This window comes from Variovorax sp. OV329 (assembly GCF_900114785.1).
GTDB lineage: Bacteria > Pseudomonadota > Gammaproteobacteria > Burkholderiales > Burkholderiaceae_C > Variovorax.
This window is the reverse complement of sequence record NZ_FOUG01000028.1, coordinates 1-43,710: the sequence shown is the minus strand read 5'-3', so window position 1 is coordinate 43,710 and position 43,710 is coordinate 1. Positions and strand designations below refer to the sequence as shown.

General features: G+C 66.5%; 44 protein-coding genes. 20 read left to right on the top strand and 24 right to left on the bottom strand.

The window, feature by feature from the left end; genetic code table 11:
- Positions 1–62 precede the first annotated feature (62 nt).
- Positions 63–410: an aldehyde dehydrogenase family protein gene (locus BM345_RS28155; protein WP_093386772.1), complete on the bottom strand. Its 348-nt coding sequence runs from the start codon at positions 408–410 to the stop codon at positions 63–65.
- A 167-nt stretch (positions 411–577) separates the two neighbouring features.
- Between BM345_RS28155 and BM345_RS28150 the strand changes: the two genes are divergently transcribed.
- Complete coding sequence (locus tag BM345_RS28150; RefSeq protein ID WP_139237651.1) at positions 578–1,540, top strand: LysR family transcriptional regulator; 963 nt, start codon at positions 578–580, stop codon at positions 1,538–1,540.
- Between the two features lie 172 nt (positions 1,541–1,712).
- Here BM345_RS28150 and BM345_RS28145 read toward each other — a convergent pair whose 3' ends face one another.
- Positions 1,713–2,630 carry a cation diffusion facilitator family transporter gene (locus BM345_RS28145; protein ID WP_093386767.1) on the bottom strand — a complete coding sequence of 306 codons (918 nt, stop codon included), beginning with the start codon at positions 2,628–2,630 and terminating at the stop codon, positions 1,713–1,715.
- Positions 2,631–2,791: 161 nt separating this feature from the next.
- Complete coding sequence (locus BM345_RS29940) at positions 2,792–3,022, bottom strand: hypothetical protein (RefSeq protein ID WP_139237650.1); 231 nt, start codon at positions 3,020–3,022, stop codon at positions 2,792–2,794.
- Positions 3,023–3,331: 309 nt separating this feature from the next.
- On the opposite strand from BM345_RS29940, the gene BM345_RS28140 reads away from it, so the two are divergent.
- On the top strand, positions 3,332–3,793 hold the full coding sequence (locus tag BM345_RS28140) for a hypothetical protein (protein ID WP_175545187.1): 462 nt from the start codon (positions 3,332–3,334) through the stop codon (positions 3,791–3,793).
- Positions 3,794–3,836: 43 nt separating this feature from the next.
- On the opposite strand, the gene BM345_RS28135 is transcribed toward BM345_RS28140, so the two are convergent.
- Entirely contained in the window at positions 3,837–4,625 is a 789-nt protein-coding gene (locus tag BM345_RS28135; protein ID WP_175545186.1) for a TetR/AcrR family transcriptional regulator, read from the bottom strand.
- Between the two features lie 77 nt (positions 4,626–4,702).
- Here BM345_RS28135 and BM345_RS28130 point away from each other — a divergent pair, with 77 nt between their 5' ends.
- The gene (locus BM345_RS28130) at positions 4,703–5,623 is read left to right on the top strand and encodes an aminotransferase class IV (protein WP_093386758.1); all 921 of its coding nucleotides are present in this window, start codon (positions 4,703–4,705) and stop codon (positions 5,621–5,623) included.
- Between the two features lie 1,002 nt (positions 5,624–6,625).
- The gene (locus BM345_RS28125; protein WP_093386755.1) at positions 6,626–7,543 is read left to right on the top strand and encodes an MBL fold metallo-hydrolase; all 918 of its coding nucleotides are present in this window, start codon (positions 6,626–6,628) and stop codon (positions 7,541–7,543) included.
- Positions 7,544–7,976: 433 nt separating this feature from the next.
- On the opposite strand, the gene BM345_RS28120 is transcribed toward BM345_RS28125, so the two are convergent.
- The 7 genes from BM345_RS28120 to BM345_RS28095 form a co-directional block, all read right to left on the bottom strand.
- Positions 7,977–8,261: a hypothetical protein gene (locus tag BM345_RS28120; protein ID WP_175545185.1), complete on the bottom strand. Its 285-nt coding sequence runs from the start codon at positions 8,259–8,261 to the stop codon at positions 7,977–7,979.
- Positions 8,261–8,551, bottom strand: a complete 291-nt coding sequence (locus tag BM345_RS29935; RefSeq protein WP_139237646.1) for a hypothetical protein — start codon at positions 8,549–8,551, stop codon at positions 8,261–8,263. The genes BM345_RS28120 and BM345_RS29935 overlap by 1 nt, the downstream gene beginning before the upstream one ends.
- A gap of 63 nt (positions 8,552–8,614) precedes the next feature.
- Positions 8,615–9,412 carry a universal stress protein gene (locus BM345_RS28115; protein ID WP_093386750.1) on the bottom strand — a complete coding sequence of 266 codons (798 nt, stop codon included), beginning with the start codon at positions 9,410–9,412 and terminating at the stop codon, positions 8,615–8,617.
- Positions 9,413–9,419: 7 nt separating this feature from the next.
- Complete coding sequence (locus tag BM345_RS28110) at positions 9,420–10,487, bottom strand: universal stress protein (protein ID WP_254790037.1); 1,068 nt, start codon at positions 10,485–10,487, stop codon at positions 9,420–9,422.
- 98 nt (positions 10,488–10,585) lie between these two features.
- Positions 10,586–10,987 (bottom strand): GreA/GreB family elongation factor, encoded by a 402-nt coding sequence (locus BM345_RS28105; RefSeq protein WP_093386746.1) that lies wholly within the window; start codon positions 10,985–10,987, stop codon positions 10,586–10,588.
- 346 nt (positions 10,988–11,333) lie between these two features.
- Positions 11,334–12,266 carry a 3,5-dioxohexanoate:acetyl-CoA acetone transferase gene (locus tag BM345_RS28100; RefSeq protein WP_093386743.1) on the bottom strand — a complete coding sequence of 311 codons (933 nt, stop codon included), beginning with the start codon at positions 12,264–12,266 and terminating at the stop codon, positions 11,334–11,336.
- An 11-nt stretch (positions 12,267–12,277) separates the two neighbouring features.
- Entirely contained in the window at positions 12,278–13,531 is a 1,254-nt protein-coding gene (locus BM345_RS28095) for an acyl-CoA dehydrogenase family protein (protein ID WP_093386741.1), read from the bottom strand.
- A 234-nt stretch (positions 13,532–13,765) separates the two neighbouring features.
- Here BM345_RS28095 and BM345_RS28090 point away from each other — a divergent pair, with 234 nt between their 5' ends.
- The 5 genes from BM345_RS28090 (at position 13,766) to BM345_RS28070 (ending at position 18,956) form a co-directional block, all read left to right on the top strand.
- Positions 13,766–14,713, top strand: a complete 948-nt coding sequence (locus BM345_RS28090; protein WP_175545184.1) for an MlaD family protein — start codon at positions 13,766–13,768, stop codon at positions 14,711–14,713.
- Positions 14,710–15,555: a tetratricopeptide repeat protein gene (locus BM345_RS28085; RefSeq protein WP_139237644.1), complete on the top strand. Its 846-nt coding sequence runs from the start codon at positions 14,710–14,712 to the stop codon at positions 15,553–15,555. Before BM345_RS28090 ends, BM345_RS28085 begins: the two co-directional genes overlap by 4 nt.
- A 232-nt stretch (positions 15,556–15,787) precedes the next feature.
- Complete coding sequence (locus tag BM345_RS28080) at positions 15,788–16,843, top strand: beta-keto acid cleavage family enzyme (RefSeq protein WP_093386734.1); 1,056 nt, start codon at positions 15,788–15,790, stop codon at positions 16,841–16,843.
- 31 nt (positions 16,844–16,874) lie between these two features.
- Entirely contained in the window at positions 16,875–17,870 is a 996-nt protein-coding gene (locus tag BM345_RS28075) for a Bug family tripartite tricarboxylate transporter substrate binding protein (RefSeq protein ID WP_093386732.1), read from the top strand.
- A 57-nt stretch (positions 17,871–17,927) separates the two neighbouring features.
- A complete protein-coding gene (locus BM345_RS28070; RefSeq protein WP_093386727.1) occupies positions 17,928–18,956 on the top strand; it encodes a YeiH family protein in 1,029 nt (342 codons plus the stop codon).
- Positions 18,957–18,972: 16 nt separating this feature from the next.
- On the opposite strand, the gene BM345_RS28065 is transcribed toward BM345_RS28070, so the two are convergent.
- Positions 18,973–19,977: an AraC family transcriptional regulator gene (locus tag BM345_RS28065; RefSeq protein WP_093386724.1), complete on the bottom strand. Its 1,005-nt coding sequence runs from the start codon at positions 19,975–19,977 to the stop codon at positions 18,973–18,975.
- 110 nt (positions 19,978–20,087) lie between these two features.
- Between BM345_RS28065 and BM345_RS28060 the strand changes: the two genes are divergently transcribed.
- Together BM345_RS28060 and BM345_RS28055 are read left to right on the top strand one after the other, a co-directional pair.
- Positions 20,088–20,528: a carboxymuconolactone decarboxylase family protein gene (locus BM345_RS28060; protein ID WP_093386721.1), complete on the top strand. Its 441-nt coding sequence runs from the start codon at positions 20,088–20,090 to the stop codon at positions 20,526–20,528.
- Positions 20,525–20,695: a DUF1289 domain-containing protein gene (locus tag BM345_RS28055; protein WP_093386718.1), complete on the top strand. Its 171-nt coding sequence runs from the start codon at positions 20,525–20,527 to the stop codon at positions 20,693–20,695. Before BM345_RS28060 ends, BM345_RS28055 begins: the two co-directional genes overlap by 4 nt.
- Before the next feature lie 223 nt (positions 20,696–20,918).
- Here the strand turns inward: BM345_RS28055 and BM345_RS28050 are convergent, their stop codons facing one another.
- The 3 genes from BM345_RS28050 to trkA all read right to left on the bottom strand — a co-directional run bounded on the left by BM345_RS28050 (position 20,919) and on the right by trkA (position 24,779).
- Positions 20,919–21,731: a response regulator transcription factor gene (locus BM345_RS28050; RefSeq protein ID WP_254790036.1), complete on the bottom strand. Its 813-nt coding sequence runs from the start codon at positions 21,729–21,731 to the stop codon at positions 20,919–20,921.
- Between the two features lie 119 nt (positions 21,732–21,850).
- Positions 21,851–23,317: a TrkH family potassium uptake protein gene (locus BM345_RS28045; protein WP_093386712.1), complete on the bottom strand. Its 1,467-nt coding sequence runs from the start codon at positions 23,315–23,317 to the stop codon at positions 21,851–21,853.
- Between the two features lie 16 nt (positions 23,318–23,333).
- Positions 23,334–24,779 (bottom strand): Trk system potassium transporter TrkA, encoded by a 1,446-nt coding sequence (gene trkA / locus BM345_RS28040; protein WP_093386709.1) that lies wholly within the window; start codon positions 24,777–24,779, stop codon positions 23,334–23,336.
- A gap of 100 nt (positions 24,780–24,879) precedes the next feature.
- On the opposite strand from trkA, the gene yghU reads away from it, so the two are divergent.
- Together yghU and BM345_RS28030 are read left to right on the top strand one after the other, a co-directional pair.
- On the top strand, positions 24,880–25,746 hold the full coding sequence (yghU, locus tag BM345_RS28035; protein ID WP_093386706.1) for a glutathione-dependent disulfide-bond oxidoreductase: 867 nt from the start codon (positions 24,880–24,882) through the stop codon (positions 25,744–25,746).
- Positions 25,747–25,759: 13 nt separating this feature from the next.
- Positions 25,760–26,434, top strand: a complete 675-nt coding sequence (locus tag BM345_RS28030; protein WP_093386704.1) for a MarC family protein — start codon at positions 25,760–25,762, stop codon at positions 26,432–26,434.
- A gap of 6 nt (positions 26,435–26,440) precedes the next feature.
- On the opposite strand, the gene BM345_RS28025 is transcribed toward BM345_RS28030, so the two are convergent.
- Positions 26,441–29,230: a hybrid sensor histidine kinase/response regulator gene (locus BM345_RS28025; protein WP_175545183.1), complete on the bottom strand. Its 2,790-nt coding sequence runs from the start codon at positions 29,228–29,230 to the stop codon at positions 26,441–26,443.
- A gap of 171 nt (positions 29,231–29,401) precedes the next feature.
- Between BM345_RS28025 and BM345_RS28020 the strand changes: the two genes are divergently transcribed.
- A complete protein-coding gene (locus tag BM345_RS28020) occupies positions 29,402–29,902 on the top strand; it encodes a pyridoxamine 5'-phosphate oxidase family protein (RefSeq protein WP_093386698.1) in 501 nt (166 codons plus the stop codon).
- Positions 29,903–29,920: 18 nt separating this feature from the next.
- On the opposite strand, the gene gltS is transcribed toward BM345_RS28020, so the two are convergent.
- On the bottom strand, positions 29,921–31,135 hold the full coding sequence (gene gltS / locus BM345_RS28015) for a sodium/glutamate symporter (protein ID WP_254790035.1): 1,215 nt from the start codon (positions 31,133–31,135) through the stop codon (positions 29,921–29,923).
- Between the two features lie 144 nt (positions 31,136–31,279).
- Between gltS and BM345_RS28010 the strand changes: the two genes are divergently transcribed.
- The 3 genes from BM345_RS28010 to BM345_RS28000 are packed head-to-tail and all read left to right on the top strand — an operon-like array spanning position 31,280 to position 33,854.
- The gene (locus BM345_RS28010; RefSeq protein WP_093386696.1) at positions 31,280–32,236 is read left to right on the top strand and encodes a DUF5996 family protein; all 957 of its coding nucleotides are present in this window, start codon (positions 31,280–31,282) and stop codon (positions 32,234–32,236) included.
- A 49-nt stretch (positions 32,237–32,285) separates the two neighbouring features.
- Positions 32,286–33,290 carry a DMT family transporter gene (locus BM345_RS28005; protein WP_254790034.1) on the top strand — a complete coding sequence of 335 codons (1,005 nt, stop codon included), beginning with the start codon at positions 32,286–32,288 and terminating at the stop codon, positions 33,288–33,290.
- A gap of 27 nt (positions 33,291–33,317) precedes the next feature.
- Positions 33,318–33,854 carry a hypothetical protein gene (locus BM345_RS28000; RefSeq protein ID WP_093386693.1) on the top strand — a complete coding sequence of 179 codons (537 nt, stop codon included), beginning with the start codon at positions 33,318–33,320 and terminating at the stop codon, positions 33,852–33,854.
- A 3-nt stretch (positions 33,855–33,857) separates the two neighbouring features.
- On the opposite strand, the gene BM345_RS27995 is transcribed toward BM345_RS28000, so the two are convergent.
- Positions 33,858–34,796: a LysR substrate-binding domain-containing protein gene (locus BM345_RS27995; RefSeq protein ID WP_093386690.1), complete on the bottom strand. Its 939-nt coding sequence runs from the start codon at positions 34,794–34,796 to the stop codon at positions 33,858–33,860.
- 116 nt (positions 34,797–34,912) lie between these two features.
- On the opposite strand from BM345_RS27995, the gene BM345_RS27990 reads away from it, so the two are divergent.
- Together BM345_RS27990 and BM345_RS27985 are read left to right on the top strand one after the other, a co-directional pair.
- A complete protein-coding gene (locus tag BM345_RS27990; RefSeq protein ID WP_093386687.1) occupies positions 34,913–36,001 on the top strand; it encodes a tartrate dehydrogenase in 1,089 nt (362 codons plus the stop codon).
- A 106-nt stretch (positions 36,002–36,107) separates the two neighbouring features.
- On the top strand, positions 36,108–37,085 hold the full coding sequence (locus tag BM345_RS27985; protein WP_093386684.1) for a Bug family tripartite tricarboxylate transporter substrate binding protein: 978 nt from the start codon (positions 36,108–36,110) through the stop codon (positions 37,083–37,085).
- Between the two features lie 54 nt (positions 37,086–37,139).
- Here the strand turns inward: BM345_RS27985 and BM345_RS27980 are convergent, their stop codons facing one another.
- Genes BM345_RS27980 through coxB form a run of 3 tightly spaced genes read right to left on the bottom strand, consistent with a single transcriptional unit; the run spans position 37,140 to position 40,728 of the window.
- Entirely contained in the window at positions 37,140–37,478 is a 339-nt protein-coding gene (locus BM345_RS27980) for a hypothetical protein (RefSeq protein WP_093386681.1), read from the bottom strand.
- Positions 37,475–40,012, bottom strand: a complete 2,538-nt coding sequence (gene ctaD / locus BM345_RS27975; RefSeq protein WP_093386678.1) for a cytochrome c oxidase subunit I — start codon at positions 40,010–40,012, stop codon at positions 37,475–37,477. The genes BM345_RS27980 and ctaD overlap by 4 nt, the downstream gene beginning before the upstream one ends.
- Entirely contained in the window at positions 40,009–40,728 is a 720-nt protein-coding gene (gene coxB, locus BM345_RS27970) for a cytochrome c oxidase subunit II (protein WP_217654040.1), read from the bottom strand. Before coxB ends, ctaD begins: the two co-directional genes overlap by 4 nt.
- A gap of 33 nt (positions 40,729–40,761) precedes the next feature.
- On the opposite strand from coxB, the gene BM345_RS27965 reads away from it, so the two are divergent.
- Positions 40,762–41,268, top strand: coding sequence for a DUF2231 domain-containing protein (locus BM345_RS27965; protein WP_093386777.1), 507 nt, complete (start codon positions 40,762–40,764; stop codon positions 41,266–41,268).
- On the opposite strand, the gene BM345_RS27960 is transcribed toward BM345_RS27965, so the two are convergent.
- The 3 genes from BM345_RS27960 to BM345_RS27950 all read right to left on the bottom strand — a co-directional run bounded on the left by BM345_RS27960 (position 41,232) and on the right by BM345_RS27950 (position 43,530).
- On the bottom strand, positions 41,232–41,744 hold the full coding sequence (locus BM345_RS27960) for a CopD family protein (protein WP_093386779.1): 513 nt from the start codon (positions 41,742–41,744) through the stop codon (positions 41,232–41,234). The two genes, BM345_RS27965 and BM345_RS27960, sit on opposite strands and share 37 nt — an antisense overlap.
- Positions 41,741–42,469 (bottom strand): cytochrome c oxidase assembly protein, encoded by a 729-nt coding sequence (locus BM345_RS27955; protein ID WP_175545182.1) that lies wholly within the window; start codon positions 42,467–42,469, stop codon positions 41,741–41,743. Before BM345_RS27955 ends, BM345_RS27960 begins: the two co-directional genes overlap by 4 nt.
- 161 nt (positions 42,470–42,630) lie before the next feature.
- Positions 42,631–43,530, bottom strand: a complete 900-nt coding sequence (locus BM345_RS27950; RefSeq protein WP_093386674.1) for a LysR family transcriptional regulator — start codon at positions 43,528–43,530, stop codon at positions 42,631–42,633.
- Positions 43,531–43,710 lie beyond the last annotated feature (180 nt).

Sequence of the window (43,710 nt, the reverse complement as noted above, 5' to 3'; positions counted from 1 at the left end):
GCCGCAAAAGGCAGCAGGTTAGGGTTCTTACGTGGGTCAGATTTAGATGGAAATCGCCGGGGTTAGTGGGTCACTTCTAGATGGAAATCAACACCCCGGATCACTTCCAGGCGTGCCTGCGGCAGCGGCTTGCCATGCTCGAGTGTGATGGCGTGCGCAATGGTGTCGATACGCTCGCGCATCAGGCGTGCTGCGTTTCGCAGCACCTCCGCGCGTTCGACGGGCGCGGTGCGGCGCCACACCCGAAAACCCTTTTCGGCCGCGTCGAGCGCGTCGTCCAGGTCCGAGGTTCGGGCGCTCGGCAGGCGACCGATTTCCTGTTCGGTCGCGGGGTTGACCACAGGCAGGTCGCCATGCGTTTTTCGCCAGGCGCCGCCAATGTAGAGCTGGAGGTCGGGGTAGTCGATCATTTGAGTGCAATCCTTGCGGGACGGGCATTCATCCCGAGGGCACTATGGCACTCCACAGGAATTCCAAAAAGTGAATTCCATTATCATTGACTTGAAGATAATTCATGGCTTGGCGCTCGCCTCGTCTGCGGGTCTTGGCGCGCGCGAATTAGAAAAGGTTGGTGTTCATGCCGAATTGGGAACAGCGCATCTCCTTGCGCCATTTGCGCCTGGCCGATGCCATCGAGCGGGAGGGAAGCCTCGTGCGCGCAGCCGAGCGCCTCAACATGACGCAGTCGGCGGTGACCAAGGCGCTTCAGGAGATGGAGGCGCTGACCGAAGCGGCGCTTTTCACGCGCACCAGTCGAGGCTCGGTACCAACGCCCTTCGGCCAGGTCCTCGTGCGGCATGCGCGGGCCATCATCACGCAGCTTCGCAATGCGGATCGCGAGGTGACCGAACTACGTGAAGGGCATGGCAGCGTCACAGTCGGTACCCTGCCGTCCACTGCCGGCGGCATTCTTCCGGCCGCATTGACCATTGTCCTGGAGCGCCAGCCAGGTTTGAAGGTGACGGTGATCGAAGGTCAGCACGACTGGTTGACCACGCTCTTGCGCCGTGGCGATCTGGACCTGATGACAAGCCGGCTTCCAAGCCGGCGGCGACCGGCAGACATCAGTCAGGAAGTGCTGGGGATGGATCGTGCGCGCCTGATCGTGAACGCGCATCATCCCTTGAGCAGAAGGGCACGTCTTCGTTTGGACATGCTCGAAGGTTACGGATGGGTTCTTCCTCCGCACGAAACGTCCATGCGGCGACAACTCGATGCGACCTTTCGCGAAGCCGGAATGGATGCGCCCGTGGCCACTGTCGAATCCATGTCGTTCCTGACGAACCGTGCGCTGATCCTCACGACGGAACTCATCACTGTATGGCCACAACACCTGGCCGACGTGGAGGCACGTACGGGGCTGATCAAGGTCCTACCGCTGGAGCTGGCGAGAACCGATCGCCCACTGGGCGTCTGGTGGCGCACAGCGCCCGGCCTGTCGCCCTCCGCGCAAATGCTCGTCGACGCACTCAGAACGGTCACCGGCGTTTCCGACAGTCGTCATTCAGGGCTGTCAAGTCGTGTGACGGTCTCCCCTTAGGGCTTCGTTCGTCTTGAGAAATCCCCGCACCCAAGGGGGCAGGAACTCTGACTCTCCACAAGACCTGAGAGACTGAGTGATCTGATGATCTCCTGCTTTGCCTGCAGGGCTTTCCCGCCTCGGCGGGTTTTGGTTGCAGCAGGGTTATCGACAAGGCTCGCCCTTGCTGCCCTCACGCCGCTGGCACGCCATGCGCACCAGCGTCGATGTACAGCCGCCTGATGACCGGAAACCGTTCACGCACTGCCTTCTCGATGACGCCGATTGCCTGCGCTGCGTCCGCCGTCGAGCAATCGGGATCGAAATCCAGGTCGATCACCGCCAGCACCTCGTCCGGCCCCATGTACATGGAGAGCACGTGCCCGACTGCCCGTACATGGGGCTGGGCCTTGGCGATGTCGCGTATGGCGCGCGCCGTCTCCGGCCGGATGCCTTCGCCGATCAGCAGGCCCCGAGATTCGCGCACCAGCAAGACCGCCACGCCGCACAGCAGCACGCCGATCAGTATCGATGCGGCCCCATCGAGTTCGGGCATGTCGAAGCGATGGCTGGCATAGATACCCGCCGCGGCGATCAGGAGGCCGACGAGTGCAGCACCGTCTTCGGCGAGCACGGTGTACGTGGCGGGATCCTTGCTCGCGTGCAGCGCATTCCAGAAGGGCCGCTTGTCGATCTGGCCGAGGAACTGGCGCAGCGCGATAGCGAAGCTGGTGCCCTCGAAGAGGGCGGCCAACGCCAGGACGACATAGTTCCATGTCGGATCGGTCATCGGCTCGGGATTGCGGATGTGGTGAATGCCTTCGTAGAGCGCAACGCCGCCGCCCAGTCCGAAAATGAGCACCGCGACGATAAGACTCCAGAAATACAGTTCCTTGCCGTGGCCGAAGGGATGCTCCGCGGTGGCTGGCCGTTTGCTCAGCCGCAGGCCGACCAGCAGCAGAACTCCGTTGACGGTGTCGACGGCGGAGTGAATGCCCTCGGACAGCATGGCAGAGCTGCCCGTGATGCCCGCAACGACAAACTTGGTCACCGCAATCGCGACGTTGGCGGCCATGGCGCCATAGATGGCAATGGGAGATTCGTCGGTCATGCGCCGACTATGCACGCCGGCTCGGGCAATGCGCGTAGGAGCCGTGCGGCATCGGCGCCGCGCGAGGCAGTGGACCGGGCGGGGGCTGGCGGTGCCCCGCTGGGCCGCGTCCGGCGAGCCTTCAGTGAGCGCGCGCCACCCGCAGTGGCCTCGCCATCAACCTATTTCGCGGGCGCCAAAGGGTCGTCCGGCGTTCCGCCCTGAGTCGTCGGTCGCGCGTTCGGCCGGCGGGCGTCGCGCGACTGTTTGCGCTTCTCTCCGGCGACCGCGCCGCGGTCATTGGGAACGCCGCTGATCTCGACGCTTCTTGCGGCGTCGCCGCCTTCAGGCCGCACCTGGCCTTTGGGTTTGGCCTGCTTCCTGCGCTCTGCAGCGTCTTCCGACTTGCCCATGGTGTACCCGGGCGTATTGGGAGGGACGTTTGACCCTGGAATATTCTGCTGGGCGTAAGCGGACGCCCCAAGACACATCGCCACAACTCCGGCTGCGAAAACTCTCATGACAGGGCTCCTCAAGAAAAGGAATGCGACAGGCAGGGTATCGCTCAGCGTATACGCGGCTGCGGAGGCGTTCGGATCACGAAAGATGTAACCGTCTTGCGAATGCTCGTCGGCGGGGGGCGGGGGGTTGCCCCAGCGGGCTCAGGTGCAAGAATGTCACTTCCTCCGTGCGCTCGTTGTCTCATCAAGGAAGGGGACCGCATGATCGTCGCGCCAGGCTTCGTCAAGCAGTATCCGCGTCTTGCGACCTGGATCTGCGACAACATCCCGAAGGTCAGGGAAAAGCAGAAGGTCTTCAGGGCCTTCCAGAAGTATTCCCAGCTGAACGAGAAGGTCTCCGAGCGCGCCTTGCAGCATGGCAACCCGCCGACCATCGAGTACCGCTACCTGCCTGCCGACAACGGCATCTTCATCGGCAACAAGTACCCGGGCATCGTCTTCCTCTCGATGACGATCTGCGACCGCTTCGAGGGCTCGGCCAAGGACGCTGCAGACCCCCGGATGCATCTTCTGATCGAGGCGACCCTGCTACACGAGATGGTGCACTGGGGCGACTTCCAGGACGATCAGCAACTGAGCGCGGGAGAGCAGGGCAAGGCCTTCGAGAAGGCAGCCTACGGCAAGGACGTGCGGCAATACTGGGGGCCGCAGTCGCCGGATTGACCTCGCCTGCGGCAAGAAAAGCAGCCGCGTGGGCTTGTCGGCGCTAGCCGGCCCCTCGTGGGCTTGCCAGCTTCTTGCGCTTCGACTGCGTTGAACGCAGTGCCTGGCTGCGTGCCTCCAGGCCGCTCAGCACGACGTCGATCCACGCGTCGAAGCCGCTATCGAGTGGTCGTTCCTCACCGCTCGACCACCGCAGCAGGAAGGCGCGATTGCGCAGCGCATGCGCGTTCCGTCCTAGCGCTGGATACCGCTGTGCATCGATGGTGTCGACCTGTTCGCAACATGCAGCCTCCCAATCGCCTGCGGCTTCGACAGGCGCGGTCGACAGCTCCAGGGTCGCGAAACCGCACATCGCGCCGATGACGACATTGAAGGCGTCGACAAGGGCGTCACCTTCGAAACCGGCATCTTCCAACGCTGCCACAACCTCGTTCAGGAGCGTTGCGTCAAAGGCGGCGTTGTACGCGAGCTGGCTGGCCACCGCTGGCGCCAACGCGGGATGTCTTCGCAGCGCGGCGCGGAACTGCCGCATCAGCGCGCCAAGCCGCAGTTGCCAGTTGCCAGCCGGCAGGCCCTCGCCAACGCCTGCAAGCGCAATGCCGATGGCCCCGGCGACCAGCGCATCGCGGTTGGGCACGTGCCAGTAGATGGCGGCTGGGAAGACGCCGAGCCGAGACGCCAAGTCCCGTATGCCGAATGCGGCCAGTCCCTTCTCGTCGATCAGCTCGAGCGTCGCCTGCAGGATGCGCTCCCTTCCCAGCGTGTGTTGCGCAGAGTTGGCGCGCGGACGGCCCCGCTGGGTGCGCGACGCTTTCGCTCTGGACTTGGGCAAGGCAGTTGACATGGTTTATTGTACGCGGTTCAATTCATAATTGAACAACGTACAATTTATTCGCAAGGAGTCCAGACATGCACCTCTCGCCCAGGCCCCCGGTCCATCAGTTCGATGGCGGCTGCGTCTTCATCGATGGCACGTATGCCCCGCTGTCGGAGGCCAAGATCTCGATGTTCGACTGGGGCTTCACCCGCTCGGACGTGACTTACGACGTCGCGACCACCTGGCACGGGAGCTTCTTCCGCCTGGATGCGCACATGGACCGCTTCTTCGCGAGCCTTCGCAAGATGCATCTCGCGATTCCCTACGACCGCGCCCAGTTGCGCCAGATCCTCCACGGCTGCGTCCGCGCCGGCGGCTTGCAGGACAGCTACGTGGCAATGGTCTGTACTCGGGGAGTTCCCCCGCGCGGTGCCCGCGATCCGCGCCAGGCGCAGAACCGCTTCTACGCTTATGCCTTGCCCTACGTCTGGATTGCGTCGCGTGAAAAGCAACTCGCCGGCATCGACCTGCACGTGAGCGAGCGCGTTCGAATCTCGCCCGAGTCGGCGGACCCGACGGTGAAGAACTACCACTGGATGGACCTGGTGCAGTCCATGTTCGACGCGTATGACCGCGGCCACGACACCAGCTGCGTGGTGGACGGAGCGGGCAACGTCACCGAAGGCCCCGGATTCAATGTCTTCGCGGTCAAGGACGGCATCGTGCACACCGCGGCAAAGGGCGTTCTCGAGGGCATTTCGCGGCGCACCGCCATCGAGTTGTGCCAACGCTTCGAGATCCCGTTGCGCATCGAGCCCCTGCCGGTGGCGCTGCTGCGCGACGCCGATGAAGTCTTCCTCACCTCGAGCGGTGGCGGCGTGCTGCCGATCGCAAGAATCGACGGGCAGCGATTGCCGGCGTTTCCCGGCCCCGTCACCCAACGGATCTACGAAGGCTACTGGGCCATGCATGAAGAGCCGGCGTTCAACGACCCCGTTGACTACGGGGCCTGACAGCCTGCCTCCTGAGTGCCCGCACGGGCACGGCGTCCCTGCCTCGATTCAGGGACTTCGCTTGCTATCGGAGGCTGCAGGGGCGCTGTGTCCAGGACCGAATGCGTAGCGGGCAAGCAACTGCAGGTCGGCCTCGTCCTTGATCTCTGCACTCATGGCAGGCAGCGCGTCTCCCAGAGCCAAGACAGCCAGAGCTTTGTGTGGGCAAAGCCCCAGGCACCGTGTGCGCGTGACGCGGCAACGTACGGGGGAATCCGCGCTGAGGCTGCGCAGGTGCTTGGAGGCAGTTTTGCTGTCGACAAGTCGCGGACCGTCCGGCCTGTTTTCGCAGTCGGCGCATACGACGACCAAACGCTTGAACTTCGAGGCCTTGAGCTTCATGAAAAAAAGCCGCCACGAGCGACGGCTTCCGAGTTTCGCAGTTTCAGTCTTCCCCTAGCCCTTTTGGCCTTGGCCGGGCTGCTGAGGCGTATTGGGGCTGCCTTGCCCGGGCTGCCGCCTTCCCGGATCGCTCTGCTCTTGTTGCCCTGGTTGACCTGGCTTGTTGCCCGGTTGGCTGGGGCTGTTCTGACCTGGTTGATTGGACATTGCGGTCTCCTGATGAATGGAGCAACAGCGCTCCGCATCCAATCTATGGCAGACACATCGCGAGGAAAGTAGCCGCGTTTCGCTTTGGTTCGTAGGACGCCCCTAGGGTGGATGTCATTTGACATGGCTGCGCAATGGCGGAGGGAGCAAAGAACCGCACCCCCTGCCGGTCATGGAGCGCAGTTTTAGTTTGTCGGCCTCGATCGTTCTTAACGGCCCTGATTGGTGCGTACCAAGCATCACCGTGCGCCCGCTGACGGACCTACTGCCGCACACCCATCCTATCTACGCTAAGCGTCATCCGGCCTTTCGCCGTGATCCGTGCCCGACAACCAGGATGTCGGACGGCGATCCGCGGCCAGTCACACGGCCGCTTCGGCCTGGGCAATCGGGCCCTCACTTGGAGAAATCACAATGCTATCTGTAGAAAACACCTCGCAACGCGCGATCCAGGATCCCAGCGATCTTGTTCCGTCACGCTACGCGTTGAAGGTCGGCAATATCGACGCGCTGGTGGTCAGCGATGGCGTGCTTCCGCTGCCGACCTCGACCATGGCCACCAATGTGGATCCGGCCGACCTTGCGAAGTGGCTGGACCATATGTTCATGCCTCCTGACAAGTTCGACTGGCCGCTTAACGTAATGGCGGCTCGCAGCGCAGACCAGACCATCCTCATCGATGCGGGCCTGGGAGGCCAGTTCCCGGGCTTCCCGCGTGCCGGGCAATTCCCGCGGCGACTGGATGCCGCCGGCATCCAACTCGAGGACGTGACCGACGTGATCATCACCCACATGCACATGGATCATGTGGGTGGACTGCTTGTCCCCGAGGTCAAGGAGCGGTTGCGCGCGGACGTGCGCATCCACGTTGCCGCCGCCGAAGTCAAGTTCTGGACCTCACCCGACTTCTCTCACACCGTCATGCCCAAGCCAGTGCCGCCCGTGTTGAGGGAGACCGCGACCAGCTTCTACAACGAGTACCGCGACCGGCTGCGGATCTTCGAGGACAAGCATGAGGTTGCACCGGGCGTGACCGTCCGCCTCACCGGCGGGCATACCCCGGGTCATAGCGTAGTTGATCTGATCTCGAACGGCGAGCGATTGACTTTTGCGGGCGACGCCATGTTCCCGGTCGCATTCGATCACCCCGACTGGCAGAACGGCTTTGAACACGATCCTGAGGAAGCGACTCGGGTTCGGGTTGGTCTCTTCCGCGAGTTGGCGGAAAACCGCGGGCTTCTGGTTGCCGCCCATCTGCCGTTCCCGTCCGTCGGCCGCGTGGCGCTTGACGGAGACGCCTTCCGTTGGGTGCCGGTCATCTGGGACTACTGACCCCCTTGAGCAGGGACTGGTCTGCCAACGGTTCGCGCCGTGCAGATCAGTTCGTGTGGTTGGTTCAACGCATGGGGCGAGCGCGCGAGAGACGGATCTCGCCCATGCGAACCGGTCACGACGATGGGCGATCTCGCGGCTGTCGCCAACGCGGACCGCGGTTCGAGCTTCTATTTCGAACTCCCTGAGGCCGGGGCGACGAGGATGCTTGGCGGCTGACTTGATACCCCGGGGGATGCCCAAGGGTCACCCCATTGAGATCAATTCACCTCAGCGTGCGCCAGCCTGCATTCCGACTGCCGCGTGGAACCGTGCCAGCGACAGTTTCTTCGGGAGCAAGAACATCCGGGTTTCCAACCGATCCAGATCGTCGGGCGCGACATCACGGCCCAGATAGCCAAGTTGCTTGTTGCGAAGTTCGGCGAAGCGAGTTTCATATCGCCTGGCCAGACTGCGCCACAAGGCGACCGTGAACAGGCTCGAATGGGGTCGTCATCGCTCGTTCATACCGCTCCAGCCAGGTCCAGAAGGCGGCAGAACCGCGGCTCAATGAATCGACCATGCTTGCCAATCCAAGGAGATTGACGAGGCGGCCCTCCGCTCGAATCACCAGGTCATACGCCTGCATGTCTTGCTCCAGAATCCGTACCTCACGGGCACCAAGCTCCGCTAGAACATCACGAGCGCAAGCATGCGGAACCTTGATGCGCAGAAACATCACAGGCTCCACCCAAGCGTTCGACTCGCGGTCCATGTAGGCGTGAACCCGGGCTTGCGGAAGACGACCTTCGCGCCGTGCGCATTCCCAATCAGATGCTGCGCCTCTTCCAGGAAGCGCTCATTGGCGGCGTAGATCTGCCCGCCCCGGCCTTCGCATACCACGAGATAGCAATCCGGACGTGAAAGCCAGTCCACCACACCGCGCGCTTCGAAGATCCGAAGTCCCTGTGCGCCCGCAAGAAGCGATTGCCGCAATGGATACTGGGCAAGTCTGTCGCTACAGAACATTCACATCTCCTCTTCGAAGCCGGGGTCCGACCCTGACGAGCCTGGCGACGTCGATATGGCTTTTCATCCGCTGCTCCTCATCGGGTTCCTGGCTGTCGCATGGACACGCTCAGCGGCGGATGGCGCGTCCAGTCCGGGCCTTGGCTCAATGCGCAGATCGTGGGGTACCAATAGCACGTCACACTTCGACCATCGCAGCACGCGGTGGGCCGCGCTCCCGAAGACAAAATCAGAGAAGCCGCGACGCCTGTTCTTGCCGACCACAATGAGTTCGGCATTGGAGTGCCTTTGCTTAAGTTCTACGTCGTGCACGACTTCTTCATGCAACTTGGACTTGAGCGTGGGGTCCAACGCGTGGATCGGCTCGAGTTCAGCATTTCGGCCAAGCGAGCGGGCCATTTGCGACAGCTTTCCGGAATCGGGTGCGGAGTCGATCGCCACCAGCATTCGTTGGTAGCTACGAATCGCTTCCAGCCGTGCAAGCAGGATTGGACAAGAAACGATGCGCTGCAGCCGTTCAACGGGCTGGCCGCAGAAGAACGCTTGAGCTGATCGTTCCCAGAACTGGCTGACTACCAGCAAGTCCACCCACCGAGCCTCCTCTGCAACCGCTTGGAAATGTCCACTGCTGTCGGCAACGCCTTTCACGAGAATGCCAAAGCGCGTGTGGATGTCAGAGGCGAGACGCCTCACGTCCCCCCGCCAGGCATCTGCATGGACGGCGCCTTGGAGGTCAGGCGGGGCATGCATGATCTTGAGCAAGCAGCGCTGCTGTTGGGCAAGCAGCGCTGCCCGGAGCACTGCAACTTCGCCCCGCGGGGAAAAGTCGGTGAGCGCGAGAATCGAATGAAGGTTCACCATGAATCTCCTAGCGGCCCATGGCCGCAGCACTCCATCCGAAGGACAGCAAGGTGCTCTGGCGTCGTGCGGTCTCACCCGGCCCAGCCTGATCGAGTTCGGGTGCGCGAGCGAACACCGCCGCCGGATTGGGCAGGGCAGGGGGCTCGGGCGCACCGGCTCTGACCCTGCGCACTGCCGGCGAGTCGGATGAAAGCCTCTCGACGGCGCTTGCAACGGAGGCGGGCTCGTAGTCGTGCGGCACCACGAGCACGTCGGTGCTTGAAAGGCCCAGGATGCGATTGGCGGTGCTTTCGAAGAACAGGTCACTCAGTCGCGTCGACGGATGCCTGCCAACGACGATGAGTTCAGCGCCGCTGTTTTCCTGCTGCACGACGGTTTGCCTGGCGGCATCGCCGTGCCCGACAGCGGACAGCACACGATTGCGCCTGGAGTCGTAAGAATCCGTCAGCCAGAACATCCTGTCCTGCGCGTAGCGCCGGCACGCGTTTCGGTACGCCTTGATGGCGTGATCCGAAACCTCGGCATACCGGAGCTTCCCCTCGTTGGCTGTGCTCACTGCGTGGAAGAGCTCGACCTGGGCCGACTTGTTCAGAGCAAAGCTGACGTCCACAAGCGCGCGTGATGCTTGCGTGAAGTCAACGGCAACGATGAGGCTGCGATAGTCATGCTTGGCCTCGCGTCGAACGACGAGAACGGGCCGCCTGGCGGCTCGAAGGAACCGTTCAACCGGCTTGCCCATGAAGAAGGACCGCAGACCTCTTACCGGAGCAGTGCCCCATACGACCAGGTCAGCGCGCCGGACTTCGGGGAGAAGGTCTTCGACTGTGAAGGCAAGGCGGCTCACAGCACATGCTCGAATCCCATGGCGCTGGCTGAGCTGCAAAGCATGGTGGGCCAGCCTGGTGGCGGCGTCTGCAAGTGGAGCCTCGCCAGGGTAGGCAAGGTAGACGAGTTTGAGCGTGGCACCGTGCTGCGCGCTGAGCAGGGCTGCGCGCGACAGCGCGTTGTTTCCGCGAGGGGAAAAATCAGTCACGGCAAGGAGGGTGCGGGGGGGCATGGCAAAACCTTTCGACATGGCTAGCGCCCGCCTTCCAGTGCGCGACATCGCGACTACGGGAACGCGGGGCAAACAGAGTGGCTCGGTTGCGAGCCTAGGAACGAGCTTGGGTCTGACTACCGGGCGTAGTCGCCGCTCGCTTCTGGCTGGTATCGGATGGCCGCGATTTCGGCGGCGCACTCCTCGCCAGTGGGCGTGAGCCACCGGGCAACATCGCCGGTCTTCAGGCCCAAGAGGCTGTTGCCGACTGGCGATAGGACCGAAATGAAGCCCGCTGCAGGCTCAGCATCTCCCGGATAGCAGATCGTCAGCACTTGGCGCCGGCGCGTGTGCACGTCAACGACTTCCGCGCGCGAATACATCGTGACGACATCTGCATGCACGGTGCGGGAGCTGGTGACCTCCGCGCAAGCGAGCAGATCCGCGAGGGAGGGCGGAAGCTGATGGCTCGGCAGTTTCGAGAGACGGGAGAAATCAAGATCGGTGAGCGTGCGCTCGCCGTGACCAATTGCATGCATTGCAGCACTCCATCGAATGCGAATGCCCTTGAATCCGGCATTCGCGACCGCGCGAGGTTTGTGCCCGGCGGTGGATGGTTGCGCTGAAAGGGAGAAGAGCGGACCGCCGGGCTTAGGAATGTGCTGGCGTCTGCTGACGACAAACCTTCTTTGCGAGCGCCCGCGCGTAGGTGGCCGCAAGAAGCAGCGCAACCAAGGCGACGTGGGTGCAAAGCAGGGTGGTGGTCATGCAGGGAAGTCTAGGCGATTTGGCTTTTACTGCAACCGCTGACGCCAATGTCCTCACAGCCTCTGCCAGAAAGGCACCACGGGCACCCTGAGTAGCCAACGCGGGTCGTGGGGGGGCTCAGAACCCGACGTTCCCGGCGCCCTTGAGCGAGAGAATCTCGCGCGCCTGTGCCGGCGTCGCGATCTGCAGGCCAAGCCCTTCCAGGATCTCGCGGACCTTGCGCACCTGCTGCGCGTTCGACTCGGCCAGCTTTCCTGGAGCGATCCACAGGCTGTCTTCCAGGCCGACGCGCACATTGCCCCCCATCGACGCCGCCATGGCCGCCACCTTCATCTGATTGCGGCCCGCGCCGAGCACCGACCATCGGTAGTCGTTGCCGAACAGGCGGTCCGCGGTGCGCTTCATGTGCATGACATCGTCCGGGTGTGCGCCGATGCCGCCCAGGATGCCGAACACGGTCTGGACGAAGAAGGGCGGCTTGATCAGCCCGCGGTCGATGAAGTGGGCCAGGTTGTAGAGGTGCGAGGTGTCGTAGCACTCGAACTCGAAGCGCGTGCCGCTGGCCGACAGTTCCCGCAGCGAGGTCTCGATGTCACCGTAGGTGTTGCGAAAGACCAGGTCCTTGCTGCCCTCCAGGTACGAACGCTCCCAGTCGTGCTTGAATTCCTTGAAGCGGTCCAGCATCGGGAACAGGCCGAATCCCATCGAACCCATGTTCATCGAGGCGACCTCGGGCTGCAGCACGGTCGCGGGCCGGATGCGTTCCTGCACCGACATGTACGGCGAGCCGCCGGTGGTCAGGTTGACCACTGCATCGCACTCTCCCTTGATGCGCCCCAGAAAGGGCGTGAAAGCCTCCGGGCGCTGGTCCGGCTTTCCGGTCACCGGGTCGCGGGCATGCAGATGGATGATGGCGGCTCCTGCCTTGGCCGCCGCGATTGAAGACTCCGCGATCTCTTCTGGCGTCACCGGCAGGTACGGGGACATCGACGGCGTGTGGATCGCGCCGGTGATGGCGCAGCTGATGATGACGACATTCTGTGGATACATGTGTTGCTCCTTCAACCCGTGATGTCCTTGCCGAAGATCGCCCGCGCGATCACCAGCTTCTGGATCTCGTTCGTGCCTTCGTAGATCTCCGCAATCTTGCAGTCGCGGTAGATCTCCTCCACGCGATAGTGCGAGCCGTCGGCCGCCAGTTCGGCCATGAAGCCATAGCCGCCGAAGATCTGGACGCCGTCGCGCGCGAACTCGGCAGCCAGGTTGGTTGCATACCACTTCGCCATGGCAGCCTCGGGCTCCGGAAAGGCCTCGCCCGCATCCATGCGCAGCGCTGCCTTCATGTAGAGGTTGCGCGCGTTCTCGATCTCGGTGGCGCGCTCGGCCAGCTTGAACTGCCAGTGCTGGAACTGCGCGATCTTCTTGCCGAAGGCCTGCCGCGTCACCAGCCGTTCGACGCTGTGGTCGAAGGTGGCCTGCGCCATGCCGACGCCGCTCGCGGCAATGCCGATGCGCCCGTAGGTCAGGGTCTGCAAGGCGATCTTGAGACCACCGCCGACGGCGCCGACAACGTTATCCGGCGGCACCTGCACGTTGTCGAAATAGATGTCTGCGGTCAACTGGCCGTGATTTCCCATCTTCCGATCAGGCGCGCCAACGCGCACGCCGGGTGAATCCAGGTCGATCACGATCTCCGTCATGCGTCCTTCCTCGGCGCACAGCAGCACGACGAAATCGGCCACCGGCGCGTTGGTGATGAAGCGCTTGCGGCCGTTGACCACGTAGCCTCCGCCCTCGCGGTTCGCGAAGGTCTGCATCGTCTTGATGCTCAGGTCGGTGCTGGCATCGGGCTCGGTGGTGGCAAAGCTGCCGATCTTCTCGCCAGCCAGCAGGGGCGCCAGGTAGCGCTCCTGCAGCGCAGGCGATGCATGTTCCAGCGCATGACCGGCCAGGATGCAATGAACGTCGACCACGGCGGCGACGGAGTTCGAGTGGTAGGCCAGTTCCTCGATGAGCACGGCGGTAGCGCAGGCCGGGTGCTTCAGCCCACGCCCGCCGACCTCGGCCGCGAAGGGAATGCGAAACAGCCCGGCATCAGCCATCTTGCGAAAGAGCTCGCGCGGGAAGTTCTCGACCGACTCCTCGCGATGCCCGATTTCCCACGCGACCGGCGCAACATGTTCGTTGGCAAAGCGGCGCACCTCCTCGCGGATGGCCAGGGTTTCCGTGGGCGTGAGCAGGTCGTGATAAAGCTTGGGCTGATGGCGCTCGGGCGCCTGCGGTGTCAGTGCAACGGTGTTGTCTCTGGCGTTCATGTCTCTCGATTCCTGTGGAGGGTGGTGGGCGCTGTGATTCGCACGACAGCCAGTGTCCGCGCCGGGACGCTCTGACGATTGACCGGTCGGGACATCGAGTTGCCCTCTCGGGACATCTCGGGAATCTCCGCACCTGTCCTGAAAAGCTGCTGGATGACGTCATCGTTGGCGGGGTACAGTGCAAAGCGCGCTTCGCTACACCCCTCTCACCACGTCGTTTGCAGGAGGATGTCGATGTCAACTCCCCCTTCGAGACGCTCGGCCTTTGCCGTAGCCGCTCTCATCGCCATCGTTGCCGGCTTGCTGATCTACGCCTACCAGCAGGGAGTGTTCAGCCGCCGGGACCATCTCTACGTCGCGGCGCCCGACGCAGCCGGTATCTTCGAGGGCATGCGGGTGACGACCCGTGGCGTGGTGATCGGGAGCGTTCGCAGCATTGCACTGCCACCAGCGCAGTCCAGTGACGAGGGTGCACGGATCGAACTGAGCATCCGCCAGGAATACATGTCGCAGATACCGAAGGGAACGCAGGCGAGACTGGTTCGCGAGCACCTGATCGGCAAGCCGGCGATCGACCTGGTGCCACCGCCCGGCGGCGCACAAGCCGTGGATTCGGGCGAAGTGCTGGCGCTCGAACGCGTCAAGCTCGGCGACCAGATTGCGCAGGAACTTCAGGCCGCGCTGACGCCGGTGATCGCCGATGCGCGCGAGTTGACTCAAAGCTTGAAGGACCCGGCGGGCCCCTTCCAGCAGACGCTGAAGGCCGGCCAGGACCTTGCTTCGAAGATGCCCGCCATCGCCGAGAAGACGGACCAGGTGATCGAGCAGACGCGAGAGACCGTCGAGACCGTCGAGAGCGGCGCCGTCGCGACGCTGGAAAAGGCCAGCCACGTCATTGGGGTCGTGCAGGAGGCCGCGCCGGCGGTGATGGAGAAGATGCAGCAGGCCGCGGCAAGCTCGCAAGCGGCCAGCGCCGAGGTGCAGGCCATGGCGGCGTTGGCACATGAAAGACTGCCCGGCGTGCTCGACCAGGTGCAGGCCGCGGCCACGCAGACCAACCAGATGGTGAGCAATGCGCGCCAGACCTGGCCGATCAGTTGGCTGACCGGCACGTCGACCACACCGCAGTCGCTGCCGATCGACAGCATCGGTGGGTTGCCGCTGCCGGGAGAGGCGCCATGAACCGCATGCGCCGGGGGGTGGCCTGCGCCTTTTGGGTCCTGGCAGCCGGCCTGCTCGGAGGTTGCTCCACACCGGTCGTGCGCTCTGCTGCGGATGTCCGGGCGCAGGGCTACAACACGCAGGGAATGGACCGCTTCAAGGCCGGCGACCTGCCGCGAGCGCTGGTGTTCTTCCAGCAAGCACTCGAAGTCGGCCAGTCGATCGAGGACGACGATGCCATCGCAGCCACGCGTCTGAACATCTCCATGGTTTATCTGGGCATGGGGCTACAGGACGAGGCCTTGAAGCAACTGGATCTGGTGATGGACGAGCGCCGCCTCGCGTTCAGCGCCGACCGACGCGCCGAAGCCGCATTGCGGCGCGCCATGGCCGTGCAGGCGAGCGACCGTGACAGTGCCGAACAAGCGCTAGACCGGGCTGGCGTGCTCTGCGGCGGCCATTGCAGCGTGAGGGGAAAGATACTCAATCTGAAGGCCTATGTGGCGCTGGACGCGGGACGCGCCCAGGAAGCGTTGCGACTCGCGCAGCAAGCGCAAGGCGCGTTGGACAAAGAGGATTCGCTGGAAAGGGCCAACGCGCTGCGCTTGCAGTCGAGCGCCTACATCGCCATGAAGACGCCTGCTGCGGCGGTGCCGCTGCTTCACGAAGCGTTGAAGATGGACAAGGCGGCCGGGGCGAGCGAGAAGATCTATCAGGATCTGCTGCTCCTCGGCCAGGCGTCCATGGACAGGCCGGAACTCGCCAAAGACTACTGGACCCGGGCTCACGACGTGGCGGTGGCGGCGAAGAACGAAGCGGGATCCCGGCGCACCGCGAGATTGCTGGCAGCCCCAGCGCCCTGACCCAAGGCGTCCAAGGCGTCCAGGGCGTCCAGGGCGTCCAGGGCGTCCAGGGCGTCCAGGGCGTCCAGGGCGCGCGGGCCGGCGGACTGCCGCGTTCATTCAACCCAGAGCGCAAAGCCTGGGGTTAGTACTGGGTGTCCCAGTGGGGTAAATGCATGTCACCCCAGGTCAATTGGCTCGCGTCTCTCCTCGGAACAATGAGCGCCTGACCTGAACTTCCCTGGAGACACACATGCACTTCCTCGACGATTCCCTGCTGCCTGAAAACCAGCAAAAGCTGGTGATCCAGGTGGCCCCCTACGGCCCCCAATGGGCCGCCGGCGACTCCGACGACATCCCCGTGACGATGGACCAGCAGGTGCAAAAGGCGGTGGACTGCTGGAACGCCGGCGCCACCGTGCTGCACGTGCACGTTCGCGAAGACGACGGCAAGGGCAGCAAGCGCCTGTCCAAGTTCAACGAGATGCTGGCGCGCCTGCGCGAAGCGGTTCCCCAGATGATCCTGCAGGTGGGCGGCTCGATTTCCTTTGCCCCCGAGAGCGAAGGCCAGGCCGCCAAGTGGATGAGCGACGACACGCGCCACATGCTGGCCGAACTCGACCCGAAGCCCGACCAGGTCACGGTGGCGGTCAACACCCAGCAGATGAACGTGATGGAGCTGATGACCGCGGCCGACGTGGCGGGCACTTCGCTGGCCAACCCGGCAGTGCAGGCGGCCTATCGCGACATGATCGTGCCCTCCAACCCGTCGTGGCACGAGGAGCACATCCGCCGCCTGGTGGCCAAGGGCATCCAGCCGCACTTCATGCTGGGCAACCTCACGGGCCTGGAAAGCCTCCTGCGCATGGTGCGCCGCGGCGTCTACGGCGGCCCGCTGAACATCAACTACGTGGCCATCGGCGGCGGCTCGGCGGGCCTGCATCCGGCCGACATGCTGGAGTTCGCCCGCCGCACGCCCGACGGCGCGGTGCTCACGCTGGAGACGCTCAACCGCCACATCTACCCGATGAATTCCATGGCCATCGCGCTGGGCATGCATGTGCGCGTGGGCATCGAGGACACGCTGTTCGGCCCGCACGGCGAGCGCATGACCTCCGTGCAGCAGATCGAGATGGTGGTACGCCAGGCGCGCGAGCTGCGTCGTGAAGTGGCCAATGGCGCGGAGGCGCGCAGCATCTTCGGCATCGGCCAGTCCTGGGGCGGCGCCGACGAGACGCTGGCGCGCCTGGGCATGCCGCCCAACCGGGTCCAGGGCCAGCGCGGCGTGCCTGTGCGCGTCGCGGCCTGAACCGCCCAATCAACAAACCCAGGAGACAGACATGAACCTGATCACACATCTGGGCCGCGCACTGCGCCATGGCTCATTGCTGGCTGGCGCCACGCTGGCGCTTGCCGAACCCTCCGCATGGGCGCAGGCCTTTCCACAGAAGCCCGTGCGCCTGCTGGTCACTGCGCCGGCGGGTGGCACCTCCGACATGGTGGCACGCATGGTCGCCGAGGGGCTGGCGCCCTTGCTCGGCCAGCCGGTGATCGTCGAGAACAAGCCCGGTGCCCTGGGCGGCATCGCGATGCAGGACCTGCTGTCGTCGCCGCACGATGGGCACACCCTGGTTGTCGCACCCAATGCCCTGGTCAGCGAGGTGCCGCACACACTCAAGCCCAAGTACGACCCGTTCAAGGACATCCGGCCCCTCGCCGAACTGGCGCGCAGTGGCCTCGTGCTGGTCAGCAACCCGGCGCTCCCGGCGAAGAACCTCAACGAGCTCGTGGCCTATGTGAAGGCCAGCCCCGGCAAGATCAGCTATGCGTCGTACAGCGCCGGCACGCTGTCGCATGTCCTGGGCCTGCAGATGTCCAAGGTTGCGGGCCTCGACATGACCCATGTCGCCTACAAGGGATCGCCGCCCGCCCTGGTGGACGTGATGGGCGGACATGTGCCGCTGATGTTCGATGGCGTCGCAACGTCGCTGCCGATGATCAAGAGCGGCAAGCTCAAGGCCTATGCGGTCAGCACGCCCAAGCGCCTGAGCGTTCTGCCGGACGTTCCGACCTTCACCGAGCTCGGCTTCCCGCAACTCGAGGCGATCGGCTGGATCGGGCTGTTCGCGGCATCCGACGTGCCCCCGGCAGTCCAGCAAAGGATCCGGGAGGCGACGCTCAAGGTGTTGCAGCAGCCTGCGTTGCGCGAGCGCTTCAAGGACCTAGGTCAAGAGGTCGGCCAGCCGCTCACGTCCGACGAGATGTCGACAGCCTTGCGCAGCGATTCCGCGCGCGTTGGCGAGGTGCTGCGCTCGGTCAACTACAAGCCGGAGTGAGCTGAGCGCGCTCGACAAGAGTCCCACCACCCGACATCCTGCCGAGAGCCCAATCCCATGAATCCATCTCTGACCCTGGCCGGCTGGCGCAAGCCCGCCCGCACGAACTTCCACGGCCTGCTGGTGTCGGTGGTGGTAGCGGTGGCAGCCATCTCGTTGGCCGACCACTATCGCATCTCGTCGATGCTGTTCGCCTTGCTGCTGGGCATGGCGCTGAACTTTCTGTCGACCGAAGGCCGCTGCGTGCCGGGCATCCAGTTCTGCGCAAGCACGCTGCTGCGGATCGGCGTGGCGCTCCTGGGCGTGCGCATCACGTTCGGGCAGATCACGGCGCTGGGCGCCATGCCGGTCGCGATGGCGGTGCTCTCGGTCGCGCTGACGATCTGCCTGGGCGTCGGGCTCGCGCGCCTGATGGGCTACCGCAGCCGCTTCGGCGTGCTGACGGGCGGCGCCGTCGGCATCTGTGGCGCCTCGGCGGCGATGGCGATCGCCGCGGTCATCCCCGTTCACGACGACGACAAGCTCAAGGAGCGCGCCACCATCTTCACGGTCATCGGTGTGAGCACACTGTCGACGCTGGCGATGGTGCTCTACCCGATGGTCACCGGCCTGCTCGGCCTGGGCAGCCAGGAAGCGGGAATCTTCCTGGGTGGCACGATCCACGACGTGGCGCAGGTGGTCGGCGCCGGCTACGGAATGTCGAAGGAGACTGGCGATGTCGCGACCATCGTCAAGCTGTTGCGCGTCGCGATGCTGCTGCCGGTGATCCTCGTGATCACCTTGTCCTACCGCAAGCACCACGTCGCCGAGCCGGGCAGCGCCCCCAAGCCACCGCTTCTTCCGTGGTTTGTGGTGGCCTTCGCGGCGATCGTCGTCATCAACAGCGTGGGCCTGATCCCCGCGGTCCTGCAGCAGGCCTTGCAGACGCTCTCGACTTGGCTGCTGGTGGTCTCGATGGCCGCGATCGGAATGAAATCACACCTGAAGGACTTTGCCACCGTGGGCCTGAAGCCGATCGTGCTGATGGTGAGCGAGACGGCGTTCCTGGCGATCCTCGTCGCCATGTTCCTCGCCCTGGCCCGCTGAAAAAAAGGCTCGGCCGTTAAGTCCGTGCGTCCGAACGGCGCCGCCGCCCGGCAACCTCGCCGAACTGCTGCTTGTGCCAACGCGAGAAGGCACTGAGCGCGGAGAAGCCCAGCAACTCGGCCACCTGCGACAGCGGGCGCTTGCCATCCTCGAGGTAATGGACGGCCATCTCGCGTCGGACCGTGTTCACCACCTCGGTGAACGTGGTGCTCTCGCGCAGCAGGCGCCGATGCACGGTACGCCGGTCGATCCCGAGCTGCTGCGCCACCTGGTCGATCGAGCATTCTCCCGATGGCAGCAGCACGAGCAGGATGTGCCGAACGCTGCCGATCGTGTCCAGCCGGCCGGATGCGGTGGTGGCGTCCAGTATCTGCCGGGCATAGCGTGCCATCACCGGATCGGCCATCGGGTTCGGCGCATCCATGTCGCGCGTGCTGCAGACCAGCCCGTTGAAGTCCTGCCCGAACGCGACGACGTAGCCAAAGAGACGAATGTGCAGGCCGGGGTCCCGCGGCGCTGCGTGGGTAAAGCACACCCGAGTCGGGCTCCAGTCGGGGCCCAGGAAATACTTGAGGGTGCGGAACATGACGCCCACGAGAAGCTCGGTCGCCTGCCGCGAAGAGCCCTCATGGCCGAGGATCAACTCTTCGCGGATCACTGCGACGCCTTCGTCCTCCTCGAGCTTCGCGTAGACCGATTCATTGAGCAAATGGCTGTAGCGCAGCATCGCCCGCACCACGCGCCGCACCGTGGGCTCCTCCCGCGCCACCAGCGCGACCACACCGAGGTTCGACAGAAGCCGTGTCTCGGCCATGCGCAGACCGAAGTTGTCCATCGCGCTGGCGTTCGCCGAAGTCTCCAGAAGGCGCCGCACCGCGCCGCTCGGAATCCGCAGGTCGGGGTCGTGCAGGCAGGCCGGGTTGAGGCCCACATCGGCGAGCAGAGCCAGCGGATCGAGGCCGGCCTCACGCGCCACCTCGGCATAGTTGGTCAGGCTGGCGCTGCGAACGAGATTCGACATGAGTGGGTGCGTGGTGTCCCCCAAGGTTAAACGCGTGTCACTGCTGGTCAATCAGAACAAGTCCTCTCCCGGAACAATACGCAATCGAACCAGCCGCAGGAGACGAAGCCATGCAACAACACGACAACACCCGCTCGACCACACCCGTCTGCGACCGCATGCGCAGCACCGGGAACTGGAATCCCGACTGGGATGCCTTTGCCACGCTCGATGCGCAGTGGACCGAGAAATTCATGGCCATGGGCGTCGCGCCCATGGTGTCGGGCGTGCTCGACGCCAAGATCGTCGAATTCCTCGCCATCGCGGTCGACGCGTCATGCACCCACTTGTACGGACCCGGCGTACGCCGCCACATTCGCAAGGCGCTGGAACTCGGTGCCACCAAGGAAGAGATCAACGCGGTGCTGCAGTGCGTCAGCGTGCTGGGGATCCACACGATGAGCCTGGGTGCACCGATCCTGCTCGAAGAGCTTGCCCTGCACGCGAAGGGCACGAGCACGGCGCTCCCCGCGGAACACTTTGCCAATCCTTCTTTAGGCACACGGCGATGAGCCAGGACCCTCCCGTTGCAGACCCCTGCATCAACATCTGCCGAATGGATCAGGGCGGGAAGTTCTGCCAGGGATGCAAGAGAACGGCGCTGGAGATCGGCGCCTGGCCGCGGATGACCGAGCAGCAGAAGGCCGAAGTGCTCCATCTGATCGAACTGCGCGTTTGAACGACAGCCAAACCCTGGAAGCCCGAAGCGTCCGAGGAACTGTGGGCTGATGGGGCACGTCGAGTCGAAGACGATCAGCAAATTCGCCGTCCCGGAATCGGACGCATCACCTTCGTCTCCGAGATCCCGAGAACAAGTGTCGGAAAGATCAACAAGAAAGTGCTACGCGAGCTTTCCGCCTGAGCCGATCGACGATCAGGAGTTGGGGGGCACCGCTGCCTGCTCAGCCCCCGTCTCGCCTGCTGTTGCCCCGCGCGAGCACCAGCACCGCCAACTCCGTGCGGGTGTTGGCATGCAGCTTCTGCATGATCCGGCTCGCATGGTTCTTCACCGTGCCCTCCGCCAGGTGCAGCGCCGTTGCGATCTGCCGGTTGCTCTGCCCCTTGGCGATCAGTTCCAGCACGGCCGCCTCGCGGTCAGTCAACGGGTCGGGAGCGAGCGGGGAAGGGGCGGCAGGGGCCTGCGCGGCCGGCGGCGCGGATGACGTGGTGCTGACTTCCGCGGCCACGTGGTGCTGCCCGCCGGAATCCTGCGCCTGCGGCTCCTGCGCGATCCGGTTGGCCAGCAGGCGGAACTGGTCCATCACCTTGCGGGCGATCTGCGGTGTGAGCCGCGATTCGCCGCGATGCACGGCGCGCACGGTGTCCAGCACCTCGTCCTCCGAGGCATCCTTGAGCAGGTAGGCCTGCGCGCCGGCGCGCACGGCATCGAACACCAGCTCGTCGCGGTCGAAGGTGGTGAGCACCATCACCCGGGTGTGGGGCAGGGCAGCCGCGATCTCGCGCGTGGCCAGCACGCCGCCCTTGCGCGGCATGTGAAGGTCCATCAGCACCACGTCCGGTTGCAGCTGCGTGGCCATCGCTACCGCTTCCACGCCGTCTGCCGCCTGGCCCACCACCTCGATGTCGGGCGCGGCGTCCAGCAGCAGGCTCATGCCACGGCGGATCAGCACCTGGTCGTCGACGACCAGGACGCGGATGGGGGGTGGGCTCGTCGTCGCCGAAGATGGCGAAGAGGCGGCCGAGGGGGGATTCACGGGGGGCACCGGCAATGTCTCCATATTCTTGTGGGCCCATTGTGCCGGTCCCGGTGCGCGCCGGGTGAGGGATGACCCGATTCGCGACGGGCTTTCGCGGCGCCGTGCCCGCCGCAGCGCTACTTGCGCCAGAACGACGGCGTCAGCAGCGCGATGAAGCTCAGCATCTCCAGCCGCCCCAGCACCATCGCGAAGGTGCATACCCACATCTGGAAATCCGTCAGCCCGCTGAAGTTGCCGGAGGGTCCGACCGTGCCCAGCCCCGGGCCGGTGCAGTTCACGCTGGCCAGCACCGCGCTGAAGGCGGTGACCGGGTCCAGGTCGGTGAGCACCAGCAGCATGCTCAGCGAGATGACGGTCACGCCATAGACCAGCATGAAGGCCAGCACCGAGAAGATCACGCGGTGGTCCACCACCATGTTGCCCAGCGTCACCGGCTGCACCGCGCGTGGGTGCACCAGCCGCGTCATCTCGCGGCGCGCCTGCTTCACCAGGATGAGCACCCGCACCATCTTGATCCCGCAGCCGGCCGAGCCCGCGCTGGTCGCCACGCCCGAGAGCAGCAGCATGAACAGCGGCGCGAAGGCCGGCCAGTGCAGGTAGTCCACGGTGGCGAAGCCGGTGGTGCTGCCCACCGAGATGGCGTGGAACATGCCGTGGCGCAGCGCGTCCACCGGCCCGTAGACGCCCTTGAACCACAGCACGGCTGCGACGATGAAGCCGCCGCCGATCAGCGCGGTGAGCGTGGCGCGCAGCTCCGGGTCGCGCCAGAAGCCGCCCCACAGGCCCTTGCGCATGGCGATGAAGTACAGCGCGAAGTTGCAGCTGGCGGCCAGCATGAAGACCACCGCCACGCCTTCGAGCACCGGCGAGGCGAAATGCGCGAAGCTGGAATCGTGCGACGAAAGGCCGCCCAGGCTCACGGTGGCGAACATGTGCATCAGCGCGTCCATGGCCGACATGCCACCGGCCCAGTAGGCCAGGAAGCACACCAGCGAGAAGCTGGCGTAGATGCCCCACAGGCCCTTGGCGGTTTCCTTCACGCGCGGCGTGAGCTTGCTGTCCTTGATGGGGCCGGCCACCTCGGCGCGGAACAGCTGGCTGCCGCCCACGCCCAGCAGCGGCAGGATGGCCACCGCCAGCACCAGGATGCCCATGCCGCCCAGCCACTGCAGGAAGGTGCGCCACACGTTGATGGACAGCGGCAGCTCGTCCAGCTTCACCAGCACGGTCGCGCCCGTGGTCGTGAGCCCAGACACCGCCTCGAAGTAGCCGTGCGTGAAGTCGATGGGCCGGCCGATCACGGCCAGCGACCACATGAGCGGCAGGGTCGCGAACAGCGGCAGGAGCAACCAGGTGAAGGACACCAGGAAGATGCCGTCGCGCGGATGCAGCTCGCGCTTGTAGCGGTACAGGCCGCCCCACAGCGCGGCCCCGCAGGCCAGGGAGATGGCCGCCGAGATCGCCCACACATGGCCCAGCCCGTCGGCGTTCGCCCACGACACGATGCCCGGCACCAGCGTGGCCAGGGAGAAGAAGGTCAGCAGCGCGCCGAGCACGCGCAGCACCGGGAAGAAGGCGCTCATGAAGCTGGCCGCTGCTTCAGAAGAAGGTGGCGCTGACGCGGAACAGCTTTTCCACGTCGCGCAGTTGCCGCTTGCGCGGCACGAAGATCACCACGTGGTCGTCGCTCTCGATCACGGTGTCGCCGCGCGCGATGATCACCTGCGCCGGCGTGGCGGCTTCCTCGCCGGCCTCGGGCAGGCCGCGCATCACCAGGCCGAACTGCGCCCCCTTGGGCAGGGGAATGTCCGAGATTTTGCGGCCCACCACGCGCGAGGTCTTGCGGTCGCCGCGCGCCACGATCTCCAGCGCCTCGGCCACGCCGCGGCGCAGGCTGTGCACCGCCTGCACGTCGCCCTGGCGCACGAAGGCCAGCAGCTCGCCGAGCATGGTCTGCGCCGGCGAGAGGGCGATGTCGATCTGCGTGCCGTGCATCAGGTCGGCGTAGCTGCGCCGGTTGATCAGCGCCAGCACGCGCTGCGCGCCCAGGCGCTTGGCCAGCAGGCTGGCCATGATGTTGTCCTCGTCGTCGCTGGTGAGCGCCAGGAAGAGGTCGATGTGCTCGATGTCCTCGTCTTCCAGCAGGTCCTCGTCGGTGCCGTCGCCGTTCAGCACCAGCACGCGGCTGGGCAGCTCGGAGGCCAGCTGCACGCAGCGCGGGTGGTTGCGCTCGAGCACCTTGATCTGGTAGTTGCGCCCGGTTTCCAGCAGCTGCCGGGCCAGCCGCAGGCCCACGCGGCCGCCGCCGGCGATCATGATGCGCTGCACCTCGCGGTGCTCGGCCCGGTCGTAGCGGTGCAGGGCCGACAGCACCTGCTGCAGGTGCTCGCGCGCCGACAGAACGAAGACCTCATCGCCCGGCTCGATCAGGGTCTGGCCCTCGCAGACGATGAAGCGGTCGGGCTCGTTGTCCAGCCGGCGGTAGATGGCCACGATGCGCATGTCGGCGTCGGGCACGTACTTGCGCAGCTCGGCGATGCTGTGGCGCACCAGCGGCGCGCCGGCCACCGCGCGCACCGACACCAGGCAGGCCAGGCCGCCCGCGAATTCGCGCACCTGCAGCGCCTCGGGGTACTCCACCAGCTTGCCGATGTAGCGCGTGAGCGATTCCTCGGGACAGATCACCCGGTCGACCGCGAAGCCGTCCTTCCCCATCAGCGGGCTGTCGTCCTTGAAGGCGTTGGAGCGGATGCGCGCGATGCGCGTGGGGATGCCGAAGACCTGGTGGGCGATCTTGCAGCACACCAGGTTGGTCTCGTCCTGCGCGGCGCAGGCGATCAGCATGTCGCAGTCGCGCGCGCCGGCCTCGATGAGCACCTCGGGCTCGATGCCGCTGCCCACCACGCCACGCAGCTCGAAGCGCTCTTCGAGTTCGCGCAGGCGTGCCGCATCGGTGTCGATGACGGTAATGTCGTTGCGCTCCGACACGAGCGTGCCGGCCACGCTTTCGCCGATCCGGCCGGCACCGAGGATGATGATTTTCAATTGAGGGCCTCTTGCGGCTCCGGGTTATACGCCGAAGCGCCGCATGCGGGGCCATGGGAAGTACGGCTACAGTCGCCATCCGAATCCCGGAGATCGCCGCATGAACGACGCCACGTCCTACACACCGCCCGCCGTCTGGTCCTGGAACAAGGACAACGGCGGGCGCTTCGCGAACATCAACCGCCCCATCGCGGGCCCCACGCACGAGCACGAGTTGCCGGTGGGCCGCCATCCGCTGCAGCTGTATTCGCTGGGCACGCCCAATGGGGTGAAGGTCACGGTGATGCTGGAGGAGCTGCTGGAACTCGGCCACGCCGGCGCCGAGTACGACGCCTGGCTGATCCGCATCAACGAGGGCGACCAGTTCGGCAGCGGCTTCGTGGCGGTCAATCCGAATTCGAAGATCCCGGCCCTGATGGACCGCAGCGGCGCGCAGCCGGTGCGGGTGTTCGAGTCCGGGGCGATCCTCATGTACCTGGCGCAGAAGTTCGGCGACGCCTTCCTGCCGGCCGATGGAGCCAGGCGCGCCGAATGCCTGTCTTGGCTCTTCTGGCAGATGGGCAGCGCGCCCTTCCTGGGCGGCGGCTTCGGGCACTTCTACGCCTATGCACCCACGAAGATCGAGTACGCCATCGACCGCTACGCCATGGAGGTCAAGCGCCAGCTCGACGTGCTGGACCGGCGCCTGGCAGAAAGCGCCTACCTGGCGGGCGACGACTACTCCATCGCCGACATGGCCGCGTGGCCCTGGTACGGCGCGCTGGCGAAGGGCCAGCTCTACGAGGCCGGCGAGTTCCTGCAGGTGCAGGAATATACCCACGTGACGCGCTGGACGAACGAGATCGCCAAGCGGCCGGCGGCGCAGCGTGGCCGCATGGTCAACCGGACCTGGGGCGAGCCGTCCAGCCAGCTGCACGAGCGCCACGACGCAAGCGACTTCCAGACCCGGACGCAGGACAAGTCCTAGCCGGCCATTGCACATGGCGGCAGAATTCCACAACTTCATCCACCTGGTGTTCATCAGCGCCGTCGCGCTGTTCCCGGTGGTCAACCCGGTCGGCAGCGCCTTCGTGGTGCTGCCCTACCTCTCGCGGCTGGACGATGCGGGCAAGAAGCGGGCGGTGCGCCTGATCACCCTGTATGCCTTCTGCATCTGCACCGTCACCCTGTTGGTGGGGCAGTGGATCCTCAAGCTCTTCGGCCTGTCGATCCCGGTGGTGCAACTGGCGGGCGGCATCATGATCTGCCGCTCGGGCTGGGAGATGCTGGGCTCGGGCAGCGGCAGTAGCAGCAGTACCAAGGCCGGGGGCGGCGGCGAAGTGCTCGCGGCGCAGCACCGCGACCTGGACGACCAGCTGTTCTTCCCGCTGACCTTTCCGCTGACGACCGGCGCCGGAACGGTCTCGGTGCTGCTGACCCTGAGCGCGCACGGCGCCGACACCGACCTGGCCATCCAGGCGCTGCACATGGGTGCGATCATGGTCGCCGTGGTCGTCATGTGCGCACTGGTCTATGTGTTCTACCTCAACACGCAGCGCATCCGGAACTACATCGGCTCGCGTGGCGATGCCATCGTCAACCGCCTGATCGCCTTCTTCATCTTCTGCGTGGGCCTGCAGATCGCGACCACCGGCGCGAAGACGCTGTTCCAGTAGCGGCGCTCAGGCGCCGGCGCGGGGGAACAGCGCCAGCAGCTCGCCCAGGTCCATCGGCTTGACCACGTGGTGGTCGAAGCCGGCCTGGTGGGTCCGCTCCCGGTCGTGCTTCTGGCCCCAGCCGGTCTGGGCGATGATGAGCAGCTGCTGCCCCGCCGGCGTGCCGCGCAGGCGCCGGCAGACCTCGTAGCCGTCCATGCCGGGCATGCCCAGGTCCAGCAGCACGATGTCGGGCCGAACCGATTCCACGCGGCTGAGCGCCGCTTCGCCGCTGTAGGCCACGTCCACGTGCTGGCCCAGGCCCCGCAGCGCCTCGGCCAGGCTGTCGGCCGAATCCGCCAGGTCGTCGACCACGAGGATGCGGTGCTGCCGCTCGGGTGCCGTCACGGTGAAGACGTCCGTGGCGGCCTCGCGGCGCGAGAGCATCAGTGGCAGGCGCACCTCGAAGCGGCTGCCTTGTCCGCGACCGCCGCTGCTGGCGGCGATGGTGCCGCCGTGCAGCTCGACCAGGCCACGGGCCAGCGCCAGACCGATGCCCTGGCCGCCGCGGGGCAGGCCGGTGTCGGAATGCAGCTGGGTGAACATCTCGAAGATGCGCTCGGTGTCGGCGGCCTCGATGCCCACGCCGTTGTCCGTGACCGTGACCACCGCCAATTGGCCGCGCCGCTCGCAGGCCAGCGAGATGGCGCCCTGGCGCGGCGTGTACTTGGCCGCGTTGATGAGAATGTTGGAGAACACCTGCGCCAGCCGCGTCAGGTCGCCGGAAATGTGCAGCGGCTCCTCGGCTGGCTGCAGCACCAGCGCGTGGCCGCCGGCATCGATGTGGGGCTGCGCGATCTCCACCGCCTGCCCGATGATCTGCTCCAGCAGCAGGGGCTGCAGCCGCAGGCGCAGTTCGCCGCGGCTCAGGCGGGAGGCATCGAGCAGGTCGTCCAGCAGGTGGGCCATCTGCCGCACCTGCCGGTCGATGATGTCGTGGAAGCGGCCCGCCGGGGCATCGGGCTTGAGGCGGCGCATCACCTCCACGGCATTGCGGATGGGCGCCAGCGGGTTCCGCAGTTCGTGGGCCAGGACGGCGATGAAGCGGTCCTTCTTCTGGTCCGCGTCGCGCAGCCGGTCTTCGGCCCGCCGCCGCTCGGTGATGTCCATGGTGATGCCGTAGTTGCGCACCGCCTGGCCCTGCGAGTCGTACTGCGCCAGGCCCCGGTGGCTCAGCCAGGCTTCGGAGCCGTCGGGCCGCACGATGCGGAACTCGTGCACGAAGGGCCGGTGCTCGGCAATGGCCTGGGCCCGCAGCCGCATGAAGTCTTCCCGCTCGTCCGGATGCAGCAGGTCCAGCACGCGCTCGGGCGTGGGCACGAAGCTGGCCGTATCGACACCGAAGAGCGCGTAGGTGTGCGGCGACCACCACAGCACCCCCTGGCGCAGGTCCATGTCGTAGGCGCCCATGCTGCCGGCGCTCAGCGCAATCTCCAGCCGCTCGTGCTCCACGTGCAGCAAGTCTTCGGCGCGCTTGCGCTCGGTGGCGTCGCCCATGATGCTGATGAGCCGCAGCGCCCGGCCGTCCGGCGCGCGCTGCGCCACCTGTCCGCGGCCCGAAAGCCACAGCACGGTGCCGTCCGGCCGGACGATGCGGTACTCGGCCTGGAAGGTGTCCTGCTGGTCCGCCAGGCGGCGGAAGTGCGCCGCCAGGTGCCGGTCCTCCGGGTGCAGGGCGGCCACGTACTCGTCCTGCGGACCGCCCACCTGCCCACGGCCGTCGGGCAGGTTGAGCCCGAACAGTTCCATGCCCTCGGTCGACCAGTAGCGGGTCATGGCGCCGTAGTCGGTCTCCCACGAGCCCATGCGGCCGGCCTTGAGCGCGGCCCGGAAGCGCGCATCGCTCTCGCGCAGCGAGCGTTCGGCCGCGCTTCGCTCGGTCACGTCGGCGCCCTGCACGAAGATGCCGCTGACCTTGCCCTGGGGATCCTTCACCGGCTGGTAGACGAAGTCCACGAAGCGTTCCACGGGGGGCTCGCCTTCGTCCTGGATCACGTAGCGCGCGGCGTTCGCCACATAGGCCTCGCCGGTGGTGTACACGCGGTCCAGCAGTTCGACGTAGCCCTGCTGCACGGCTTCCGGCAGCGCCTGCGCCACGGTTCGGCCGAGTACCTGGCGCCCGCCCACCAGTGTGGTGTAGGCGGGGTTGATCATCTGGAATCGATGCTCCGGCCCGTCGAGCGCCGCCATGAAGCTTGGCGCCTGGTCGAAGACCTGGGCCAGCCGGTTGCGCTCGTCCGCCAGGCGGCGCTCGGCCTGCACCTGCGCGGTGGTCTCGGTGCACAGCACCAGCACGCCGCCGATGCCGCCGGGCGCGGCCTCGTCGTCGATGGGGCTGTAGCTGTAGGTCCAGTACACGTCTTCCAGCCGCCCGTTGCGGGTGATGGGCACCAGCTGGTTCACATGCCAGGTGGCGCCGCCGCCGGCCATCACCTGCTCGATCTGGGGATTGATCACGTCCCAGATCTCCTCCCACACCTCGAAGGCCCGGCGTCCCAGCGAGCCCGGGTGGCGCTCGGGGCCGATGGACTGCCGGTAGGCGTCGTTGTAGAGGCCGGTGCGCTCGGGCCCCCAGAACACGTACATCGGATGCCCGGTGTTCAGCAGAAGGCGGATCACGGTGCGCAGGGACTGGGGCCATGCGTGGGTCGGGCCCAGGGGTGTGGCGGCCCAGTCGAAGGCGCGCATCAGGGCGCCCATTTCGCCGCCGCCCTGCAGGAAGTCCGGTGACGGGTCGTGCAACTGCATGCTCGCCATGGTGCCTCGAAAGTGGATGTTGGACGCGATTCTGTTCCAGACGCGGGGCCGTGGGGCATGGCGCATTCCCCGACGGCTCGGCCGCCTACATGACTTGGGCGCGCGACTGCACAGGGTGGCCGGCCGGGCGCCACTAAGGTGAAGCTCCGTTTCAAACCGATGGAGCTACGCATGAGCAAGGACGACGCCAGGGACAAGCTGTGGAAGATCATCTCCGGCACCAAGTTCGCGATGCTGACGCATCGCCACGGCAGCGGGCAGCTGCACAGCCAGCCGCTGACCACGCAGAACAAGGAGCTGGGCGATGACTCGATGCTCTACTTCTTCGTGCAGAAGGACGGCGATGTCGCCCGCCATGTGCTCACCGACGCCAACGTCAACCTCGCCTACGCCAACGTTGACGACGACGACTACGTGTCGGTGTCCGGCAAGGCATCGATGAGCGAGGACCAGGCGCTGAAGAAGTCGCTGTTCAACACCATCGCGAAGGCCTGGTTCCCCGGCGGTGCCGAGGACCCCAACCTGGGGCTGCTGGCCGTGCACATCGAGCAGGCCGAGCTGTGGCAGGCCAAGGACACCAAGGTCGTGCAGCTGCTGAAGATGGCCGCCAGCGCCGTCACCGGCGAGCCGCCCAAGGACATGAGCGAGCACCGGAAGCTGGCCAACCCCTGAGGGCCGGCGGCCGCTTCGTCATCGGGCCATGAACCCGATGACCAGCGCGTTCACCAGGTCGATGAAGAACCCGCACACCAGCGGCACCACGATGAAGGCCCGAGGCGCGGCGCCGTGCTCGCGGGTGACGGCGCTCATGTTGGCGATCGCCGTGGCGGTGGAGCCCAGCGCGATGCCGCCGAAGCCCGCGGACATCACCGCGGCCTCGTAGTCGCGGCCCATGAAGAAAAAAACGACGAGCACGGTGAAGGCGATTGCGACTATCACCTGCAGCACCAGCGCCGTGAGCACGAAGCCCGCCACGCCCTGCATCTGCCAGGGCTGCAGGCCCATCAGCGCCATGGTGAGGAATACGCCCAGGCAGATGTCCGACACCAGCGCCACGCCGGCCCGCATGCGGTCCCAATGCCACAGCTGGCCCTTCTGGCGGCTGAAGGTGGAAGTGATGTTGCGCAGCAGGATGCCGGCGAGCAGGCTGCCGACGAAGGCCGGCAGCCGCAGCCCCGTGAGCTCGATCAGGTCGCTGATGCCGCGGCCCAGGATCAGTGCCGCGTTGAGCCAGAACAGCGCCAGCAGCACGCTGTTGTAGTCCAGTCGCGTGCGCTCTTCGTCCTCGTATCGCACGCCCACACCCAGCTTCGCCTCGTCCGAGGACTGCAGGCCGTGGCGGCGGATGAGGAAGGTGGCGATGGGCCCGCCAATGCTGCAGGCCGCGATCAGGCCGGCCATGTTGCTCGACAGCCCGATCACCTCGGCGTTGCCGATGCCCAACTGGTTCACGAAGTGCGGCACCCAGGCCAGCGTGGTGCCCACGCCGCCGGTCAGCGAGATGGAGCCGGTGAGCAGGCCCACCCGGTGATCGAGCCCGAAGCCTCGGGCCACGGCCATGCCCAGCAGGTTCTGCACGACGATGAAGGCGGCGGCCAGCGCCAGCAGGATCGCCAGCGGCTTGCCGCCCTGGGCCAGCGTGCGCACGTCCGAGCCCAGGCCGATGGCGGCGAAGAAATACAGCAGCAGGATGTCGCGCACCCCCAGCTGGAAGTCCACCTTGATCCCGAGGATGGCGTGCAGCGCGCTGACCACCGCGATGCACACCAGCCCGCCCAACACCGGCTCGGGAATGCTGTAGCGCTGCAGGATCTCGAAGCGCCGGGTGCAGCTCTTGCCCACGAAAAGCAGCAGGATCGCCAGCGTGAAGCTGATGTATCCGTCGAAGTGGATGTCTTGCGGCAAGCCGTGCTCCGTGAGTGCGTCGGTCCCGCAGGCGGGGCGAGCCGCGAGCCTAGCCGGTCTTGCGCGGCGTGAACAGCGCAGCGCGTGCCTGTCATGCAAGGGCGAGGGTGGGCGAGTAGAGTGCGGCAGCAAGAAGGAGCCAAGATGCCGCACGCCGATTCCTCTTCCCCTGCCTGGCCCGTGCTCGACTACCCCGGGTGGCGTGACAGCCTGCAGACCCTGCACCTGTGGACCCAGATCGTCGGCAAGGTGCGCCTGAGCCTCTCGCCCTGGCTCAACCACGGATGGCAGGTGCCGCTGTACGTCGGCGCGCGCGGCCTGGGCACATCGGCCATCCACGCCGGGGGCGGCATGGTCGACATCGAGTTCGACTTCGTCGACCACCGGCTGGTGATTCGAAGCTCCGACGGGCCCGATCGCGGCTTCGCGCTGGAGCCCATGTCGGTCGCCGCCTTCTACGGCCGGCTGATGGACGAGCTGAAGGCGGCCGGCTTCGAGGTCGCCATCAACACCCTGCCCAACGAGCTGCCGTCGCCCATCCGCTTTCCAGTGGACGAGGTGCACGCCTCCTACGATGCAGAAGCGGTGCATCGCTTCTGGCGCGCGCTGTTGCAGGCCGACCGCGTGTTCAAGGTGTTCCGCACCGGCTTCCTGGGCAAGTGCAGCCCGGTGCACTTCTTCTGGGGCAGCTTCGACCTGGCGGTCACGCGCTTTTCCGGCCGGCGCGCGCCTGTGCATCCGGGTGGCTTCCCCGGGTTGCCGGACCCGGTCACGCGCGAAGCCTATTCGCATGAGGTCAGCAGCGCCGGCTTCTGGCCGGGCAACGAGGCCTATCCGCATGCCGCCTTCTTCTCCTATGGCTACCCGACGCCACCGGACTTCGGCAAGGCGGCCGTGGGACCGTCCGCGGCGTTCTGGAGCGACGCTTTGGGCGAATGGATGCTTCCCTACGAAGCGGTGCGCACGGCCGCGGACCCGGACGCGGCCTTGCTGGAGTTCCTGTCTTCCACCTACCGCGCCGCGTCGCAGCTGGCGGGCTGGGACAGCGGCCTGGAGTGCGGCATGGGCGTGCCGCGCAGGCCCAGGGCGGTGCACGGCTGAGGTGGGGGACAATCGGGCGGCTGCGTCTTTCGCGTTCCGAGTCCCGTCCTTGTCTTCTGCCGATCACCCCATCCTCACCGACCGCAAGTTCGTCTTCCTGCTGGCCCTGTTCTGCTGCGTGCTCTGGGGCAGCTCCTTTCCGGCGATCAAGGGCGGCTATGCGCTCTTCGACATCACCGCCTCGGACGTTCCCTCCAAATTGGTGTTCGCCGGCTGGCGCTTCCTTCTGGCCGGCGCCATCCTGCTGGTCTACGCCCTCGTCAGCGGGCAGCGCCTGGGCGGCTTCACGCGCCGCGGGCTGGGGCAGATCGCGCTGCTGGGGCTCACCCAGACGACGCTGCAGTACGTCTTCTTCTACATCGGCCTGGCCTACACCACCGGCGTGAAGAGCTCGATCATGAACGCCACCGGCACCTTCTTCAGCGTGCTGCTGGCGCACTTCATCTATCACAACGACCGCCTGAGCTTCAACAAGATGGCCGGCTGCGTGGTCGGCTTCCTGGGCGTGATGGTGGTCAACTTCGGCGCGGGCTGGGGCGGCCTGCCGTCCTTCGAGTTCACGCTGCTGGGCGAAGGCTTCGTCGTCATCGCCGCCCTGGTGCTGGCGGCCGCGAGCATCTACGGCAAGCGCGTTTCCCAGGGGATCGATCCGATCGTGATGACGGGGCTGCAATTGCTCATCGGCGGCGCGGCCCTGCTCGTCGGCGGCTATGCCACCGGCGGGCATCTATCGGGCTTCAACCCGGCGTCGACGGCGCTGCTGGCCTACATGGCGGTGCTGTCCTCGCTCGCCATCTCCATCTGGAGCCTGCTGCTCAAGTACAACCGCGTGAGCATGGTCACTGCCTTCAACTTCATGGTGCCGGTGTTCGGCGTGGCGCTGTCGGCCCTGTTCCTGAACGAGAGCATCCTGGAGTGGCGCTACGCCGCGGCGCTGGCGCTGGTGTGCTGGGGAATCTGGCTGGTGACCAAGGAGCCGGCGCCAGGCGGCCAGCCGTCGGCTTCGCTTGCCCGCGCCGCCGCGGCGCCAACGGGCGCAAGGCAAGAGAGATAGGCCCGGACAGGCCGGGTCGGCACGCGAATGACCCTGCGCCGTGTCCTGCTGCTGATCGCCTTCCTGCTTGCCACGGGGGCGTGGGTGGCCTTGGTCCACTGGATGACGGGGCTCGAACACAAGGGCCCGGCCTACCTGGACATCGACCTGGCAACGATTCCGGCGGGCAGCCCGAAGTTCTACAGCTTCCAGGGCGTGCCGCTGACGCTGGTGCGAACCACCGACGCCATGTTCGACGACCTGCAGGCGCAGACCGTCCACACCTGGGGCCGGCGCGAGATCGCCGGGCGTCCATCGTTCTTCGTCCACTCCCTGGTGAATCCCGCCGACGGCTGCGAGGTCGAACATGCGCCCAGGGGCGCGGACCGCTATGCGCCCGCGCGCCCCTGGCAGGGCGGCTACCACGACCCCTGCCGCTTCGGCGAATGGGACTACGCGGGCCGCGCGATCAAGCAGTACGTGGACCAGGACGCACAACTGCTGCAACGGCCCGACCTGCAGGTGCCGGAGTTCGAAGTGCGCGATGAGCACATCCTGCGCATTCTGGGTATGCCGAAGCGGTAGGCGTCACGGGTGGGATGGCCCCGCGGCGGCGGCCTGGCGATCGAAGGAAAGCGCCAGGAAGTCCACGAAGGCCCTGACGCGAGCCGCCAGCTGGTGGCGCTGCGGGTACACCGCATAGATGTCCGCGTCCGGCGTGGCGTACTGCGGCAGCACCTGCACCAGGCGGCCGTTGCGCAGGTAGCGCCCGATGTCCCATTCGGCGCGCATCAGGATCCCGTGGCCATCCAGGGCCCAGTTCACGGCGATCTCGCCGTCGTTGGTGGCCAGGTTGCCGCGCGTCTTGACCGATTCGGTGATCGCGCTACGCCCCCGCCCGCTGGCGAGCCGCCACGTGCCATAGGCCTCCTCGCCCTGGCGGATGCCGATGCAGTTGTGCTTGCCCAGGTCGTTGGGCACCCGCGGCGTGCCCCGCCTGGCCAGGTAGGCAGGCGACGCGCACAGCAGGCGGCGGTTGGCGGCGATCCGCCGGGCGATCACCCGGCTGTCGGGCGGCGCTCCGAAGCGCACGCAGACATCGAACAGGTCCTCCGTCGGCGCGGGCGGGTTCACCGAGAGCTGCAACTGCACCTCCACGTCCGGATACTTGCGCACGAACTTCGAGATCAGCGGCGCCACGTGGCTGCGCCCGAAGCCAAGGGTTGCGTTGACTCGCAGCAGCCCCCTGGGCGTGGCCTTGGACACGCCCAGCACCTCCTCCATGCCGTCGATCTGCGCCAGGATGCGGCGCGCATGTTCCAGGTACACCTCGCCTTCGGGCGTGAGGCTCATGCGGCGCGTCGAGCGGTTGACCAGCAGGACCTTCAGCCGGGATTCCATCAGCGCGAGGTGCTTGCTGACCGCCGGCGTGGTCACGCCCAGTTCCCGGGCGGCAGCACTGAGGCTGCCGGCGCTGGCGAGGACGGAGAAGAAGCCGATGTCGGCCGGAAGGATTGCGCTCGCCATCGCAGCTCACCGTTGAATTCAGGTTAACGATGGATTCACTTTAGTGGCGTGTGCAGATGCTGTCGAGTGCCTACAGTCTGCCTACGCCCCCCCGCACCACTCAACGGAGACAAGCCATGAAGACCTACAAGATTGCAACCATCCCCGGCGACGGCATCGGCAAGGAAGTCGTGCCCGCCGGGCAGCAAGTGCTGGAAGCGCTGGCTTCCGCGGGCGCCAGCTTCAGCTTCGAGTTCGAGAACTTCGACTGGGGCGGCGACTACTTCCGCGAGCACGGCGTGATGATGCCCGACGACGGCCTGGAGGCCATCCGCGACAAGGACGCCATCCTGTTCGGCTCGGCCGGCGACCCGCACATTCCCGACCACATCACCCTGTGGGGCCTGCGCCTGAAGATCTGCCAGGGCTTCGACCAGTATGCGAACGTGCGTCCGACCCGCATCCTGCCGGGCATCGACAGCCCGCTCAAGCGCTGCGGTCCGGAGGACCTGAACTGGGTCATCGTCCGCGAGAACTCCGAAGGCGAGTATTCCGGCGTCGGCGGCCGCGTGCACCAGGGCCACCCGATCGAGGCCGCCACCGACGTGTCGATCATGACCCGCGCCGGTGTCGAGCGGATCATGCGCTTCGCCTTCAGGCTGGCCCAGTCGCGTCCCCGCAAGCTGCTGACGGTGATCACCAAGAGCAACGCACAGCGCCACGCGATGGTCATGTGGGACGAGATCGCGCTGCAGGTCTCCAAGGAGTTCCCGGACGTCAAGTGGGACAAGGAACTGGTCGACGCCTCGACGGCGCGCATGATCAACAAGCCAGCGACGCTGGACACCATCGTCGCCACCAACCTGCATGCCGACATCCTGAGCGACCTGGCCGCCGCGCTGGCGGGCAGCCTGGGCATCGCTCCCACCGGCAACATCGACCCGGAGCGCCGCTATCCCTCCATGTTCGAACCCATCCACGGCTCGGCCTTCGACATCATGGGCAAGGGCCTGGCCAACCCGGTGGGCACCTTCTGGTCGGTCGTGATGCTGCTGGAGCACCTGGGCGAGGCGGCTGCCGCCAGGCGCGTGATGGAAGCCATCGAGAAGGTCACCGCCGACAAGACGCTGCACACCGGCGACCTGGGCGGCAAGGCAACGACTGCGCAGGTCACCAAGGCCATGTGCGAGTTCGTGGTGGGCCGCGCCCAGCGCAAGGCGGCCTGAGGTCCGCCGCCCTGGCGCCGACCGGCGGCCAGGGCTCCTCTGCCTGAATCGATTCGCGGGCGCGCGCGATGCGCGTCTGCGCGACATACCCATAAGGAGACAAGCCATGAAAACCCGGAACATCCGTGCTCGCACCGTCCTTGCCGCCACCTCGCTCGGGCTCTGCGCATCGCTCGCCGGCGCGCAGGCCTGGCCGGCGAAGCCGATCACGCTGGTGGTGCCCTTCCCGCCGGGCGGCAGTTCCGATTCGCTGGCGCGGGCCATCACCACGCCGCTCTCGCAAAGCCTGGGCCAACCGGTGATCGTGGAAAGCAGGCCGGGTGCCGGGGCCACCGTGGGCGCCGACTATGTCGCCAAGGCGAAGCCGGACGGCTACACGCTGCTCATGGGCGCCGTGCACCATACGATCGCGACCAGCGTGTACAAGAAGCTGCCCTACGACTTCGAGAAGAGCTTCGCGCCCATCACCACGGTCGCGCTGGTGCCCAACGTGCTGGTCGTCAACGCGAAGTCGCCGGCCACCGATGTGAAGAGCCTGATTGCATTGGCCAAGGCGTCGCCGGGCAAGCTGTCCTACGGTTCCAACGGGAACGGCACGGTCCAGCACCTGATCGGCACGCAGTTCTCCGGCATTGCCGGCGTGGAACTGCTGCACGTGCCCTACAAGGGGAGTGCGCCCCTCACCACCGATCTGCTGGGCGGCCAGGTGGACATGTCTTTCGACACCCTGACGCCACTGGTGCAGCACATCAAGGGTGGCAAGCTGCGCGCCCTGGCCGTGACCACGGACAAGCGCTCCAGCACGCTGCCGGACGTTCCGACGCTGGCCGAATCCGGCATCAAGGACTTCAACCAGGGCACCTGGTTCGGCATCCTGGCGCCTGCCGGAACGCCGAAGGAAGTGGTCGCCAAGCTCAACGCGGAGATGGTGAAGATCATGCAGTCGCCCGAGTTCAAGAAGCGGATGGAGGAGATCGGTGCCGAGCCCGTGGGCGACACGCCGGCGCAGATGGCCACGCAGATCAAGGACGACACCGCCAAGTACGCCAAACTGGTCAAGGATGCCAAGGTCGCCATCGAGTGAGCGCGCGTCCGGGCGTGTCCCGCGAGCGAGGGTCGGTTCATCGGCTTGCGCCGCTCAGATGCAGGTCGTGAGCAGCAGTGGCGGCCCGAGCGCGAGCACGGTGCTCGCGAATGCGGCGATGGTCGCCCAGACGATCGCCATGTGGAGGAAGAGGCCGGTTGCGCCGGCTTCCGGGCCGGGCGCTGCGCGGGCGAAATTGCCCCACATCCAGCCGATCACCGCCAGGTGCGCGGCGAAGACGAGGATCAAGCTCCAGCGCAGCGTGCCTGCCGACCAGCCGAAGCCGCAGCCGATCGCATGCAGCGCGTACAGCGCCACCAGCGCGATGCACCAGACGACGAAGCCGGCCGCCAGCCACCCGGCGCGCCGCGGCGGCACCGTCACCGCGTTCATGGCCGCACCCCCAGGACGCCCACCAGGGCCGGCAGCGACAGCACCAGGCCGACCGCGATGACCGCCGTCACCAGCGTGTAGTCGAGCCACAGCCGGGTCAGCCGCAGGTCGGTGAAACGGCGGCGCGAGATGTAGCCATTGCGAACGCGCTGGAAGTTGCTGGCCAGGAACAGCAGGCCGGCGCCCGCATGCAGCGCCACGTAGCCCAGCAGCACCGAGGCCGTGGCGCCCAGCGCGTGCGTACGCGGATGCGGCGTGACGCCCAGGATCATCTGAATGGCCCCGGTCGCCGCTGCGACCAGCGCGAGGGCGCCGAGCGCCATCCAGCCCGATGCCTTGCCGCCGCCGGTCACGGCCTTCAGCGAGCCGCGCGACGCCGCCGCGGCGACGAGCAGGCAGGCGAGGGTCCCCAGGGCAGCCAGCAGGCTGGGCGAGGGCGCCTGCATCTTCTGCCAGTCGGCACCGGCCAGCCAGAGGTAGAAGGTGCCGAACACCAGCGAGCTGAACAGCGTGCCGTTGGCCATCAGCGCGCAGATCAGCGCCAGCCAGGCGGGCGGGCTGGCCGCCTCGGTGTGCGGCGGCACAGAAACCCCGAGGCCCACCGGCAGCGGCCCGTGGTCGCGCGGCAGGCCCGCATGCCGGCCAGCGAAGACGAACAGGCCGAAGGTGAGCAGTGCGAGCCCCAGCGACACCCAGTAGGCCTTGATCAGGAAACCCAGCACCACGCCGCAGGTGACGAGCGCCGTGACCAGGGGCAGGTAGGTCGGGTTCGGCAGCACGATCAATTGCTCCGGCTTGCCGCTTGTCACGTGCACGCCCAGGGTCTCCTGCCAGCCGTGGCGGGTCGAGCCCAGGTAGCCTTCGCCGCGCGCGAGCGAGAGCGCGACTTCGCCCATGGGCGCGGCGTCGGTCTGCGGCCCCACGTGCGGAATCGAGGCGAAGGCATAGGAGGCGGGCGGCATCTTCATCGCCCACTCGAAGGTGGTGCCGCCCCAGGGGTCGCGCCGCACGCGGCGGCCGTGGCGCAGCTGCACCACCAGGTCGATGATGAGCAGGCCGAAGCCGATGGTCATCACGAAGCTGCCCACGGACGACAGCAGGTTGAGCCAGTTCCACCCCTCGTCGCCGCGGTAGCTGAAGACCCGCCGCGGCATGCCCATGAGCCCGGTCAGGTGCATCATGAAGAAGGTCAGGTTGAAGCCCATGAAGATCAGCCAGAAGGCGAGCACCGAGAGCCGCTCGACCGCAGTGCGCCCGGTCAGCAAGGGCAGCCAGTAGTACAGCGCCGCCAGCATGGGGAAGGCCAGCGCGCCGGCCACCACGTAGTGCATGTGCGCGACTACGAAGTAGGTGTCGTGCGCCTGCCAGTCGAAGGGCACCATCGCGAGCATCACGCCGGTGAGCCCGCCCATCGCGAAGACGAAGAAGAAGCCGAAGATGTAGAGCATCGGCATGCCCCAGCGCGGGCGGCCGTGCGAGAGCGTCGCGAGCCAGGCGAAGATCTGCACCGCGGTGGGCACCGCGACGATGGCCGAGCCGGCCGAGAAGAAGCCCAGCGCCAGGTGCGGGATGCCTACCGTGAACATGTGGTGCACCCAGATGCCGAAGCTCAGGAAGGCCAGCGCGATGATCGCGACCACGATCGCGCGGTAGCCCACCAGCCGCCGGTTGGCGAACACCGGGATCAGGGTCGACAGCACGCCCGCCATCGGCAGGAAGATGATGTAGACGTCCGGATGCCCGAACAGCCAGAACAGGTGCTGCCACAGCAGCGAGTCGCCGCCGCGGGTCGGGTCGAAGAAGGGCAGGCCGAAGGCGCGCTCCAGCTCCAGCAGGATCGAGCCCAGGATCAGCGGCGGAAAGGCCACCAGCATCATCAGCGCCGTGACCAGGATGTACCACCCGAAGATCGGCATGCGGTCCAGCGACATGCCCGGCGCCCGCATCTTCAGCACCGAAACCGTGATCTCCACCGCCAGCGACAGTGCCGAGATCTCGACGAAGGTGATGCCCAGCAGCCAGATGTCCGCGTTGACGCCGGGCGTGTACACGTTGGAGCTCAGCGGCGTGTACATGAACCAGCCGCTGTTGGGCGCGACGCCCAGGATCAGCGACACGGTGACGATCGTGGCACCGAAGAGGTAGCACCAGTAGCCGTAGGCGGTCAGCCGCGGAAAGGCGAAGTCGCGGGTGCCCAGGATCTTGGGCGTGAGGTAGACCGCGAAGCTCTCCACCATCGGGATGGCGAAGAGGAACAGCATCATCGAGCCGTGCACCGTGAAGACCTGGTTGTAGGTCTCGGCATCGAGGAAGGCCGAGCGCGGCGAGGCGAGCTGCACGCGCGTCAGCATGCCCAGCACGCCGGCGATGAGGAAGAAGACGAAGGATGTGATGAACATCCGCATCCCGATGACCGAGTGGTTGACCGCCGCAAGCCGCTGCCAGCCCGGGCCGGTGGCCCAGATCCTGTCCAGCTGGCGGTGCAGGCGCAGCGCGCGGCCGCGTTGCGGCTTCGGGTCGACGGGGCCGGTCATTGCCTTGCCTCCGGTGCCGCCAGCGCCTGGGCCATCGCGGCCTGGAAGTCCTCCGGCCGGTGGACGATGACCGCGAAGCGCATGCCCGCATGGCCGACCCCGCAGAACTCGTCGCAGGTGCCTTCGTAGCGGCCGGGCTGGTCGGCCTGGATTCGCAGCCGGTTGACCTTGCCAGGCACCGCATCGATCTTGCCGGCCAGGCGCGGCACCCAGAAGGCGTGGATCACGTCCTTGCTGGTCACCACCATGTCGACCGGCGTGCCTGCCGGCAGCAGCAGCACGTTGCGGGTCTGGACGCCGCCATGGGCGGGGTAGCGGAAGGTCCATTCCCACTGCGCGGCCTGCGCCTCGATGCGCTGCGGCGCCTGGCTGCCTGGCAGCGGCAGCAGGCGCTCGCCGGTGACCAGCCCGTAGGCCAGCAGCGGCAGCAGCACGAAGGCCGGCAGCACCAGGCCACCGAGCACGATCCACCGCGCGGGCGACACGCTCGAGTCCCAGCCCGGGCGCCGGACCACAAGTACGAAGATGCCGACGACCAGCAGGAACAGCACGGCCGCGCCGATCAGCATCACCCACCACATCGTGGCGATGGAGTGCGCCGCCGGCCCTGCCGGATGCAGGGTCGACAGCGGACCTTTGCAGCCGGCCAGCGCGAGCAGGGCCACCGGCGACACGGCTTGGAGCGCGGCGCGCGAGCGGCTAGGATGGCCGCGCATCGCCCGCATCATCCGAGGCAAGGAAGGGTCCGCATGGCAAGGCAAGACACCCCCCGCGCGCGCAGCGAGGTGCTGCTCGAACTCGAGCGGCTCGACGTCGGCTCCAAGGTTGCGCTGGTCGGGCATCCGATCCACGTGATGCTGGTGCACTTCCCCGTGGCCTTCGTGGTGGCGACGCTGGGCGTCGACGTCTTCTACTGGTGGAGCGGCGATCCGTTCTGGCTGCGCGCCGGCCTGTGGGCCGCCGGCATGGCCTTCTGGAGCGGCGTGGCGGCCAGCATCGTGGGCACGGGCGAGCTGCTGCTGGTGCGCGGCATTCGGCTGCACGAGGCGAGCTGGTCGCACGCCATCGCCGCCATGACCCTGGTCGCCATCGCGGGTGCAAGCTGGGGACTGCGCCTGACCGACCCCGCCTCGGTGCTGCCGCACGGCCTGGTGCTGTCGGTGCTCGCCTCCGTCATGGTCGGCTTCGCGGGCTGGCACGGCGGCAAGCTGGTGTTCGATCATGGGATCGGCATCCTGGTGTCGCCGAAGAACTGATGCCACAGGCGTGAGAGCGCGCCGGGCTCGAACAGGTGCGCCGCGAACTGGTTCGAATCGATGTGCGGCTTGGCCAGCACCACCCACAGGATCGCGACGATCAGCACCGCGTAGGTGCCCGACAGCGCCACGAAGGAAAAGCCGCCGAAGCGGCCCCGCGGCGAGAACAGCTGGTGCATCACCAGCCCGGCCACCACGTGCAGCATCGCCATGATGCCCACCAGCAGCATCTTGATGGAGAACCACTCCTCGAAGGTCGCCTGCAGGAAGATCAATGCGGTGCCGCTGCCGATGGCGATGAATGCGGCCGGCGACGTGAGTTCGACGTAGACCAGCCGCACGATGCGGTGCAGGCGGTCGAGCTCGGTGCCGGCTGCCAGCGTGCGCCTTTGCCAGAACAGGTAGGGCAGGGCCAGCAGGCCTCCCGACCAGATGGCGATGGCTGCCAGGTGGACGAACTTGAGCAGCGTCGTCACAGGGCGGCCTCGGCCGGCGAGGGCCGCAGGCTGGCCCATGCGAGCCATAGACCTATTGCAAGATAGGGCAGCATGGCCGGGACCCACATCAGCAACCCGGCGAGCTGCTGGTCGCCCAGCGGCGTGAAGCCCCAGGCCAGCGTGCTTGCGAAGTGCGCCGGGTACAGCGGCACCGTGGCGAACACGAGCAGCGCACCCAGCAGGCCCATCTGCCCGATCGTGACTGCCAGCGCGATCAGCGCCGGCCCACCGTGCGCAGCCGGCGCGAGGATCGCGCGCCACATGAGCCAGCCGCTGCCCAGCAGCGTGACCTGCATGAGCCAGTAGGCCGGTACGCTCGCAAGGCCCCAGCCATAGGGCCCCGGCGCGTGCCAGAGCCACAGCACCACGGCATGCACGGCCACCAGCATCGCCAGTGGCACGCGCGCGGCGCCGCGCCAGGGAAACGCCAATGCCAGCAAGGGTGCGACGGCACCGACGAGGATCACGTGGTGCAGCACGCGCACCGAGAACAGGGCCGACGACAGCGCGCACAGGGGCGAGATGAAGACCAGGACCACGAGCGCCATGGCGCCCCATCCGGCACGGGGCTCGGCGGCGCGGCGAGCAATCAGGAACGCCAGCGCGGCCAGCACCGCGAGCAGCAGCGGATCGGGATTCCAGCGTGTCCAGAGCTCATCCGGGAAAGCGGGCGGGCCGCAATAAGCGAACACAGCATTCGTCATGACCTGAGTCCTTTCGCCATGGACTGTCGGGATGCGGGGCCAATCGTTCTCCGAAAAATCCTAGCAGAGGCATCGGTCTTCGTCGAACGCTTTGATTGCGCGTGGTGGGCGCGCGGCCGTCCTCGCGTCAGGCCGCATGGCGTCCTGGGCAGACGTTCGGCTTACAGGGACGCAGCCACATCCGCGACCAGGGTGCGCAACCAGACATGCGCGGGGTCGTGGCGATAGCGCACGTGCCAGGCCATCTGCATCGGAAAAGTACCCAGGTCGACCGGCGCAGGCAACACCTTCAACCTCGCATCGCCGGCCAGGCGCCGGCAGATCAGCTTCGGAAGCGTCGCACAGTAGTCCGTGGCTGCGACGATCTCGGGGATCGACATGAAGTGGGTGACCGTCACCGCGACGTCCCTCTTGAGCCCTCCCCGCTCCAGGGCCTGGAAAAGCCCTGCGCGCAGGCGTCCTCCCGCCGGCATGAGGTTCACATGCTTCATGCGCTCGTACTGCGCCTTGGTGATCCTGGCGCCGACCTTCGGATGGTCGGCACGCACCACGCAGGCCAGGCCGTCTTCCGCCACCTGCTGCACGACCAGGTTGTCAGGTGCATCGGTGATGCGGCCAAGCACCATGGCCGTGGTGCCGGAGGTGACACCCGTCGCGGCAATGTCGGCGCCGAAGGGCAGGGTGCGCAGGCGGATTCCGGGTGCCAGTTCTCGAAGCCGCGCCGCCAGGGCCGGCACGAACACGAATTCCACGTAGCTGTTCGGCGCGATCGTGATCAGCTGGTCGGCCCGCGACGGGTCGAAGGCCTGCTGCCCGAGCACCACGGCGTCCAGCGAAGCCAAGGCCGATGTCAGCGCGGGTGCCAGCGCTTCAGCCTTCGGTGTCGGCCGCATGCCGTAGCGCTCCCGGATGAACAGCGGGTCTTGCAGCATGGCGCGCAGGCGCGTCAACGCGTTGGACAGCGCCGATTGGGTCATGCCCAGGCGGTCCGCAGCGCGCGTCACGCTGCGCTCTTCCAACAAGGCCACGAAGATGGGCAGCAGGTTGAGGTCGTATCGCATTCAGAAGTATTGTTGACGATAAATCTGGAATGGAGGAAATACATTGGATGAATGTCTTGCGGGCGCCCATCATTCGGGCATTCACAGGAGATGTAATGGATGCCTCCCTCCCTACGGGGACAGCAAGAGCAGGAGCACGGAGATGAGCAGCTTGGCTGTTCTGGGCGGCTGGCTTGCCTG

Excerpts from the sequence above, each read along its gene's own strand:
- BM345_RS28155 (WP_093386772.1), bottom strand. The coding sequence starts at position 410 with ATGATCGACTACCCCGACCTCCAGCTCTACATTGGCGGCGCCTGGCGA.
- BM345_RS28150 (WP_139237651.1), top strand. The coding sequence starts at position 578 with ATGCCGAATTGGGAACAGCGCATCTCCTTGCGCCATTTGCGCCTGGCC.
- BM345_RS28145 (WP_093386767.1), bottom strand. The coding sequence starts at position 2,630 with ATGACCGACGAATCTCCCATTGCCATCTATGGCGCCATGGCCGCCAAC.
- BM345_RS29940 (WP_139237650.1), bottom strand. The coding sequence starts at position 3,022 with ATGGGCAAGTCGGAAGACGCTGCAGAGCGCAGGAAGCAGGCCAAACCC.
- BM345_RS28140 (WP_175545187.1), top strand. The coding sequence starts at position 3,332 with ATGATCGTCGCGCCAGGCTTCGTCAAGCAGTATCCGCGTCTTGCGACC.
- BM345_RS28130 (WP_093386758.1), top strand. The coding sequence starts at position 4,703 with ATGCACCTCTCGCCCAGGCCCCCGGTCCATCAGTTCGATGGCGGCTGC.
- BM345_RS28125 (WP_093386755.1), top strand. The coding sequence starts at position 6,626 with ATGCTATCTGTAGAAAACACCTCGCAACGCGCGATCCAGGATCCCAGC.
- BM345_RS28120 (WP_175545185.1), bottom strand. The coding sequence starts at position 8,261 with ATGTTTCTGCGCATCAAGGTTCCGCATGCTTGCGCTCGTGATGTTCTA.
- BM345_RS29935 (WP_139237646.1), bottom strand. The coding sequence starts at position 8,551 with ATGTTCTGTAGCGACAGACTTGCCCAGTATCCATTGCGGCAATCGCTT.
- BM345_RS28115 (WP_093386750.1), bottom strand. The coding sequence starts at position 9,412 with ATGGTGAACCTTCATTCGATTCTCGCGCTCACCGACTTTTCCCCGCGG.
- BM345_RS28110 (WP_254790037.1), bottom strand. The coding sequence starts at position 10,487 with ATGTCGAAAGGTTTTGCCATGCCCCCCCGCACCCTCCTTGCCGTGACT.
- BM345_RS28105 (WP_093386746.1), bottom strand. The coding sequence starts at position 10,987 with ATGCATGCAATTGGTCACGGCGAGCGCACGCTCACCGATCTTGATTTC.
- BM345_RS28100 (WP_093386743.1), bottom strand. The coding sequence starts at position 12,266 with ATGTATCCACAGAATGTCGTCATCATCAGCTGCGCCATCACCGGCGCG.
- BM345_RS28095 (WP_093386741.1), bottom strand. The coding sequence starts at position 13,531 with ATGAACGCCAGAGACAACACCGTTGCACTGACACCGCAGGCGCCCGAG.
- BM345_RS28090 (WP_175545184.1), top strand. The coding sequence starts at position 13,766 with ATGTCAACTCCCCCTTCGAGACGCTCGGCCTTTGCCGTAGCCGCTCTC.
- BM345_RS28085 (WP_139237644.1), top strand. The coding sequence starts at position 14,710 with ATGAACCGCATGCGCCGGGGGGTGGCCTGCGCCTTTTGGGTCCTGGCA.
- BM345_RS28080 (WP_093386734.1), top strand. The coding sequence starts at position 15,788 with ATGCACTTCCTCGACGATTCCCTGCTGCCTGAAAACCAGCAAAAGCTG.
- BM345_RS28075 (WP_093386732.1), top strand. The coding sequence starts at position 16,875 with ATGAACCTGATCACACATCTGGGCCGCGCACTGCGCCATGGCTCATTG.
- BM345_RS28070 (WP_093386727.1), top strand. The coding sequence starts at position 17,928 with ATGAATCCATCTCTGACCCTGGCCGGCTGGCGCAAGCCCGCCCGCACG.
- BM345_RS28065 (WP_093386724.1), bottom strand. The coding sequence starts at position 19,977 with ATGTCGAATCTCGTTCGCAGCGCCAGCCTGACCAACTATGCCGAGGTG.
- BM345_RS28060 (WP_093386721.1), top strand. The coding sequence starts at position 20,088 with ATGCAACAACACGACAACACCCGCTCGACCACACCCGTCTGCGACCGC.
- BM345_RS28055 (WP_093386718.1), top strand. The coding sequence starts at position 20,525 with ATGAGCCAGGACCCTCCCGTTGCAGACCCCTGCATCAACATCTGCCGA.
- BM345_RS28045 (WP_093386712.1), bottom strand. The coding sequence starts at position 23,317 with ATGAGCGCCTTCTTCCCGGTGCTGCGCGTGCTCGGCGCGCTGCTGACC.
- yghU (WP_093386706.1), top strand. The coding sequence starts at position 24,880 with ATGAACGACGCCACGTCCTACACACCGCCCGCCGTCTGGTCCTGGAAC.
- BM345_RS28030 (WP_093386704.1), top strand. The coding sequence starts at position 25,760 with ATGGCGGCAGAATTCCACAACTTCATCCACCTGGTGTTCATCAGCGCC.
- BM345_RS28025 (WP_175545183.1), bottom strand. The coding sequence starts at position 29,230 with ATGGCGAGCATGCAGTTGCACGACCCGTCACCGGACTTCCTGCAGGGC.
- BM345_RS28020 (WP_093386698.1), top strand. The coding sequence starts at position 29,402 with ATGAGCAAGGACGACGCCAGGGACAAGCTGTGGAAGATCATCTCCGGC.
- BM345_RS28010 (WP_093386696.1), top strand. The coding sequence starts at position 31,280 with ATGCCGCACGCCGATTCCTCTTCCCCTGCCTGGCCCGTGCTCGACTAC.
- BM345_RS28000 (WP_093386693.1), top strand. The coding sequence starts at position 33,318 with ATGACCCTGCGCCGTGTCCTGCTGCTGATCGCCTTCCTGCTTGCCACG.
- BM345_RS27995 (WP_093386690.1), bottom strand. The coding sequence starts at position 34,796 with ATGGCGAGCGCAATCCTTCCGGCCGACATCGGCTTCTTCTCCGTCCTC.
- BM345_RS27990 (WP_093386687.1), top strand. The coding sequence starts at position 34,913 with ATGAAGACCTACAAGATTGCAACCATCCCCGGCGACGGCATCGGCAAG.
- BM345_RS27985 (WP_093386684.1), top strand. The coding sequence starts at position 36,108 with ATGAAAACCCGGAACATCCGTGCTCGCACCGTCCTTGCCGCCACCTCG.
- BM345_RS27980 (WP_093386681.1), bottom strand. The coding sequence starts at position 37,478 with ATGAACGCGGTGACGGTGCCGCCGCGGCGCGCCGGGTGGCTGGCGGCC.
- ctaD (WP_093386678.1), bottom strand. The coding sequence starts at position 40,012 with ATGACCGGCCCCGTCGACCCGAAGCCGCAACGCGGCCGCGCGCTGCGC.
- coxB (WP_217654040.1), bottom strand. The coding sequence starts at position 40,728 with ATGCGCGGCCATCCTAGCCGCTCGCGCGCCGCGCTCCAAGCCGTGTCG.
- BM345_RS27965 (WP_093386777.1), top strand. The coding sequence starts at position 40,762 with ATGGCAAGGCAAGACACCCCCCGCGCGCGCAGCGAGGTGCTGCTCGAA.
- BM345_RS27955 (WP_175545182.1), bottom strand. The coding sequence starts at position 42,469 with ATGACGAATGCTGTGTTCGCTTATTGCGGCCCGCCCGCTTTCCCGGAT.
- BM345_RS27950 (WP_093386674.1), bottom strand. The coding sequence starts at position 43,530 with ATGCGATACGACCTCAACCTGCTGCCCATCTTCGTGGCCTTGTTGGAA.